Origin of the sequence: Psychrobacter sanguinis, from assembly GCF_020736705.1 — a bacterium.
Taxonomy (GTDB): Bacteria; Pseudomonadota; Gammaproteobacteria; order Pseudomonadales; family Moraxellaceae; genus Psychrobacter; species Psychrobacter sanguinis.
The window spans coordinates 3114259-3171929 of record NZ_CP085990.1 but is presented as its reverse complement, the minus strand read 5'-3'; the positions used below and the strand labels follow the sequence as shown (position 1 = coordinate 3171929).

Here is a 57671-nt window from a genome sequence, read left to right as displayed (position 1 = left end):
GTGAACAGGCTTGGCAGCGCGCTTATGAAGAAATTAATCGCATGGAGCGTGATTTGGCAGAAAAAGGGACCATTATTATCAAATATTGGCTGGCCATAGACAAGCAAGAGCAGTTAGAGCGCTTTGAGGGCCGGAAGGACACACCGCACAAACAATTTAAGCTTACCGAAGATGATTGGCGCAATCGTGATAAATGGCAAGACTATGTTCAAGCCGCTGCTGATATGCTCGCACGGACCAATACTAAGCATGCACCTTGGCATGTGGTAGCCACTAATGACAAGCGTACAGCACGATTAGCAGTGTTAGATCATGCCATTGCTCAATTGGAGAAAGTGATTAAAATTTGAACTAAAAAAAACAGATGTTTCAAGTTTAACCTTACGAGGGTATAATATAGCCAGTTTATATTTCGCTGGCGTTAAACCTTGTTAATTAATGCCAAAAACACGGTGATAAATTAGGCTCAAGCCAAGGTTACACCGTGTTTAAAAATGTCTCGATCAAATGGACTTGTACTAACTCATTGAAGCCCCGATTTCTCGGGGTTTTACATTTTCACCTCCGATTGGCTCAGAAATATCATGCTTCCAAAGTCAACTACACCTAGTGGTACCCATTTTAAGGGGTCAGGAAAAGCAAACCTTATCTTTGGTCTTTTCCTTGTTGTTATTACTGCCTACTTTATTTGGTGGGGCTTAGATTATACTAACCATCAGCAAGTATTACTGTTTATTGTAGCCACTTTGTTTGGCATCTTTATGGCCTTTAATATTGGCGGTAACGATGTTGCTAACTCATTTGGTACATCAGTAGGGGCCGGCACCCTAACCATTCCACAGGCTTTAGCAGTTGCTGCTATTTTTGAAGTGTCTGGAGCGGTTATTGCTGGCGGCGAAGTCACAGATACGATCCGTAAAGGTATTGTCGATCTTGATGCGTTAGGCCCAGCGGTTACCCCGAATTTATTTATCTACGTGATGTTGTCTGCTTTAATTGCGGCTGCATTTTGGTTGTTATTTGCTACCAAAAAGGGGCTTCCTGTTTCTACCACTCACTCAATTATTGGGGGTGTCGTCGGTAGTTCGGTGGTCATGGGGATTCAAATTGGCGGCACAGAAACAGCACTATCTACCGTGCAGTGGAGCCAGGTCGGTGAAATCGCTATTTCTTGGGTATTGTCTCCCTTATTAGGCGGTTGTTTGGCCTATTTCTTATATGGTCAAATTAAGTCAAATATTTTGGCTTATAACGACCGTGCTGAAGAGCGCGTAAAAGAATTGAAAGCGGCCAAAAAAGCCCTCAAAAAACGTCATAAAGAATGGCTAAACGAGCTGGCAGAATCTCTACAAATTTCTTATACCTCAAAGATGGTACGTGACCAAGAGATTTATAAAGATGAAGACACAGAGCGTGATGATTTAGAGACCGATTATTACCAAGAACTGTTTGATATCGAGCGTGAAAGAGATAGTATTGATACGCTTAAAGCTCTACGTAATTGGGTTCCCTTGATTGCAGCCTTTGGTGGGGTAGTAATGACCGCCATGGTAGTATTCAAAGGGTTAAGCAACGTAAACATGACGTTGACCTCATTGCATGGCTTCTTGCTAATGATTATGATTGGGGCGCTGATTTGGTTAACCACTTACATTTATACCAAGAGTATCAAAGGTAAGCAAAAAGAAGACCTAACACGTGCCACTTTTATCCTGTTTAGTTGGATGCAAGTATTTACCGCTGCTGGTTTTGCCTTTAGTCATGGTGCTAACGATATTGCCAACGCTGTGGGTCCTTTTGCAGCGATTATGGACGTTATTCGTACCAATACTATTGCCAGTGAAGCGGCAGTTCCTGCCCCTGTTATGATAACTTTTGGTGTGGCGTTAATTGTTGGCTTATGGTTTATCGGTAAAGAAGTTATCCAGACGGTCGGTACCAACCTTGCAGAAATGCACCCTGCTTCTGGTTTCTCAGCTGAACTATCAGCAGCGACCGTGGTAATGGGGGCGTCTATGATGGGATTACCGGTTTCAAGTACACACGTATTAGTAGGTGCAGTACTGGGCATTGGTATGGTCAACAAAAATACCAACTGGGGGCTAATGAAGCCTATCGGTCTAGCTTGGGTGATTACTTTACCGGCAGCCGCAACAATGTCTATGATTAGCTACCTCATTTTGACCAATATTTTCTAAACAAGCACTTTTTTGACCAAAGCTAGGTCAGTGTTGTTTAAGTTAGAATTGGTTAAATTAAAATGGCACAGAAAATTGTCATAGACGTTTGTTAAACTTTCTAAAAAGCTAAAAATAAAGCCCCCATAATATATGGGGGCTTTATTTTTAGCTTTTTATGGGTTTAGCATTAAGCCGATAGATCTCACACATTGCTACCATGTTGGTTTTGCTGCAGGCCTTTGGCCAATTTATAACACTCATCAATGTGGTCATTGGCAATCTTTTTAAAGATCATATAGCCCATAGTCGCTGCCACCATTTGGCCCCCTAGAGGAACAAATTTAGTTACTTGTTTGGCCACAATACGTCCACCATAACCTTGAACGGTCTTTTTAACAACACCACGGGTAGCCATTAAACCGGCGAAATCTACAGCACGGTTTTTCATTTCGCTCCAATGAATTTCTTTGGCATCTAAATCGATAGCAGATTCGCGTTCAGATATAAGACCAAAACGGGCGCTAATTTCAGGTAATAATTGAGTTAACATGCCCGCATCGATAGCGACGTCAACGAAAGGGACCGGAATGATAGCAGCACCTGCAGACAGTTTAGCGCGTTTTTTGACCAGCTGTTGGCACTCTTTTTTAATCTGTTCTAAGTTTAAGTCAGGATCAATAGTTTCAGGTAGTTTTTCAGCTGCAGGAAGAGTTATCATGAAGCATCCTTATAGTAGGTAGTATAATAATCAAGGTTATGGACTTATAAGACAAAGTCCGATTTATGTGCTATCTATTAATAGACAAGTAGGTAATAGACAAATAGGTTATAGAGAGCTATCTGCTTGTAAACGAGAAGTTTAAAGGCTCCACCATTTGACACAAGTGCTAGTTTGTATCTACAACCCATAACACCGTAAGTTTTGTAAAAATATTATTATTTTATTTTAAAAATCATTCTTTTACTATAAGAATGCTTAACAAAATGTCGCATTTTTTATTCCTTTAATGAGTTAAATATTAAAAACTATGTTGAATTTAACCCCTCGTTTTACTGGCAAATTACCAGATGATCTGCCTGAAAATTTACAAACTTTGTATCAGCAATCACCAACTTTAACGCGTTTATTTTTGGCAAGAGGTGTCGACAGTAGCGATGAGCTTGAATATGGTTTATCGAGCTTATTGCCTGCTGATGGTCTAAAAGATATCGATAAAGCGGTTCAGATATTGGATGAGGCGATTGAGCAGCAGCAACGCATTTTAATCGTGGGTGACTTTGATTGTGACGGGGCGACCAGTACCGCATTAATGATGAGGGTATTGACCGAAATGGGCGCTCAAGTCGACTTTGTGGTGCCAGATAGATTTAAATATGGCTATGGTCTGACTCCAGAGATAGTGCAATTGGGTATTGATCAGTATGCACCTGAGGTGATTGTCACTGTAGACAATGGTATTTCCAGCCATGAAGGGGTGGCTAAAGCCAATGAGAACAATATCAGCGTAGTTATTACTGACCATCATTTAACCACAAAGCCCAACCCAGCAGCGGATGCGGTAGTTAATCCCAACCAGCTGCAATGTACATTTGACAGCAAAGCTTTGGTGGGTGTGGGTGTGGCGTTCTATCTATTAGGGCGGCTATCAAAGTATCGACGTGAAGCGGGGCGCTCAAGCGTGCAAGTAAGTCGTTATCTAGACTTAGTGGCGTTGGGGACGATAGCCGATGTTGGGGTATTGGATCACAATAACCGAACTTTAGTTGCCCATGGCTTAGTGGCCATCCGCGAAGGTCGCTGTTCTTTAGGTATCTTAGCTTTACTTGAGCTTGCTGGCCGTGATCCGCGAAAAATGACAGTGCAGGATTTTGGCTTTGTGATTGGACCTCGTATCAACGCCGCTGGACGTATGGACAACATGAGTATCGGTATTGAATGTTTAATCGCCGATAGTATGGAAGACGCTAAGCGTTTGGCATTTGAGTTAGATAAGCTGAATAAAGAACGTCGCTATGTGGAAGGGGGGATGCGTGATCAGGCTGATGATATCCTACGTCAATTACAGTCGTCTCAAGACTCAGATTCTGATGAAAATAGTAGTCAGCTGTTAGCCCAGCACTCTCAATCAAACCAGTCAGATACAGATGTAATTACTGAAGACAAATCTAAACCTAGTGACTTACGTAGTTTAATCTTATATCAAGACGATTGGCATCAAGGGGTGATTGGTATTGTGGCAGGTAGGCTCAAAGAAACCCATTATCGCCCAGCAATAGTTTTTGCGCCAGCTGATGACACCAAGCTAGGTGCCGAAGATGCCATTAAGGGCTCGGCCAGATCTATTCCCGGTATTCATATTCGAGATGCCATTGAAAGCATCGCAGAGGGCGATCCTGAGTTGATTACTCATTTTGGGGGTCATGCTATGGCCGCTGGTCTAACGCTCAAGAAAAAGGATTTTGAGGCCTTTGCCAAAGCTTTTGAAGACTTAATGCAGACCTATGATGCTTCAGTATTTGAAGAAGAGCAATTTACCGATGGTAATTTATTGGCACAGGATTTTAGCCTACAGTTTGTAGAGTCTTTGACCCAAGGCTATATCTGGGGACATGGCTTTGTGCCCCCTCAATTTGACGGGGTATTTGAAGTAATAGAGACGCGCATCTTAAAAGACAAGCATCTAAAACTTTCTTTGAGATATCCTGGAGTGCTGTATCCGATTGATGCTATCTGGTTTAATTATGACAATGCTAAGTGGGACTATAGAGCCAAAGAGGTACACGTGTTATTTGAATTAGACATTAATGAATGGAATGGCAATCAAAATATTCAGTTGATGGTTAGAGATTTAGCAGTGGTTGAAATAGCACCGTAATGGATATTTCATATTTCAGTGTTTATATGAACGCTGTTTTTAGTGCTTAAATTAAAGTATCTTTTAATAAATAAAAAAGCCCAACTGTCGAAGTATGGGCTTTTTTGTGTCTTAGTTTGTATATTAGTTTTAGTCGACCAAGCGTATAGAGGGTAAGTGCCAGTCGAATCTTAGGGCTAGAACCCGTATGATAAAAATAACCCCTAAAGTAATTAAATCATTCATACCTGTTTGAAGCCCTAAGGCATCCATCACTAAATAAAAGCATGAACCTATCACACTGGCGGTAATATAAATCTCTTTCTGTAACACTAGGGGGATCTCATTACAAATAATATCTCTCACCAGTCCGCCAACAATGGCAGTACACACGCCCATAAGAATGGCGATAACAGGAGCCACCCCTTGGGAAAGAGCGACCTTTAACCCAATGACGCTGAAGGCCGCCAAACCAATGGCATCAAAAAGTTTAACTGCGGTATCAATCTTATGGTACAGATGGAAGAATATCTGTAAGGCCAGGGAGGTAATGGTAATAACGATAACGTAGTTTAAATCAGTCATCCAAAATAAGGGATGACGGTCTAAGACCACATCTCGTATAGTTCCACCACCAATCGCATTTGCCATAGAGACTAAAATACAGCCTGCAATATCAAATCCTTTATGTTGAGCAAGCAAAGTACCCGCTATGGCACAGGCAATGACACCGATCATATCAAATAGATAAATTAATATGTCCGGACTGATGGAATAATTGGGCATGGCATCATCACACAATAAGTTAATGGGTGGACTGTCTTTTTACGCCAATAAAGCCTTTTTTTGGCGCAAATAAAAGGTCTCTAAAAAAGAGACCTTTCTATTATCAATGGTTTTTAGCAATTTAAATAGCTTAAGTTCAAATGTATAAACTCAAATACATAAGTCAAATCGCTTAAATTAAACCACTTAAAATAAAGCCTGATAACAACTATTTAAGGATTTTTAGACCCGCTTTTTTGGCGCGCTCAACCGTATCTGCTTTAGCAGCCGGTGCAGATTTAGGGGCTTCAGAAGCTTCAGGAACAAAATCATCATATTCTGAAGGGTCAAATGGCATGGCTATAGATTGGTTTTCTTTCGCAAACAGCGCCATCACTGCTGGCATAGGAATCCATAACTCACGAGAGACACCACCAAATCGCGCATTAAAATTAATATAATTATTGTCTATGGTCATATTGCCAGTAGCTTGGCTGGCAATGTTTAGTACAATTTGTCCATTTTGGACATGCTCAGTAGGAATAACTAAGTTTTCTTGGGTGGCATCTACCAATAAATAAGGGGTAAGCGCATTGTCCTCTAACCACTCATAAAAGGCTCTAATCATATAAGGACGAGTAGGCGTTAATTTTAGGTCTTCTGTCATGGTAACCTCTTGTTATAATAAATTTTAACCGCTTTTAAACATTATTAATGAGATGAATTTTTGAGATAGAGAAGAATAAGGTTAATCGATAGTTTGTAAAAAGCTTTCACGCTCAAAAATTCGTTTTTGATAGTCAATTAAAGGCCGACATAAATGAGTAGGCAGCTGAATTTGCATCTCATCTAGGCGATATAGCATAGCGCCCAGTAGCACATCACACCACCCAAAGTCGTCCGACATAAAATAATTAGTTTGACCAAATATCGGTGACAAAGTAACTAGCGCATCAGAAAGCTTTTGGCGGGCAATTTGTGCCTGCTGTAAATTTAGGCTGTCTTTATGCGTTAACAGTATCCGCCCCAGTTTTAACCAATCGTTTTGAATGCGCCAAGCCAACTGACGTTGCAGTGCTTTTTGCTTTGGAGTATCTGGCAATAGCTTATGACCATGATATCGGTCTTCCAAATACTCAAAGATAACGTTGAGCTCATACAAACTAAAATCGCGGTGTACCAAAACGGGTATCGTATTGTAGGGATTAAGCTGACGTAAATCTTCAGGGCGCTCGCTGTCCAAAAGGGACAAATAATATTTTGTCTTTTTTTCTGCTAACAAAAGCCGAACCACGTGACTATCGTAGCCGTCATCGGCATACAATATAATTTGGCTGTCAGGAATGTCTTTAGGATCAATCATAGACTACATAAAGCAATAAATAGATTAGCATAGTACCCAAACTGCCTAGGTTAATCAATTGCAGAATTTTTACTAAATATAAGCCATAAAAAAAGACGATAGAATTCTATCGTCTTTTTTTGGTCAATTGTCTATTTCATTTAGAGTAGGGAGAGACTATTTAACGTCTTTCCAGAACTCTTTATTTAATAGATAAACTGGGATTAATAAAATCAATAAGAAGATGATCACAAAGAAACCATAGCGTTTACGATCTGCGCGAACTGGATCTGCCATCCACGCCATATAGTTTACTAGGTCACCCACACGGCTACGATATTCCTCTTCACCTAACTCATTTTGCAAGTTCATCAGTACGTGAGGCATAGCAGCATTATGTAGCACTAAGTTATTAGCGCCCCAAGGACGGCTAGGATCTTCGTAGAAACTTAGTAGATAAGTATATACCCAGTCATCACCACGTAGACGAGTCTCTAAAGACAAGTCAGGTGGTGGTGCACCAAACCAACCGGCTTGAATTTCTGGGTCAATACCGTTATCAATATGATCACCCACTTGATCTGAAGTTACCAATAAGTACTTCTCAACCAATTCAGGTGGAATTTCTAAGTCTTGAGCGATACGAGAGTGACGCACATACTTAGCAGTGTGACAACCGGCACAGTAGTTCATAAACATGGTAGCACCACGTTGTAATGAACCTTTGTTATTAAAGTCGATAGGTGCAGTACTACACGCTAAATGCTCTTCAACACCTTCAGCATTGGTAAATGTACCACAACCGCTAGCACCTGAAGCTTGTGCTGATGTGGCAGCAAATGCCATAGCCACACCAAAACCTAAGCCGGTCAATGATTTAGTTAAAGCACTCATTAGTGACCTCCAGTAACGCGTTCAGGTGGTTGCTTACATGTCTCAATTGACGTATAAATCGGCATCAATAAGAAATATAAGAAGTACAAGATGGTGAAAATACGACCTAAGATTGTGTTAACTGGAGTCGCTGGTGCAACACCTAAGTAACCTAATACTAGGAAGCTAACTACGAAGATACCCAAAGCAATCTTAGATAGAATACCTTTGTAACGAATCGACTTAACTGGTGAACGGTCTAACCAAGGTAACAAGAACAACATAGCAATTGCGCCACCCATGGCAATAACACCACCTAACTTATCAGGTACCGCACGTAAGATTGCATAGAATGGCGTGTAATACCAAACTGGCGCAATGTGTGGCGGTGTTTTTAATGAGTTAGCTACTTCGAAGTTTGGTTTTTCTAAGAAGAAACCACCACCTTCTGGGAAGAAGAATACTACGGCGAAGAAGATAATAAAGAATACCACGATACCAACCATGTCATGCACAGTGTAGTAAGGGTGGAAAGGTACGCCATCAAGCGGAATACCATTTTTATCTTTAAGCTTCTTAATATCAACGCCATCAGGGTTGTTAGAGCCCACATGGTGAAGCGCAACTAAGTGAATGAATACTAAGCCGACTAACACAAGTGGAATTGCCACAACGTGTAAAGCGAAGAAACGGTTAAGGGTAATACCAGAGATTAGGTAATCACCACGAACCCATTCAGCAAGGCCGTCACCAATAACAGGAATAGCAGCAGGTAAGTTAAGAATAACCTGAGCACCCCAGAATGACATGTTACCCCAAGGTAATAGATAACCGAAGAAGCCTTCCGCCATCAAGCATAGGTAAATACCCATACCGATTAACCAAATAAGCTCACGTGGCTTCTTATATGAGCCATAGAGCATACCGCGGAACATGTGAAGGTAGACCACTACGAAGAATGCAGAAGCACCCGTAGAGTGCATATAACGAATTAACCAACCGCCTTTAACATCACGCATGATGTATTCTACAGAAGCGAAAGCTCCTTCAGCACTTGGATTAAACATCATGGTTAGCCAAATACCAGTTACTAACTGGTTGACCAACACAATCATTGATAACACACCAAAGAAATACCAAAAGTTAAAGTTTTTTGGTGCGTAGTACTTTGACATATGATATTCATAGGTCTCAGTAGCAGGGAAGCGGGCATCAACCCAACCCATCATTCTTTTACCAAAGCTCATGATTATGCCTCCCCGACAGTTAAGATAGGACCATCTACGCTGTATTCCGGTATTGGTAAGTTTAACGGAGCAGGAACACCACTGTAGACACGGCCAGCTAGGTCATACTTCGAACCATGGCAAGGGCAGAAGAATCCACCGAACCAGCTACTACCACCTAGATCGGCAGCACCTACTTCAGGACGGTAGTTAGGGGCACACCCTAAGTGGGTACAAACGCCTTCTACAACTAATACAGTAGGCTCGCGCGAACGAGTAACGTTTTTGGCATATTCAGGTTGTACAGAAGCATCTGAATTTGGATCACTTAGCTGAGGGGTTACCTTCTCTAAGTTATCCAGCATCTCTTTCGTACGTTTAACGACAAAAATTGGCTTACCGCGATATTTAACAACGATCATTTGGCCATCTTCGATAGCACTAATGTCTTGTGTCACGGCAGCACCCGCAGCTTCGGCTTTCGCACTTGGATACCAAGAGCGCACAAATGGTGTGGCCACCGAAGCAACCCCTACTGCGCCTATAGCGGCAGTCGAAGCGATCAGAACTCTACGGCGTTTTATGTTGACGCCTTCGGCATGGCTCATTAAAAACTTCCTCCAGATAAAAGTCATGAAACGACGAGACTTAGTATATAAGTATCTCGGTACGTTTCATACTGGTATGTAAAACCCAATGCAATAAGAAGACAATAACATTTGATTCCATAGTGTTATTTGTCATTAATAATAAATGTTGGGTTACATTGGCTTTGCCTAATATTACTAATTGTGTCTATTCTAAGCTATTTTAGTAATAAAATAAATTCGCATCTGTAAAAATAAAAAAACCCTTGAGTCAACAAGGGTTTTTTTAACATCAAATAAGCAAATACAAGTCTGCCTATCCAATAAATTAACGCTTAGAGAATTGAGGACGTTTACGCGCTTTGCGTAGACCCAATTTCTTACGTTCAACTTGACGTGAGTCACGAGTAACGAAACCAGCTTCTTTAAGAGCAGGCTTAAGAGTTTCGTCAGACTCGATTAGCGCACGAGTGATACCATGACGGATAGCACCGGCTTGACCATTGATACCACCACCTTTAACGGTAGCGTAGATATCGTAGGTTTCAGCTGAATCAAGTAATTCTAGTGGTTGACGAACAACCATGCGTGAAGTTTCACGACCAAAGTATTCATCAAGTGGTTTGCCGTTTACAACGATATTACCAGTACCTTTTGATAAAAAGACGCGGGCAGTTGACGTTTTACGACGACCAGTTCCGTAATTGCGTTCCATAACTTACTCCTGATTATGCGATTAGATGTCTAGTTCTTTAGGCTGCTGGGCGGCATGTGGATGCTCAGTACCAGCATATAGCTTCAACTTCTTAATGGTAGCATAACCAAGAGGGCCTTTAGGTAACATACCTTTTACGGCTTTCAAAAGAACTTCTTCTGGCTTATGAGCAATTAACTTAGTGAAGTTAGTCTCTTTAATGCCGCCAGGATAGCCACTATGACGATAGTATTTTTTGTCTTGGGCTTTCTTACCAGTTACAGCAATCTTGTCTGCATTGATAACAACGATATAATCGCCAGTATCAACATGCGGAGTGAAAGAAGGCTTATGCTTACCGCGTAGGCGAGCAGCAATTTGAGTGGCAAGGCGACCTAAAGTTTTACCTTCAGCATCGACGATATACCAGTCGTGAGTGACCTCAGCGGGCTTTGCACTTTGTGTTTTCATGATTAAACCTTAAGTTATCGAGTGAAGCAGTTATCTGTGAAACAGCTAAACTGCTTCACTGTCGTTGAGAGTGTTGGGGGAAACGGGGCTCTCAAAAAACAGACGCACATTGTAGTCATTGCCCACAAAAAAAGCAATATAAGAATGTAAATAGAGTGCTTTATTTCGCTAAATAAACTTTAGACCAAATATTTATAGTTCTATTTGAATCAGATTAGCGAAGATTTGCCCTACTTTAGTCTCTTTAAGAATTCTGTAATTATAGGACAATCCTTGCAAAGTTTGGGAAAGTTCCCGCTTATCTTCTAAATAAAACAGGGTCTCGGAATTTACCAGTTTATGTTTGATTAATAAATTGAGCATCGGCCCCCATAAATCAAGATCGTAAGGGGGGTCAAGGTAGACCAAATGATAACTCAAAGCATCAGCATTAACTTCAGAACTCGAATCGGCACTATTCTCTTTCGCCATTGACACAGACATATTGAGAGTAGGGATGATGTTAAGGGCATCGCCGACAGAAATTCTAAAGCTAGCAGAAGATAACTTAAGCTTCTGTGCGGTCTGTTCAATCAATCTGGCTTGGCTAGGCTGTAGCTCAATGAAATCTACCCAGTGAGCGCCACGAGACAAGGCTTCAAATCCCAAAACACCACTGCCTGCACAGAGATCTAAAACATTGGCGTCATGCAGCTCAAACTGTATCCAATTAAACAGGGTCTCTCTCAAACGGTCTGGGCTAGGGCGTAGACCTTCCGCTTCTATGAAAGGCACAAATTGACGTCGAAATTGACCGCCTATGATGCGCACCTGTCCTGTCGCTGCACTTTTAGACGCCCCTCTATTAGTAGAAGGTACTGTGCTTTTAGGAGATTGATTTTGACGCCTTCTTTTCGCATTCGTTGCCATAGCCTGTTACATAGCCTTTTAAGTAGAGAGTCTATCGTTAAGTAGAGCCTATCAAGTTTAAGACAAAGCTCGTTACAAATAAGATTATCTATTCTACTGCGACGTTTGCAGCAGGTTTTTCTTTCAGTGCTTTTTCAGCGGCCTCTTTTGCGGCTTTTTCCGCCGCTTCTTTTGCATCACGCTCAGCATCTAAAAGCGCCTTCGCTTCCGCTTTTTGTGCTCTAATAATCTCAAGCTCTTCAGGAGAAGGTGGCACGATTGGGTCGCTTTTACGGCGTAGCATCCAGTAATCAAAAAGCGCTCGGCCAATAGGGGCGGCTGTATGACTACCGCCTCCACCATTTTCTACTAAGACAGCAACAGCGATTTGAGGGTCATCAACTGGTGCAAATCCGGTAAACCAAGCATGGTCCCAATGGCGCTTATCAAGGGCAGATTTATTGTAGCTTTTACCTTGCGCAATAGACTTAACTTGAGCCGTACCTGTTTTACCCGCTATGCGATAACGAGGGGTATAAATGCCTCGGCCTGTGCCTCTTTTAACCGTTTCTTCCATGGCGTCACGCATCTTTAACCAGTCAGCTTCGGTCCCATTGAAATCGATTTGTCCTGTCGGTCTATCGATAGGGTGAACTTCCGCCGCGCCCTCTGAACGTTTCAACATATGCGGTGTTAGTTTTTTACCTAAGTTAGCGGTCATTGCAGTGGCATTGGCTACTTGCAGCGGTGTCGCTAGAAAATAACCTTGACCAATACTGACCGAAATGGTCTCGCCTGGCAGCCAAGCTTTGTCATAGGTATCCATTTTCCATTTGGGTGACGGCATTACCCCTGATTTTTCTCCCGGCAAGTCAATACCTGTCGGGCTACCAAACCCAAAGCGTACCATCCAATCATGGAGTCGCTGAATGCCCATTTGATAAGACAGCTTATAGTAGTAAGTATCCACCGACATTACGATAGACTTGGTTAGGTTAACGGTACCATGTCCGCCTTTTTTCCAGTCACGGAAGCGGTGACTGTCACCGGGCAAGGTAAAGTAGCCTGGATCATAAATAGAGTCATTCCAGCCCATAAGGCCATAGTGAATAGCACCCAACCCCTCAAAAGGCTTAATAGTAGATGCAGGAGGGTACATACCTTGTAGCGCTCTGTTATATAGCGGTTGGTCTGGATCGTCGCGAAGGTTGCCATAGTCTTTAAACGAAATGCCTGACACAAAAGGATTAGGGTCAAAGCTTGGGTTACTGACGAAGGCCAGAACATCTCCGTTTTGAGGGTCAATGGCGACAATAGCGCCACGTCGTCCGTTTAACTGATCTTGAGCGACTTTTTGCAGACCGTAGTCTAAGCTTAAGTAGATGTCATTGCCTGGCGTTGGCGGTGTGCTTTCAAGTTTGCGTAGGATTTCGCCATGAACGTTGGTTTCGACCGCTTGATGCCCCGCTTTGCCTAATAGTAAATCCTCATAGTATTTTTCAATGCCAATTTTACCGATAAGGTCAGTCCCTGCGTAACGCTCCTTATCAATTTCTTTTGACTCTTTGTCATTGATTCGGCCTACATAGCCAATGACGTGAGCGAACAGTTCGTCGTGAGGATAGCTACGCGTTAACTTACTTTGGATGCTAACCCCTTTAAAAAAAGGTTTACGTTCGCTAAACTGCGCCATTTGTTGGTCATTAATACCAATCTTAATGGTAACAGGGTCATTTTTACTTTGCTCTATGCGCGCTAAGATGTCAGTGATGTCTTCATCTGATAACTCAAACACCGGTGCCAGTAACTCAAGAGTGCGCTTTGGGTTCTCGACCTCATCTGGGCTCAGCATAGCGGTAAATACCGGCTTATTATCGGCCAATAAATATCCATTTCTGTCATAGATATAGCCACGAGAAGGCGGGTCGGAAATGAGTTTTACTCGGTTGTTCTCGGCTTGGGTAGTATATTTATCATATGAATAGACTTGTAGATACCAATAGCGAGCCAAAAGAACGGCTAAGCCTAAGAATATAAATAACGCGGCAAATAAAATGCGGTTTAAAAAACTGCGATTTTCTTGACGGATATCTGAGGAGATGGGTTGTTTCATTAAATTTATATACTTAGCAGGATGAAAAATGAAGACAGCGTGTCACGTGAAGGGTAGGCGTAAAGAAGTAAGGGCCAATTTTGTAATTATATCATAACAAATCAAAGCTCATTCTATTAGCCAATGATTTTTAATGGCTTTTAACCATTTTTACAGCGTCACTCTCCTAATCGATTTTTAAGAGTGATTCTGCAAAACTTGGACAAATTTATCTAAATCGAAAGGTTCATTAGACTGAATTTAAAAAGATGAACATGAAGAAGGATGCGTTGCTAAATATTGGGGTATTCTGTTTCGTTTTAAAGCTTGCCTTATAAAATTAGCAGTCCGCTATTGCAGTATAGACGCGTATCAAGCTATTATCAGGTCTCACTAGGACTGGTGAGACGGTTTAAGTAAATCTATAGCGAGTGTGTTAAAATCCTGCACACTAACTATAAACAACATGGAAATAGGTTTCCTCAACCTAAGTATAAGTGATATATCCAACATGTTCTCTTCTATTTGGCAAGTCTTAAGCGCACATCCTGAATTTTTTGCGATGTTAACCATTCCCTTTGTAACGGCATTCGTTACTTGGGCGCATGTATGGATGGCCTTAAAAATGCTATTTTATCCCATTAAGTTTTGGGGTATAAAAATTCCTAATTTCCCTTTTGGCTTTCAAGGTATAGGCTGGCAAGGTATCGTGCCGCGTAAAGCAGGGAAAATATCGGGGGTTATCGTTGACCAAACCTTATCAAAACTAGGGTCTTTAGATGAGTTCTTTCAGGCAATGGAACCTGAAGAAATGGCTGATTTCATTACTCAGACGGTTGATGCCAATCTTGAACGCCTTATTGATGAGATTATGAACGAACGTTCTGCTTCTTTATGGAGCAATCTACCTTATGCACTAAAACGTCGTATTTATAACTATGCGCATGAGCAGTTGCCCACCATTATGAGAGAGTTGGTGGTTGATTTGACCCATAATGTCGAAGAATTGGTGGACATGCGGGAAATGATCGTTCGTACTATGGAAAATGACCGCCGTTTAATGGTTAATATGTTTTTAAAAGTGGGTCAAAAAGAAATTAATTTTATTTGGCACATTAGCGCTTTGATTGGTTTTATCTTTGGTATTGTGCAAATGTTTATTTATTTGCTAGTTCCTCAGCATTGGACAGTGCCATTTTTTGCCGCAATTTGGGGTTTCTTAACCAACTGGATTGCCATTTGGATGGTGTTTAATCCAGTAGAGCCTCACCCTATCAAATATTTAAGACTCTTTAAACGGGTTAAAGGTTTTCCATTTATTGTGCCTGTTATACCTCGAATCGATACGTACAACTGGCAAGGGGGCTTTATGAAGCGTCAGCCAGAGGTCTCAGAAGTATTTGCAGGAATTGTGGTTCAAGAGCTGGTTACCTTAGAGAACATCATGAATGAAATGATGTATGGACCAAAAGCTGCTGAAACCCGTAACTTGATGAAAGACCATTTATACGAAGTATTAGAGTCGCCAGTCGTGAGCACAACATTAAGAGTGGGCTTGGGCAGACGTGAATTTGGACAGTTGAAGAACACTATTATTGACAAATCAATTGATGCCACTATGGTGCCCATTCGCGATCCTGAATTAAATGAAAGTCGCGCTAGTAAAATCTACGGTTTGTTCTGTGAGCGCATTAAAGCGTTAACGCCCTCTGAGTTCCAGAATTTGTTGCGTCCAGCTTTTAGAGAAGATGAGACCACATTAATCATATTAGGCGGGGTCACTGGCTTCTTAGCAGGTTGGCTGCATTTAGTTTTAGTATTTTTCCCTGTTAGTGGATAAGATGTTAAAATATATCATCAGCTAACGCTATTTATATAATCTTTGACACTATATAATAGATACATTGAATCCTATGTGAATATATAGGGTGTAATAGATACTATAATATGAAGCCACTCTGTAGTCTGAGTGGCTTTATTCGTAAAGAGATAAAAAACTTAATAGACGATAAATCGTGTCTACATAAAATCTACTAATTTACCAATATACAAATACGGGTTGGTCGAATCTAGGTACTGATGAAAGGGAAGGGTCGTGCTCATATTTGAAGCACTAACTATAGCAGTCTTTATAAACCCCTAGTATAGAACACAGTGATTTAAAGATTAAGTTTTAATAAATATTTATACGCTTATTACAGTAGAGGCAGTTTGAAAGGCTTTTACCCAGCATAAGCAACAGCATAGTAGTATTAGGGCGAGCAAATATGGTAATTACTGAGCTAGGATATTTTGCATTAGTTGCATCAATGATTTTGGCTTTATTGCAAGTGGTACTACCCACCTTTGGTATTGCACGAAATCAAACCCATTTGCAACGTTTGGCACCGAGCTTAGCTTGGGCGCAGTTCGTCGCGGTGTTGGTTTCTTTTCTGGCGCTTATGGCTGGATTTTTTTATAACGATTTCACCTTGGTCTATGTGGCCGAGAACTCAAACTCGTTATTGCCTTGGTACTACAAGCTATCAGCCACTTGGGGTGGTCATGAAGGCTCGCTCTTATTATGGGTAACCATTCTAGCCGGTTGGTCAGCCATGGTGGCTTGGTTTAGCCGTGGTCTACCCTTAAATATGCGGGCTCGAGTGTTGGTAATCTTAGCCGCGGTGCAGTTAATGATGCTAGCTATGCTGATCTTTACCTCATCTCCTTTTGAGAGAACCTTACCAAATGTACCGGTAGATGGCGCAGATCTAAACCCATTATTACAAGACCCTGGTCTGATTTTCCACCCGCCTATGCTTTATATGGGTTATGTGGGCATGGCCGTTCCCTTTGCTTTTTGTATGGCCGCCTTATGGGCAGGTCGACTCGATGCAGTGTGGACTCGCTGGTCTCGTCCTTGGGCATTGGCAGCTTGGGGCTTCTTAACCCTAGGTATCGCTTTGGGCTCATGGTGGGCTTATTATGAATTGGGCTGGGGCGGTTGGTGGTTTTGGGACCCTGTAGAAAACGCTTCATTAATGCCTTGGTTGGCGTGTACTGCCTTGATTCACTCTTTAGCAGTAACTGAGAAGCGCGGTGTGTTCAAAGCTTGGACCATCATGCTATCTATCTTTGCCTTTGCGCTTAGTTTGTTAGGCACTTTCTTAGTGCGTTCAGGGGTCATCACTTCAGTTCACTCTTTTGCCGCAGATCCGACTCGTGGTTTGGCTATCCTAGCCATATTAGGGATCGTGATTGGGGCAGGTCTAATTGCTTTCGCTCTACGCGGTTGGCGTCTAACAGTAGAGAGTAATTACGGTGTAAAGTCTCGTGAAACTCTATTAGTTATCAATAACATCGTAATTTTAGTGGCCACTCTTGTGGTATTACTAGGAACGTTGTATCCCATTATTGCTGACTCATTTAACTTAGGTCAGGTGTCTGTAGGCCCTCCTTACTTTAATGCGTTATTTGTTCCTTTAACTTGGCTGATATTATTGACCATGGGTATGGGCTCTAATATGCGCTGGAAGCAGGATAAGCGTCCTTTACTGGGCATCAGCTTAACTATTTTGGTAAGTAGTGCGTTGTTGGCGGCGATAGTCACTTACTTGTTCACTCAGAGCCTGAACCTACAAATTATTGTTACCAGTTTATTATGCCTGTGGGTGTTGGGCTGGATTATCTATGATGTTAAAGATAAGACCAAGAATGCTGCCACCTTTGGCCAAGGTATCAAACGCTTAAAAGCACATTATTGGGGCATGCAAATTGCTCATATTGGACTACTTATTGTCGCTATGGGCGTCGGTGTGACCAGTGCGTTAAGTGTCGAAAAAGACGTAGCAATGACTGTCGGAGACACGGTGAAGATAAATCATTATGACTTTACTCTAGTCGAGTTCGATGAAGTACGTGGTAAAAACTACGATGCGACACAAGCTGAAATTAAAGTAGAAAAAGACGGTAAATTCGTCACGACGTTATATCCGCAGAAACGAAATTATGTGGTAAGCCGTATGCCAATGACAGAAGCGGGCATTCAGACCACATTCTTCCGAGATTTGTATGTCGCTTTGGGTGAGCCTATCGATGATAATGATCCTAAGGGCAACTGGGCGGTACGTATTTATGTGAAGCCAATGATTGCTTGGTTATGGTTAGGTGCAATTATCATGGCATTAGGTGCTGTTACTAGTATGCTTGATCGTCGTTATCGTCTAAACAAGTCTTAGATAATTGAGTAACTAGCTAACTAAGAGTGATTGATAGCGGTAATTCAGTTAAGACCGCTATCGATGACAGGGTAACTGATTCATAGGCCCATATACGGGTTCATAGATTCATAAACGGTATTAAGGATGTTATAAATGTCTGACCCAATCATGAGTAAATCGCAATTTAAGGTTTGGTTTTTGATTCCTTTGATTGTCTTTGCTGGCTTACTTATCATGTTTTTCATGAGACTTGGTAAACCAACAGAAGTGGTGTTTGATAATGCACTAAACAGACCCGTACCTTCTTTTGACTTACCGCTACTGTCAGACCCCTCAAAGAACGTGACGAATGCAGACTTACCTAATACCCCGTTTTTGATTAATGTGTGGGGCTCTTGGTGTCCTACCTGTATTGTAGAGCATCCTTTTTTGATGCAATTACACAAGCAAGGTGTGCCTTTGGTTGGGGTTAACTACAAAGATGAAGTCGAAAATGCCAATGGCTATTTAGCAGATGGGGGCGATCCTTTCTTATTTAGCGTACGTGATTATTCAGGTAGCTTTGCCATTGACTTAGGTTTAACAGGAGCACCTGAAACCTTTGTGGTGGATTCAAAAGGCAACATTCGTCAGCACATTATTGGCGAAGTGGCAGAAGAGAATTGGCAGGCAAGAATCGAGCCTTGCGTGTCACTATTAACCGAACTTGGTAATAAAAAAGCCGATTTAGACAGTCCAGATACTGTCAAAAGTATCGCTGAGGTCTGCAAATGATAAGTACAAATTTCACGGGTGTAGTCTCTACAAAACGTCTTATCAAGCAAACATTAAGCATGATAATACTGATGTTTGCATTAATAGGCTTTGGAGCGACAGCGCAGGCATCGATCGAAGTATATGAATTTGATAATCCTAGTCAAGAAGCACAATACAAGGGGTTAATCGAAGAGTTCCGTTGCCCTAAATGTCAAAACCAAAACTTGGCAGGTTCTGACTCTCAAATTTCTCAAGACTTAAAACGCAAGACCTACGAAATGGTTATGGCAGGACAGTCCGACGCTCAAATACGAGAATATATGTATGAGCGTTATGGTGACTTTATTAGTTATAAGCCCCCTGTGCGTCCTTCCACTTGGATTTTATGGTACTTTCCACCGCTAATTTTATTATTACTAGTAGCGGGTTGGTTACTACGCACTAAAGCGCGTAATAGAAAACAGGTAACGACAGTGCAGGCGACAGAGGGTACTCAGCAAACTGCGACTACTCATAATAGCGAGCTTGATAAAGTGGGTGCTAACTTAAGTAGTGAAGAGGCGCAGAAGCTCAAAGACTTGCTTAAAGAGCACAGTAATAAAGATTTGAGCAATAAAGAATAATATAGCCCTATGTCAGATAAAGAGTGACAGTATTAGGCCTGATAAGCTTAAAACTTACTAAGCTAATATTTGCCTCGGTTGCCTTGTCTCTCATTTATCTGCCTATGCTATAGGTCGTTTTGGCTTTTAAATTATAAAATGACGCATTGACAGGTTACGGTCACCACCATTGCGCCTCATATCTCAACTTGTAAGGAGTTAAATCATGCCAACGTTAGTGATTTTTGTCGCGCTGGCAATCTTATTGGCAATAGTATTAGCGATTATCGTGCTTATGCCTTGGCTACGAGTCGATAAGTCTGCTCAAAATGATCAGCTAATAGCGCTCAATGTTGAGGTATTTAAAGAACGATTGGATGAGTTGAAATCTGATTTTAACGCAGGCGCAATGAGTGAGTCAGAATTTAACACTCAAAAGACAGAGCTTGAACGTCAGCTGTTATTGGCCAGTGATGACAAAAACAGTGTGGTTTTAAATGAAAGTCTTAAAGAAAATGAGTTCACTGCGGCTGAGCTAGCAAAAGCGAAAAGAGAGCAGCAGTTCACGCGTAGTGGCAAAGCACGGTTAACACTTTTAATCTGTATTCCAAGCTTAATGATTCTAGGTTACTTCTTAGCAGGAGATAGATCGCCAGTGGTGAATCTATGGCAAGCTCAAGACAAAGTAGGGCAAGTGGCTGATGATTTATTAACAGGTAAAATTGAAGTACCACCAGAATGGGCCACTGAAGATTCTGTGGGACTGATGGGCGCAATTCAAACCAACGTTCATCACCATGCTCATGACCCTATGCGCTGGATGCGTCTGTCAGATATATTAATGGCGTTTGAAGCCAACGAACAAGCGATGGAAGCACAGGCCCGTGCTTACCGATTGAGTCCTGATGACGAAGCCGTTGCTGTAAGATATGCGCAAACTAAGTTCTTCACCAGTGGTGGCATGCTAGATGACAGTAGCCGTAAAGCACTACAGAATGTTTTAGAAAAAGACCCACAACATCAAGGCGCCCAGATGTTAATGGCAATGGGTGAGGCACGTTCTGGTAATTATCAGCAAGCTCAGGCTTGGGTGACAAGATTAAGAGAAAATATTGTAGCCAGAGATGGTGATCACAGCGAAGCGTTAAATAGCTTAGATGAATTAAGTCGCAATATTCAGCAACAGCAGCAAGCCAGTTTAGCCAGTGCCAAAAATGGTGCCGCTAGTGCGCAAACTGTGGCTGTGACTGTGACCTTAAATCCGAGTCTGGCACCACTGATCAAACCGACGGATATCCTGTTTGTGACCATTCAGGAATCAACAGGAGGCGCGCCATTAGCAGTTAAACGTATGTCAGCAGCAGAATTGGTCAATGCAGCCAAAGGCTTTAACATTGAGCTTAATGATCAAGATGCCATGATGCCGACTCATACGCTGTCTAAAGCGATGCAAGAAGGTAAGCAGTTGGTCTTAAAAGCCAGAATCAGTAAATCGGGTCAAGCAATGCAAGAGGCAGGAGACTTAGCGGCCAACGACTTGCCATTAACTTATGAAAATAATAAGAAAGAGACCATCAAGATAGCGACTGAAATTAATAAGCAGTTACCTTAAGGTAGTTAACTAACAGGGAGACGCATTGTTTGACTACTAAGTTTTGTTTATAGCGGTATTTATTATTAAAATAGCTTGAGCTTTTTTTCAGCACAATGTAAGGTATTTGTGCTTAATATAACAGCCAAACAAGACTTGTCTAGGGCGTCATTAGTTGTAACCACCTAATGAGTAAAACCATATATAAGACTTGTGGTTACCATTATATTATTATTGAAGGCGCTTTATTTTTAAGATGATTTTACTCATCGACACAACTCAAGAGGATTACGACTATGATGCGTATTATTTTGTTAGGGCCTCCAGGGGCTGGTAAAGGAACCCAAGCACAATTCATATCAAAAGAATATGATATTCCACAAATTTCAACAGGTGATATGCTACGTGCTGCTATCAAAGAAGGTACAGAGTTAGGTAAAAAAGCCGAAGGCATCATGAAGTCAGGTGGTTTAGTATCAGATGACTTGATCATCAATTTGGTTAAAGAGCGTATTGCAAAGCCTGACTGTGCAAATGGTTGTATTTTTGATGGTTTCCCACGTACTATTCCTCAAGCGGAAGCTTTAATTGAAGCAGGTGTTGATATCGACCATGTGGTTGAAATCAGTGTACCTGATGATGAAATCGTTTCTCGTCTATCTGGCCGTCGTCAGCATCCAGGCTCAGGTCGTGTTTATCATCTAAAATACAACCCACCTAAGCAAGAGGGCTTAGATGATGAGACGGGTGAACCTCTAATTCAACGTGATGATGACAAAGAAGAGACCATTCGTGATCGCTTAGCGACTTATCATGAGCAAACTTCTACATTGGTTGGTTTTTATCAAACTAAAGCCAAAGAAGACGCTAATGCGCCTAAGTATCATCAGTTTGATGGTACCAAAGATATTAATGTGGTTAAGGAAAACATCCTTAATGCTCTTAAAGGCTAAGTTAGAGTTCACTATGCTTTAACCGTGCTTTTAGTATCAAAAACCCCGCAATCTTTTTAGATGCGGGGTTTTTTTATGGGCTATCAACAACTTCAAGTCAGGTAAAATTACAGGTGCTACAAAGTGTTAAAGTAGGAAGATATTAAGACGGCACTAAAAAAAGCCACTGCATCATAGACACAATGGCTTAAATAGCTTTCTTAGCATCTAGCTAAGTCGTATCCTTAATTAACTAAATCTGAATAGCAGATTAAGTTAACTAACGATTATATACGCTTAAGATTAAGCGTTGCCTTCACCATCAGCCATTTGCTGTTGGCTTTGAACATACGCTTGATCGAAGTTAACTGGTGCTAACAATAGCTGTGGGAAGCTACCACGGGTTACGATATCACTGATCACTTCACGAGCATATGGGAATAAAATGTTAGGGCAATAAGCACCTAAGATTTGACCAATTTGCTCTTCTGGGATGTCTTTAATTAAGAAAATACCCCCTTGATGTACTTCAGCGATAAAAGCAGGAGCTCCTGCGTTTTGAGCATTAACAGTAACGGTTAATACCACTTGGAAATGATCTTCGTCTAATGGCTCAGCATTGGTAGCAAGATTAATATCCAGCTCTGGTTGCCACTCTTTAGTAAATACTTCAGCACCCGCCACTTCAAGTGACATGTCTTTAACATAAATACGTTCTAGAGCTAGTTGTGGTTGTGCCTGTTGTTCAGCCATGAAAATTTTCCTTAATTAGTTATTAATTAGTGGTGTTAGTATTTTTAAGTTCGATAAAAACAAAAGAGTAGTGCTTAACTTATGTTTTGCAATCAATTAACATTAGCCATTAAGCATTTCATCAAGCTTACCGCTTTCATTCAAAGCGTTCAATTGATCATAGCCACCGACGAAGGTCTCGCCAATGAATATTTGGGGAACCGTTCTGTAGTTATTGGTCTTTTTCATTAATTCCATACGTTCATCAGAACTAATGTCATGCATACCAATCTCTTGATATTCAATGCCTTTTGATTTCAAAAGTTGTTTTGCGCTTGAGCAGTAAGGGCAGATAGGGGTGGTATATACAGTAACAGGAGCAGTCATGAATAATCCTTTTTATTTAATGATGATTTATAGGGTTTACCAGTATAATTGTACCAAATAGACGGCCGTTTATAGTTAAGGGTTTGTCTGGCATTTTGTACCGAATATATTACTTAATGTACGTTATCTTATAGATTTAAGTGGGTACAATAATGCCAATTACAACCTCTATCTGGTATTAATTAAGCCCTAAAATCGCTCATTAAGGAATTTAATAAAGTTTTTATTTTATAAAATTGCTTATATAGCGTATATAAAAAAAGCTACTTAGCTTTGGCTTTACCATTGACAGTCTTAGCTGCTTTAGAAGTCCCGCCCACAAGAGGCATGCCCGCCGCTTGCCAACCACCAATACCGCCTTCAAGACGATATACATTTGGTTTACCAATCATTTGAACCGCTGCGCCTGCTTGGACACCCATATCGCACACCACAACTACAGGCGCTTCGATAGCACGAATCTCTTCTAAACGGTCTTTTAATTGAGTAAACGGGATATTACGGCTACCCTGGATATACCCAGTCTCAAACTTCTTTTTGGCACGGATATCGATAATCTGCGCATTTTCAGAGTTAACTAAGGTACCTAGGGTGTTGGGTGAAATCTTTTTACCACTGCGTTGACTTTCCACAGTAAAGAATAAAAAGATAAGGACAGCCAATGTACCAAATAACACAGGGTGGTGACCCATGAATTCAAGCCAGCGATCTAGTGACAAAACACTTCTCCAGTAAAATTTTTATGGCAATTATTATAACGTGATAAGACTTAGAATGCATTAACGACGATAGAGAATTGCTAACTTAACATTTAGCAGTCTCTATCGTCGCTTATTAAAGTCAATGACTAGTAAGTGGGGGTGTCTGCTTCTGCTTGCAAGGTGACTAAGCTTTCAACACGTCGCTGCATAACCTTGCCTTCTGCCACTGCTTCCCACAACGCACAACCTTTGCTGTTATGGGTGTGTTTGCAGTCTCTAAATTGGCATTGACCGGCCAAAGGTGATAGCTCTACGAATCCGGCAATAATATCATCAGGGGTCAAGTGCCAAATACCGTACTCTCGAATACCAGGAGTATCTACAATCCCACCTTGAGTCAAATCCTGTGGATCAAACGGTAGTAAACGGCTAGTGGTCGTGGTGTGTTGTCCCAATTTAGAATTGGTAGAAATAATGTTAACGCTTTGATCAGAGTTAGGTAATAAGGCATTCACGAGGGTGCTCTTGCCTACCCCCGATTGACCAGCAAAAATCACCAATTTATCTTTTATCTTCTGCTGTAAGTCAGTCAATCCTAATTCAACAGTTGGTTGTACCGATGCTTCTTTTGTCTCTGCTGTGTCCGCCATTACGTCATCTGACGCTTTAGCTTGTGCATCATCTACAGGATTTAACAGAATATTTTCGGGACAAGGGGCGGAGGTTAATACGGCTTCATAGCCAAGACTTTGATATTGAGTGAGCAGTTCTTTGGTGAATGCATAATCTTCAATAGACAATAAGTCGGCTTTATTTAATACCAGTAAAGGGGTGACATCGGCATGATGGCAAACTACCAAATAGCGGTCAATCAAATTGGGCGCTGCGGCCGGTAGTGGCGCGAATACAATGGCTAGAATATCGACGTTGGCGGCCACAGGCTTAAGCTTATGATAGCGATCAGGGCGTGATACCAAAGAAGTCCTTGGCTGAACTGATTCAATGCGGCCAAAGCCTGTATTTGGATCTGCTACCCAGCGTACTTTATCGCCTGTGGCGAGCATCGGTAGGTTGGTACGGACGTGACAACGCCAAATATCACCCAATTCAATGACTTGCCAGAATGGCTCAGGATCCCCTTCCGCGACGACAGGCGGACTTGGAATAATCGCTGGTAAAGAGGTGACTTGCACTTCCAATTGTTTGCCATAATGGGCCATAACAACGCCATCCATCAAGCTGCCATCAAGGGACTCTTGTTGCTGCGCTTGTTGCTTATCGATTCGTCTAAGTTGTTGCTTGGTTAGCTTACGTTGTCGTATCAAAGCCATAAATTCGAATTACCTATAGTGTTTGAATCTGCTGAAATAAGGAGCAAAGGTGAAAGTAATTAATTACAGAAGTAAATAGATTGTCTAGGATATAGATTATTGAGTGTTGGTACAATAAACGCTAAGTTTACGTGCTATATTGCGCGAATAATTTAAGTGTACGGTGTTAAATTTGTTAACATAGTCAGATTATAGTCATAGCTTAAGTCGGCTAGTTCTTTATGATAAAGCATTTTATTAAATAAATGTGAGTGTCTCAAAAGATGGCTGTAGGCTAATTACCAAAATTACAAAGGTAAAAGGTAGCCGCTGTGACTCAACCCTTATATTTTATTTATATTAATTTAAATCAGTTTAGGAAGCGTTATGAGTGATCATCCCAATAAAATTAGAATTAGAAATCAAGGTAAAAAAGGTCTTATCTGGATTGATTTAGAAATGACTGGTTTGGATACCATGAATGACGACATCATCGAAATTGCTACGATTGTTACTGACGAAGACCTGAACATACTGGCTGAAGGTCCTGTATTTGCTATTAAGGTTTCAGATCAAAAATTAAATGGGATGGACGACTGGAATACCAAACAACATGGTCAATCAGGTTTGATTGATAGAGTGCGCCGCAGTACCGTGACGCTTGAGCAAGCTGAGAAGGAAACCATCGAGTTTTTGAATAAATGGGTCGATGAGGGCAAGTCTCCCATGTGTGGTAACTCAATTTGCCAAGACCGTCGCTTCTTAGCGCGTCAGATGCCACAATTAGAGCGTTTCTTCCATTACCGTAATTTAGATGTGTCCTCCATCAAAGAGCTTTGCTACCGTTGGCGTCCCGATATTCTAAAAGGTGTCGAAAAAACGGGCAGCCATTTGGCAATGGATGATATTAGGGACTCGATTCGAGAGTTGAAACACTATCGTCAGCATTTCTTTAAGTTATTGGATTAATGCCATTAGAGTAGCATTAGTGAGTTAGTAGACAAGATTCACTAGCATTATAAAGCCTGTAAGGGAGTCAAGTTGGGGTTAAGTTTTTACCACAAATTTGACCAACTGCAGGCTTTCTTTTTCGGCAGATTGATTTTGGTCTAAGCTATTGATTTCGGCTGTAGTGACAGCGATAACGGCTTCAACTTGCTCGTAAGAGGTATCGGGACTGATTAGTCGCCAGTCTCCTAAGACGTAACGTGACTTAGTTACATGATGCTTTGCATCGATAACAACTTGATGTTTGGCAGGACGGTGAGTATGTCCATGCAATAGACAATCAACAGGTTTTAAAGCTTTGATAACGGCCGCTTGATTCACATCCATAATCGACATCGATTTACTGGATTTATCGAGGGCACTTTTGGTACGAATCTTTTGAGCGAGAGCCAACCGTTTTTGCAGCGGTCGTTTTAGCAATAGATACTGGGTAATAGGATTGCGGATTATGATTCTAAAACGTTGGTAAGATTTATCATCCGTACATAATGCATCGCCATGCTCCATACGAATTTTTTGGTCACCCAGGGTTAATAGATAAGGTTCGGGAATCAATGTCCCTTTAAATAAATCACAGAAATCTTGACCGATTAAAAAATCGCGATTGCCGTGCATCACTTTTATCTGGCAGCCACTTAACATTAGCTGAGACAGTTGATGAATAACGGGCGTGAGCCAATGTCTGCGCATCTCAATATTTGATAAGGTCAAATAATTATCGTCACCGATCCAAGCATCGAACCAATCGCCTAGGATATAGAGCTCTTTTAAATGAGGTAACGCAATTAAATCATTAATCAAAGCTAAAAAAGCCTGCACTAGGGCAGGCTCATCAGCTGATAAATGCAAATCACTGATAACCACTCGGCGTATATCATTAGGCCGAGTGGTTATCATATGGCTGTAGTCAGTAACAGCAGTGTCATTTATTAGCATAATATAGTTAGCAACAAATAATTAGCCGATGGACTAAATTATTCTGAAACCATAACTGCAGATTCAATGATAACAGGCTGTTTAGGGACATCAGCATGCATACCATAACGACCAGTAGGAACGCCTTCAATTTTCTTAACCACGTCCATACCACTGGTTACTTTACCAAAAACAGTATACCCCCAACCTTGCATGTTTTTGCCAGAATGGTTTAAGAAAGCATTGTTTTTAACGTTAATGAAGAACTGGCTAGTGGCTGAATGTGGGTCTTGAGTACGGGCCATAGCAATGGTGCCTTCCTCGTTCTTCAAACCATTGTCTGCTTCGTTTTCGATAGGCGCGTTGGTTTTCTTTTCATTCATGTCAGCGTCCATACCGCCGCCTTGAATCATGAAGTCAGGGATAACGCGATGGAATACAGTACCGTTATAGTGACCTGATTTAACGTAAGACACAAAGTTTTCAACGGTTTTAGGTGCTTTTTCAGCGTTTAATTCGATAACGATTTCACCCATTGAGGTGTTTAACTGAACTACTGGCATATCACTCATCTTGGTTTCCTTAGTATTTGAGGTAACATTGGTATTGGCATTGGTATTGCTAGTTTGGGTTGCATTGGTATTGGTACAGCCCATTAAAAAAAGAGGCATCATTAATGTGCCAAAACCTAACGTTTTAAGTGCATTCACAGGATGTCCTTTAGGGCTTTTATTCGGCTGTGGGCCAAACACACCCAATCAATATTAAATATAGTTTTGTACAAAGACAGGGCAAACAAAAAGAGACCACACCTTAGGCAGACTCTGTTAAGTTAAATTCTGGATTTGCCAGAAAACCCCTTGTTTAAAAGACGTATTAACTCTATATAGAATGAATACTCTTAAATTTAAAGGGGTAGTCTAACCTCTTTTTTTTAGATTGTCATGTGTCTAGCTGTTACAGGGCTTAGCTATCTCCCTAAAACAACATCCTTATAGATGCTTGGAATTCAAATGGACCTATTTTTTTATGTCAGCTTTTTTTAACTCAAGCCTGTTTGTTTGAGATAAATGATAACTTCAGAAGTGTTTCATTTGCGATTAAAGGTAATTTGATAACCGTATAGGGTGAGCTACAAAATATATTGTATAAATAGATGAGTGATTATGCTTAGGTTTGTTAGAATAGAGCATTTGTTATTTTTAATCGGCTTTTGATAAGTGCTAAATCGCCTTTTTTATAAGAATTTTTAATGTTAGGAGTAAGGTTTTATGAGCGATGCTGTAAATAAAGAAGAACATGAGAAGAATGACTTTATTCGTCATATCATCCGTGAAGATGTTGCCAACAATAAATACGAGAAAATTATCACTCGATTTCCGCCAGAACCAAACGGCTACTTGCATTTGGGTCATGTGAAATCTATTTGCCTAAACTTCGGCGTTGCCAAAGAATTTGGCGGTATTTGCAACCTACGTTTTGACGATACCAACCCAACCGCTGAAAAGCAGGACTATATTGATAACATCAAAAATGATGTTAAATGGTTAGGGTTTGAGTGGGCAGATGAGCCTTACTATGCGTCAGGCTATTTTGACCAACTGCATGAATGGGCCATTAAATTAATCAAGCAAGGCGATGCCTACGTTGATTTACAAAATCCAGAACAAATCCGTGAGACTCGCGGTTCATTTAATGAGCCAGGTAAGCCGTCACCACAGCGCGATGCAAGCGTAGAAGAGAACTTGCAACGTTTTGAGGACATGAAAAACGGTAAGTACGCTGAGGGCGAAGCGGTATTGCGTACCAAAATCGATATGGCAAGCCCAAATATGAACATGCGTGACCCTGTTATTTACCGAGTAATGCATCAGTCACATCACCAAACGGGCGATAAGTGGTGTATTTACCCTATGTATGACTTTGCTCATCCTTTGTCAGATGCCATTGAAGGGATTACGCATTCAATTTGTACCCTAGAATTTGAAGATCACCGCCCGTTTTATGATTGGGCAGTCGAGAAAGTTGGTGTTGAAGGGGGTATCAAATACCCACCACATCAATATGAGTTCAGCCGTCTAAATGTTGACCATACTATGACCAGTAAGCGTAAGCTTAAGCAGCTGGTTGATGAAGGCATCGTGACAGGCTGGGATGATCCCCGTATGCCAACCATCGCTGGTATGCGTCGCCGTGGTTATACGCCTGAAGGTTTACGCGATTTTTGTGACCGCGTTGGGGTAACCAAGTCTGATAGCGTGGTTGATTTCCGTCTTCTTGAGTTTAGTATCCGTCAGTCGCTTGAAAACACAACGGCCCGTGGAATGGCTGTACTTAAACCATTAAAAGTGACCATTACTAACTTTGCGGAAGCGCTTAGCGAGTGGGAAAGCTTAAAAGATGAGGGCGTTAATGCACGCTGGGATGACGCTGAAAAAACATTATGGATTAACCAGCCTAAGCATCCTAATATTGATATGGGTGAGCGTGAAATCCCGTTCACTGAAACCATCTATATTGACCAAGGTGACTATGAACTTGAGCCACCTAAAGGCTATAAGCGCTTGTCTCCTGAAAAGCCAGAGATTCGTCTACGTAATACCTATGTATTGGCAGTTAGCGAGCATGTGCTAGATGACGCGGGCAATGTGGTGGAATTGAAAGCCACTATTGATAAAACTACCCTAGGTAAAAACCCTGAAGACCGTAAAGTTAAAGGCGTGATTCATTGGGTATCTGCGACCAAAGGTGTCCCTGCTACCGTACGTATGTATGAGCACTTATTTGCGGCAGAAAACCCAAGTGCTGTACCAGACTTACATGATGCCTTAAATCCGAACTCATTAACCGTGCTGAATGCCGTAGTTGAGCCTTCACTGGCTAATGCAGAAGCAGGCAGTCGCTTCCAGTTTGAACGTGAAGGTTATTTTGTAGCAGATGCGGCAGAACACACAACAGACAAGCCTGTGTTTAACCAGATTGTCAGCCTACGTGATAATTATAAACCTGAATAGCGTTTTACTTAATCATTCTAGAAGTAAATTAAAAGCATAAAAAAGGCGCTATATATAGCGCCTTTTTTTTATTTGTTTTTTATTTGCTTCTGATTTGGCTTGAATCAATCGCTAGGCCGTTTTGTCTTGCTTTGCAGTGACCAAATGCTCGGTACCGTATTCTTTACGCTTATTGGCAAAGAATCTGTCTAGTCGGTCCATGGCATCTTCTAAGTCTAATAGGTTGGGTAAGAATACCACTCGGAAGTGATCTGGTGCATCCCAGTTAAAGCCAGTACCTTGAACCATTAAGACTTTTTCTTCAATTAATAGGTCCATCATAAACTGCATGTCATCTTTGATAGGGTAGATACTGCGGTCTAATTTAGGGAAACAGTAAAACGCACCCTGTGGCATGGTGCAAGAAATACCGGGAATGGCATTTAGGCGCTCTACCGCAAGTTGGCGCTGTTTGTATAAACGGCCAGATTCAGAGGTTAAGTCTCGCATGCTTTGATAGCCGCCCATAGCGGTCTGAATAGAGTGCTGAGCAGGCACGTTGGCACACAATCGCATGGAGGCCAACATGTCCAAGCCCTCAATAAAGTCGCTGGCATGATCTTTGTTGCCTGATAGCATCAACCACCCTGCACGGAAGCCCGCAATACGGTGTGATTTTGATAAACCATTGTAAGTCAAAATTAGGACGTCTTGAGCCAAAGTACACATAGGGGTATGTACAGCATCGTCGTACAAAATACGGTCATAAATCTCATCGGCCATCAGAACTAAGTTGTACTCACGTGCCAACTCAATAATCTCTAGCAATACCTCGTTAGAATACAAAGCGCCTGTGGGATTATTGGGGTTAATAACCACGATACCACGTGTTTTGTCAGTAATCTTAGATCGAATATCTTCGATATCAGGCTGCCAGTTGTTGTCTTCATCACAACGATAATGTATTGCATTGCCGCCCGCTAAGTTAGCCGCAGCCGTCCACAGTGGATAGTCTGGCATAGGTATGAGAACTTCATCGCCATCATTCATTAAGGCTTGCATGGTCATCACAATAAGTTCTGACACGCCATTACCCAAATACACGTCACGAACGTCTACCGCAGACAGTAGGCCCTTTGATTGATAGTATTGCAATACCGCCTTTCGGGCGGAGAAAATACCTTGCGAATCAGAATAACCGGTGGCGTTATGAAGGTTTAGAGCCACATCTTGCAAAATTTCATGCGGCGCATCTAAATTAAATGGCGCAGGGTTGCCCACGTTCAATTTTAAAATTCTTTGACCTTGAGCTTCCATCTGCATTGCTGTCTTTAATAAAGGACCACGAATGTCATAGCAGACGTTTTGAAGTTTGTCAGATTTTTTTAGAGGTTTTCGATTGGGGGTAGGGGCTGTATTGGTCATGGTACTGTTACTCGTACTTTGATTAGAAGACTTAGAAGAAGTTGAACGGGTAGGGGTTGTATTAGTAGCGGTCTGAGCTTGCAGGGTTAAAGCTTGAGATTTTGAAGAGTTATTAGAATCAAGCTCTATTAACTCACCGCGCAATAAGTATCCCTCGGAGCAGCCTAAGATATTTGCAAGGGCTGGCAGCTTTGAAGATACGATACCGTTTATGCCACGTTCCCAATTAGAGATGGCACCGCGACTGACTTTCGAGCCGGCGTTGGTCATTGCTGTGGCCAACTGTTCTGCAGTCAGGCCTTTGGCTTTACGCAGCTTATTGAGCCGTTCGCCTTGAGTTTTATAGTCTGATTGCTCATTCATAGCTATTATTCTCTTGGTGGTAATTCTCGTTTTTTAATAAGGGCTATGGTCAATAAAATAAATCAACCAGCTAATGCAAGATATTATTGCAATACGAGTATTTTTACAATAGGTAAAATGCAAGATATACTTGCATTGCAAGTTAGGTTTAATATATTTGGTTAGGTTCAAGGCGTTTTGAAAGACAGGAAACACAATGAAAACAAAGACTTTTAGTAGATACATCTGTCAATATAACGTTGCCTAATTTTATTTTTATAATAATGTAACTAATGATGCAATAAACATAAATACTCTAAACACCAAGACAAATAAGGCGAATGTAGAGTCAAATCTTGAATATTACACTGTAAATATTATGTCAATTTAAATGTAGATTGATTGAAGAAATAAATTTTATCCTCATTAAATAACCTAGAGACCGTAAATCACTAACATAGTCTTACTAGTATTAAGCTTAGAGAATGATAAATACTATAGGTCGCATAACAGGTAAGACGTTGGTTAAATTAAAATAGCGAGTTAAATTAAAGTAAATGTGGCTTTTAATTTAGCCGCTAATGACAAGTAATCAAATTAAGCAGTTAGATAAGTCATAACAAATTAAATAAGGAATATTTATGCAAGATTCACAACTGACAAAAGAAGAAATTGCCCAATTAACTGATTCAGATTGGCGTCAACGTCTGACGGACGAAGAGTATTATGTGTTACGTCAGAAAGGCACCGAACGTCCTTTTACAGGCATTCATAATGATATGAGTGAGCAGGGCGTTTACCGTTGTAAAGGGTGTGGTGCTAAACTGTTTGATTCAAATAATAAGTTTGATGCAGGCTGTGGTTGGCCAAGTTTTGATGCGACTATTGCAGACTCTGCGGTAGAGGAACATTTAGATACGTCGCATGGTATGCGTAGAGTGGAAGTAACTTGTAGTAATTGTGGTGGCCACTTAGGTCATGTCTTTCCAGATGGCCCAAAAGACACAACAGGTATGAGATATTGTATTAACTCTTTATCCATAGATTTAGAGTCAAAGTAGCCTAAGTAGAAGTAGCTTAAGCAAGTGAATAATTCAGTATGTCCAAAACAAAATAAGCAATTAAAACAAGCCAGTTAATCTCAGTCAAGGAAGCAATTATGAGTACCATTTATGATTTTAGTGCCAAAGATTTAAGCGGCAATAATGTTGACTTTAGTGACTTTAAAGACAAAGTATTGTTAATCGTTAATACCGCCAGTAAGTGCGGATTTACCCCTCAGTTTGAGGGTTTAGAGAAGCTGCATCAACAGTACAAAGATCAAGGGTTGGTGGTTATTGGGTTTCCTTGCAATCAATTTGGCAGTCAAGATCCGGGCAGCAATGACGAAATAGGAGCGTTCTGTCAAAAGAACTATGGCGTTGATTTTTTAATGATGGAAAAAATTGATGTTAATGGCAATAATGAGCATCCTTTGTATACCTGGTTAAAAAAGCAAGAAGGTGGATTTTTGACCGATGGTATCAAGTGGAACTTCACTAAGTTTTTGGTCAATCGCCAAGGTAAAGTGGTGGAGCGTTATGCACCGACCACTAAGCCTGAGTCTATTGAGGCTGATATTGTAAAATTATTGGCCTAAGGTTTTCCAAGGCATAACCGTTAGTTAACATTCTATAAAACGGCGTTAAACAATGGGTAACACTTCAAAGTGTTATCCATTTTGTTTTTGGTCAATAGTGTTAAACTATCGGCTATGACCGACATTAATGAATTAATATAAAAGTATTAACGAGAGAAAATCATGCGAATTCGTAAGCTCTTTAAATTTGAAAATGCACATATCGTGCGTAACTGTAGCTCAGACAGATGCAAGCGCTCTATTCATGGGCATAGCTATCAAATTGAGCTCATTTTGCAAGCTGACAGATTAGACAATGGTCAAATGGTTTATGACTTTGGGTTATTGAAGTCCTCTATTAAAGACATTATCGATAGTTTTGATCATGCCATCTGTTTTTGGAACAAAGATGATCCTGAATATATCGAAATGTGTAAAAAATTCAGTGCGCGCTGGATCAGTTTACCAGTTTCGCCTTCTGCAGAGCAGTTCTCACGCGTCATCTTCTTTTGGGCTCAAAGTATTCTTGATCAAACTAAGATGGCCAATGGCGAGGCAGGAGTAAGTGTTTACTCAGTTATCGCTCACGAAACAGCGACAGGCTATGCCCAGTGTTTTGCTGAAGATGTTGCCAATGAGCATATGGGTGTATTGAAGCTAGAAGATTTCGATTTTAGTGAGCAGGTGAAGCAGGGGTGGAGTGACCCACAAATGTATCAAAAACTGCTGTCTGGTGAGACCTTTGTTAATCCTGAAGTGACCATGCAAGTCAAAGCCTAAGCTTTGGTTTAAGTTTTAAGGTCAGTATCAGGATAAGCAAAGTAATAGACATAAATAGGCAAATTGCCCCAACAGATTGAACCTAAATTTAAGACAATAATTGCGCGAGAAATACAGACAATGAGCCACCAAAGTAAATCGCTAATCTTAAAATCTGAAGCCGATACAGAAGCGTTGGCTCAACAACTGGCCAAGGCAACTATCTCTGGTAGTGTTTGGTTGTCTGGAGACTTGGGAGCGGGCAAGACCACGTTGACCCGTTATTGGTTGCGCGCTCTGGGTCATCAAGGTTCAGTCAAAAGTCCTACTTATACTTTGGTAGAGCCTTACGAGCTAGCCGACTCGAATAATTCGTTGATACAGCGGGTTTATCATGCCGACCTATATCGCTTACAAGATCCTGAAGAATTATCATTTATAGGGTTTGAAGAGTATTTAGAGGATGAACAGGCTTTGGTGATTATTGAATGGGCAAGCCGTGCTGAGGAGTATCTACCAGACCCTGTGATGACTATTGATATCACAGTGACAAAAGAGGCAGGCGAGGAGTTTAGACAAGTTCGTATTAGTTATGATGACAGCGTCACATTTATTGAACCCTAATATTCATTGATCCCAGTCTGTATTGAACCGCAGTTTTTTCTTTGCACTGTATCCTAAATATAAGCGTAAGTATCATTATCAGGTATTATGCCCCTCTTGAAATTTCTTAGCTGCTTAGTGTCTAGATTCATCCGACTTTTTTATATTATTTTATATCATTGACTTTGTATTATGACTTTCAGTAATAGCTCGACAGTATTAACAGCAGAGCGCGGACAATCCAGCTCTGTGGTCAGTGAAACGAACCGTATCAAAAAACTGCCCCCCTTATTGGTCAACCAGCTTGCCGCCGGTGAGGTAGTCACGCGTCCTGCTTCTGTGGTAAAAGAGTTGATTGAGAATGCCATTGACGCCGGAGCTAAAAACATTGATATTCGTATTACCCAAGGTGGTATGGGGGTAATTGAAGTCTCTGATGATGGTTGTGGTATTCATCCTGATGACATGATTATGGCGGTAACTCGCTTTGCGACTAGTAAGATTGCGGATGTGGCCCATCTGCAAGGTATTGCCACGTTGGGATTTAGAGGGGAAGCCTTGGCAGCCACCGCAGCCGTATCTAGACTGACATTGACCAGTTGTAGTGATGATAGTGGTATTGGTCGTGAATTAAATGTGGCCGGCATTTTAGACGACACACCAAAGTTGACCCCAGTGGTACATGCTAGGGGCACTACGGTGACGGTTAGGGACCTATATTTTAATGTGCCGGCAAGACGTGGTAACTTGAAATCTATTTCTACTGAATACGCAAACATAGAAATGGTGGTAAAGCAGCTTGCCTTGGTAGCAAGTGACGTGAGTTTTAACCTTTGGCACAATGATAAACGAAGATTTAATTTTGAGTCTATTGGCAGTGCGGATAATAGTAATTATAGTCCTCTTGGGGAACTAACAGCCTCTGAATCGATGTCTTCTGTTCTAAGACAGTCTATTTTAGCTCGATTATTGGCATTGATTCCGACCAGTCACAATCAGGATGAATTATTTAGTGAAAATAATTTACAGCCAATAAACATTAATTTAGAAGGATTGCGTCCGCAGCATTCTTGGAGTGATAGCGGAGTAGAGCCTTTATCCATAAATGGCTTTTTGATTCCCAGTGTTAAAGCACTGGCAAACTCCAGTTATAAACTAATTTATATTAATGGACGACTGGTTAAAGACAGACGCATTGCTCAAAGTATTCGTGACTGTGCTGCCCATTTGCCTGGTATCGATAGTGTAGGCTATGTGCTGTTTTTTAACTTACCCAAGGCGTGGCTAAACCTGAATGTTCATCCTTCAAAACAGTGTATTAAGATACAGAACTTAGCCAATGTGACGGCTCATTTAGAAGTAGGGGTTAGAGACGCTTTAGAGCTTTGGCAACATCGTCAACCTAAGCCGGTGAAGTCTGATTATAGAACTCAGACAACGATGACTCGTAGGACGTCAAGTTATGAGGCCTCAAATTATAAGGGCAAGTCTTCCTTGGTAGCGGAGTCTAATAATCCGCCTCAAATTAAGGAGTCCACAGTAGACTACAAAGTGGATGTTCATCCTAAGGTTGCCCGCTTAACAAATCGTTCTGTTGTCAATGGCTCTGTATCAGACATAGCTTCAAACTCTGTCAATAGCTTGGACCCTATAAAAGGTGCTGATTTATCCTACTTTAAGCCTGTAGCAGCAGATATTGCTACCGATATTAATCAAACAGCTTTAGGCCGTATAAGATGTATGGGAGTGTTGGTCAAAAATGAAATAGCGGAAGAGGCGTGGGAAAAAGCAACGCTCAATACTCAGATTAGGTCTAACACAAATAGTCTGACTGATTCAGAATACTTGGCTTTAATTGAGTTTAATCAAACAGTGTATTTGTTTAGCGAACAAGGCATTCATGAGGCGCTAAACAATAAAGGTGTGTCTTTTTCTGCTACTGGTCTTGATAAGGATGAGTTGCTTGATAGCAGTAGGCTTAATGATGGAAAGATCGAACTAATGGCTTACCTAAATAAAGTACTTGAGCAAACAGTTGGCTTTCCACAGTCCGAGTCTATCAATATGTTGACTAAATATGCCTTTACAGAATTAAGCATAATGACGCTAACCTCCCTTATGCTTGAAAGATTGTAAAACAAATCTTATATATAACTACATAAATTATAAACAATAAATGAGCACATCATTGAAAGAGACGGTTATCATGGTTGAAGCGGCCAATTCAATACAATCATTAACAGATATGACTACAGCAGAGACGCCAACACTTCCAGAAAACTCTGTTGTTTGCCTGATGGCGCCCACTGCTAGTGGTAAAACGTCTCTAGCTTACGAGCTGTATGAAACAGGAAAATTTGAAATTATCTCAGTAGATTCGGCTTTAATTTATAGGGATATGAATATTGGTACCGCTAAGCCGACGCAGGAAGAGCTACATCAATATCCGCATCATCTGGTAGATATTATTGATCCTACTGAAACTTATAGCGTTGCTAACTTTGTAACAGATGTGCAGCAATTAATTAATGACATTCACGGCCGTCATAAAATACCGTTACTTGTGGGCGGTACAATGATGTACTACATGGCATTGTTTGATGGACTGTCTGCCGTGCCTGATACAGATCAGAAAATTCGTGCTGAAGTAGAGCAGTGGCGACAGCAAGACGGTATCGAGGTTTTGCATGAATTTTTACAGCAAGTAGACCCGTTACTTGCTGAGCGCTTACCGTTAGGGGATACACAAAGAATCACCCGAGCAATTGAGGTTTTCAAACAGACTGGCAAGCCCTTGAGTGAGTGGCAGAAGCTACCAAAACAAGCGCTGTCTGATAACCCAAATCAATACTGGTTGGGACTGGCTGTAATGCCAGACCGACCTTGGCTTCATGAGCGTATCGAGCTTCGATTACAGATGATGTGGGAGCAAGGTTTTTTTGAGGAAGTATTAGCACTTTTAGAGCGTTATCAGTTATCAGTAGATATGCCTTCGATGCGCTGTGTGGGTTATAGACAGGTTATAGATTACTTGATATTGACCAATCACCCTGCTGCAAAAAGGATGATTAATAGTGATGAAACTATTGATATCAAAGGGGCGAGTACAAATAGCGTAGATGAGTCAGTCGCTTGTCAAGATATGAAAAATAAGGCATTATATGCGACAAGACAGCTTGCCAAGCGCCAATATACTTGGTTAAGAAACCTAGTATCTACTTTTGATTCATCTAATTCATTGCCTAGTAGTGTCGTTGCCGAACGCGAAGATGTTCAGTTAAACACCTCAGATTTGTCTCCTCATGCTCAAAACCATAATAAGGTGGTTCATGCTTTTTACAGCATCAATGAGGCTAGAGACTATTTAATCTCTAGGCTTTAATGTTATTAATAGGTAACTATTGTCACACAGATTTTTTTAAGCGAAGACGCTTAATGCACCTATCTGTTTATATAAAATTAATAATAGGTTGCTAGAATAGTGGGGCATGTCCTATGTAATATCGAGTCTACATTAATTTTTTAGCATGAAGAGTGAAAAAAATGCTATGGTAAAGGCAATATAACTCTTAGAATCTATCTTTGAAAATAAAACTAATTTATAACGAAACTTAATAGCTATTTTGGATATACAGTATTAATCTAATTACTAATTTGTCATCCATTAATAATAAATTAAAAATTTAGGAGACACACCAGATGTCAAAAGGACAAACATTACAAGATCCGTTTTTGAATTCATTGCGCAAAGATCGAATCCCTGTTTCTATTTTCTTGGTCAATGGCATTAAACTGCAAGGGCAAATCGAATCATTTGATCAATACGTGGTTCTATTAAAAAACACTGTAAGTCAGATGGTCTATAAGCATGCTATCTCTACAGTCGTGCCTGCACGTAATCCACGTAGTAGTGGTGCGGTAACAGGCGGTATTGCTCAGCAGCCTGCAGCAGGATACCAAGGTGGATTTGGAGCAAATCCAGCCGCTTCGAGTGGTTTTGAGCGTAGCACTCCTGGTTTCGAACCAGGTGGGTTTGCCAATAAACGCAGTAGCGGCTTTAACCGTGGTGGTTTTGCAGATCGTGGCTTTAATCAAGAAAGAGGCGGATTCGTTCAAGAACGTGGATTTGGCGTAGAGCGTGGTTTCGAGGGAGATCGTGGCTTTGATTCTGACCGAACTTTTGGGGCCAATCGTCCACCGCATGGCTTTGGTGAGCGCAGTTTTGAGAAACGTGGTTTTGTTTCTCCGCTAGAACAAGACGATGATGATTTAAATAATAACTTCGGTGATGATGAGTAATCAACTAATCCGATGTATTGACTTAAGACTCATTAATTTAAAGCCCTGATGCAGCCTAATTGCAGATTAATTAGGCCTAAAATGAGAGTTAGGTGGTTATTCATACGAGTGTTTTAGACGGCTTCTTTTAGATTTATTTTTTTGTTTAAATTAGTGTTCTCTAAAAGCCAGCTATCCTTATTATCTTTAATAAAACATATTTTAGAAGAACCTGCTGAGTAGCAGGTTTTTTTTATTACTCGAGTATCAATATTATTACATTGAACTTACATCCTACACTGCTCGTAGTGGGGGTTAATATGCTAAACTTAGCGCTAATTATTAATTTTGAACGTTTCTATAAAAAATAGAGCCAATAGACAAAGCTTTTTATAAAAAACGTCTTATCCATAACTATAAAGAAAAGTATTAAAAAATTATGAAAGCAGAGATTCAGCCCCCAACACCTGAGCAATATCTTAAATATGCTACTGATGCGATACGCACTGAGCAAAATGCTTTAGAGTTGTTAATAGAGCAGTTGGATGATAGATTTGTAGAAGCCTGTGAATTAATTCGTAACTGTCAGGGTCGTGTGGTCGTTACCGGGATGGGTAAGTCGGGTCATATTGGTCGTAAAATAGCCGCTACGTTTGCTTCTACAGGGTCACCTGCATTCTTTATGCACCCAGGCGAGGCAGGTCATGGTGATCTGGGCATGTTGGTGGCAGGGGATGTGTTATTGGCTATCTCTAACTCAGGTGAGTCTGACGAAATCAAAACTCTATTACCTGTGGTCAAGCAGCTGTCTATCCCTTTAATCAGTATCAGTCGAGATAGACGAGGTATGCTACCCAAGTCAGCAGATGTGGCATTAACACTAGGTGCGTCCGAAGAAGCCTGTCCATTGGGATTGGCGCCGACTTCAAGTACCACTGCCACTTTGGCTCTTGGTGATGCCATAGCTGTGGCCTTGGTTCACGCCCGCCACTTTACTTCAGAAGACTTTGCATTGTCTCATCCTGCAGGCGCTCTAGGTCGGAAATTATTGATGCGCGTCAGCGACTTAATGCATCAGTCTGAGAAAGATTTAAAATTGCCCTTAGTTTCTACCGATACCAGTTTACATAATGCATTATTTGTCATGACCAATGGTCGTTTAGGTATGGCTGTGGTTGTGGATGATGAAAATAGGGTCGTGGGTATCTTTACCGATGGCGACTTGAGGAGATGTCTAGAGAAACACATTGACCTTGAAACGCCTATGTCTGAGATTATGACGCCCAATCCTAAGCAAGTTTCCAAAACGATGCGTGCCTCTGATGCTCTTAGCTTAATGAATGAAAAAGCAATTAGTCAGTTGTTGATTGTAGACGAAAATCAACAACTAGAAGGGGTGATTAGTATCCATGATTTATTGCACGCTGGGGTTAGCTAAGCGATAAAGGGTAAGCTTAGTTTCTTATTATTTCATATTATAAGCGGAAGGCAATTATGCAAGATTTGGTTCAAGCAGCATCTAAAGTAAAGCTACTGGTATTGGATGTAGATGGTATTTTATCTAATGGTTATATTATTTATGATGCCAATGGGGTGGAAACAAAATGCTTCAACGTAAAAGATGGTATGGGTATTAAGTCGCTTAAACTGGCAGGCGTAAAAACCGCTATTATTACGGGCAGAAGCAGTGCGATGGTCAATCAACGTGCTAAAGAGATGGCTATTGATTATGTGATTCAGGGCCGTGATGATAAGCTTGAAGCCTTGAAGCAACTGCTATTAGATTTGCCTATTGAACTTGAAGAATGTGCTTACATGGGCGATGATTTACCAGACATTAAAGCCCTACAGTCTGTGGGTTTCTCCGCAACAGTACCCAATGCTCACCAAGAAGTTTTGAGTCGAGTAATGATGGTAACCACACGGGTTGGCGGTGAAGGAGCGGTTAGAGAAGTGTGTGATTTAATCTTAAAAGGTCATGGCAAGTATCAAGATTATATTAGCCAGTACGTTCTTGATTAGATTGTGATGGGTTATTGGTTTAAAAAATTCTAATAATTAATCCTATTTTGCGGTTATAAAGAGGTGTAATGAATACCCGGTTTCTCTTCGTAATTTCACTATTAATAGCCATGTTTGCGGTTTGGTTTTATCGCAATCAAGGTGACCTAGACTCTGTCATAAATATGTCTACCACTAATATTGAATATGAAGCTGCCGATATCTTAGCGGTTCAGACCAATGAGGATGGCATAGCGGAGTACTCACTTACTGCAGACAACCTAACCCACTATTCGGACCAAAACTTTGATAAGTTAGTGGCGATGAAGCTAAATTGGCGTCCCAATAACACGCAGAATGTTACAGTTAATGCTGATGAAGCGGTTATGTATCATGAACAATCCAAAGTGGTTATGACCAATAATGTCTTATTTTCTAGTCAAGCAAATGAAAATGGACAAGTGTCAAAACCCCCTTTAAAGTTAGTGGCTTCTGAACTTATTGGTGACTTAGAACAAAAGAAAGTATTCAGTAATAAGCCTATTAAAGTGACTCAAGCGGCTAATAGCTTCGAGTCTTCTAAGTTTGTGGCAGATATGACCACAGGAGATTACGAGTTCTCTAATATTGCGGTTACCTTTATGCCACCTGCTCGTAAAGACGTCCCTTTGTTTTAACAACCGCTTTTTTAACGAGAACTTTTGTGACAAAGCCTTCCAGCAATAAGTTAAATCGATAAGCTAGCAAGCAATAAGTTAGAATAATAAGTTCAGTGTTATATGACTGTTCAGCAAACAACTCATTAATAAACGAATTATTAGTAAATGACCTGGTTAACTAACAAATTGGTAATTTGTTAAGCCATATTTTAGGAACTAAACTGTGAATAAACGCTCTAACACCATAGCGCTAATCAACTCAAAACAATATTCTAAAACCTTCAAAGTAATGGGCTCAAATATGCTAAATTTACCCAGAGTTGCCTTATGTGCTACTGCAGTAATAGCCTCAATGACTTCTTTTTATGCCAATGCATTACCTTCTGATGCTCAGCAACCTATACGCTTATTGGCGGATAAAGCCACTTATAGTGAACGTACTGGAGTAACTTCCTACTCAGGGAATGTAACCATTACTCAGGGGACTTTGAAGCTGGCCGCAGACAATATTACAGTAAACTTATCTGAAGGTCGTAGTATTAATTCAGCCGTTGCGACCGGTCGTCCAGCGACTATGCAACAGGTAGTGACCAAAGAGAAAGGTCTGGCTAGAGGCCAAGCCAATAAGATTGATTATAATGCTCAAAACGGTATTGTGACGTTAACAGGCAATGCAAAATTGACTCAAAATGGTGCCAGTTTTGCTGGTAACGTCATTCGCTATAGTTTAAAAGTGGGCGATGTTGAGGCCACTTCAGGGGGCAGTCAACGTGTTGAATTGATTTTCCCACCTAGCCAGTCAAATAGTCGTACAGGGATTAGATAGACCATGAGTAACTCACAACCAAACCATTCTGACTCACAGCAGCCTGTTCAATCATCGACTCAGCCTACAACGGTAATAGCCCCAAATACGGCTAATTCGCAAGAGATGATTCCTCAGGCTTCAGACACTGCCTTGACCATGCGAAATTTGGCCAAGCGTTACGGTAAACGCTGGGTGGTTAAGGATGTGTCGTTTAGTGTAGAGCCTGGGCAGGTTGTGGGGCTACTGGGACCTAATGGTGCTGGCAAGACCACCAGTTTTTATATGGTGGTAGGCTTGGTCAATATGGACAAAGGGATTGTAAAATTGGGCAATCAGGACTTGTCTAAGTATGCGATGCACGAACGCGCCAGAGCGGGCATTGGTTACTTACCGCAAGAAGCCTCAATTTTCCGTAAACTATCGGTTGAAGATAACATTTTAGCCATTTTGCAGACTCGAAAAGATCTGGATAAAGCGGCGCAAAAGCAACAGCTGGAAAAACTAATTTCTGACTTTAGTCTGGGTCATGTGCGTCATTCGTTAGGTATGAGTGTTTCTGGTGGTGAGCGACGTCGCTGTGAGATTGCTCGAGCATTGGCAGCAGATCCAAAGTTCATTTTGCTTGATGAGCCTTTTGCAGGCGTTGACCCCATATCAGTAAGTGATATCAAAGAAGTGATTATTGCTTTAAAGGATCGAGGCATTGGGGTGCTTATTACCGATCACAACGTCCGTGAGACCTTGGCCATTTGTGAGCATGCTTACATCGTGAGTGAGGGCGCCATTATTGCGCATGGTAGCTCAGAAGAGGTGTTGAATAATACACTGGTGAAAGAGGTCTATCTGGGTAAAGATTTCCAAGTTTAACTCATTTGATATGAGTAAGTTGAAAATGCGGAGATGGCTGGCTGAATTAAGCTGGCCATTTTTTCACCCTAAATTCAGGGTTTATAGTCAAAATGGCTGTGTAGCATTAGCAATGATAACAGCTTTAATACTGGTCTAAGCGAGTGTCTAAGTAACAGCTTCATTAGCTTTCTAGCTCTTTAAATAATTGTTTAATATCTACCTTATTAACTACTTTAATATCTGTCTGAATAACCATTTAAATAACTTTTTAAACAACCATATAAATAACCATATAAATAACTATCTAAATAATCATCTAAATAATCATCTAAATAACTAACTCCATATTGTGTATTAAACCGTTTGTCATATTATCTATAAAGGATACCTATCATGTCCAAATCTAAAAGTAGCTTTGTCTGTCAAAATTGTGGGGCACACTTCGGCAAGTGGTCTGGACAATGCACCGATTGTGGCGAATGGAATACCTTGGTTGAAGCACCTAATGTGTCGATGCCACATCATAAAAAATCCACTAAATCTGTGGCAGCGCCAACTCCGAGTGGCGGAGGAAGCAACAATGACCGTATGAATTACTCAGGCTCACAGAGTGGGGTAGTGACACTTGGCTCGGTTAATGTCACTTTTGACACCAGATTGCCAACTGGTATTAGCGAGTTTGATCGGGTGTTGGGTGGCGGATTAGTCGCCGGTTCAGTGGTACTTATTGGTGGTGATCCAGGGATTGGTAAATCTACCATCCTATTGCAAACAGCGGCCAATATGGCAGACCCTGAATCGTTATCGGGTAGTGCACTTTATGTTACTGGAGAAGAGTCACTGTCACAAGTGGCCATGCGGGCGCAGCGCCTAGGCTTATCTAGTAATCATTTAAAAGTGATGACTGAGACCAACGTTGAGACCATTTGTGCTGCATTAACCCAAGAGCAGCCTGCTGTGGCGATCATAGACTCTATTCAAACTATTTATACCGATGCCATTAACTCGGCACCTGGTGGCGTCAGTCAGATACGTGAGTCTGCCGCCATGCTTACTCGATACGCCAAGCAGACAGGAACAGCTTTATTTCTAGTAGGTCATGTCACCAAAGAAGGAACGCTAGCTGGCCCAAGAGTGTTAGAGCACATGGTGGACACGGTACTGTACTTTGAGGGTCAGTCTGATTCACGCTTTAGAATGATACGGGCGGTAAAAAACCGCTTTGGGGCTGTCAATGAGCTGGGTATCTTTGGTATGACTGATACCGGGCTAAAAGAAGTGGCAAACCCTTCGGCTATTTTCTTAAGTCGCTATGATAAGCCGATCTCAGGTTCGGTAGTGATGGTCAGCCGTGAAGGCACAAGACCGTTATTGGTTGAAGTACAGGCTTTAGTTGATGATTCGTCTGGTCAGCCACGACGTATGGCATTAGGTTTAGATCCACAGCGTCTGGCTATGCTACTGGCGGTTATGCATCGACATGGGGGTATTCATACCAGTGGGCAAGATGTGTACGTCAACGTGGTGGGCGGGGTCAAAGTAATGGAAACAGGTTCAGATTTAGCAGTACTATTGGCCTGTGCTTCTAGTATTAAAGAGAAACCACTCCCGTCATCGCTTGCCGTATTCGGTGAAGTAGGGCTCTCTGGGGAAATTCGTCCAGTACCAAATGGACAAGAACGTCTAAAAGAAGCGATGAAACATGGCTTTACCCATGCTATCGTGCCCAAAGCCAATGCCCCAAAAAGCTTAATGGGGCAATTCAAAGGTATGACGGTGATAACCGCTGACCGGTTGGATGATGCCATAGACAGGGCGTTTGAAATATAAAGAGAGCTGGTCTATATTAACTTCGCTAAAAATATAGTCAAAAAAAGCTTAAATCATTAGGGCAACTAAGATTTAAGCTTTAGGATTCAAGATTTTTCGTATTAATAATACTGATAAAAATGATGCACGGGTCCATGACCTTGACCTACATTTAAAGTATCTGCTTTACTCAAAGCACCTGTCAGGTACTGTTTTGCTTTGTCACAAGCTTGTTCCAAGCTATCGCCTTGACCCCAGAAAGTAGCAATTGCGGCAGAAAGAGTACAACCAGTGCCATGGCTATTTTTGGTAGCAATCCGCTTGCCTTCAAACCAACGGTAGTTATCTGTCACGTACAATAAATCTGGAGAGTCCTGATCACCGGATAGGTGTCCGCCCTTTAAGAAAGTGGGTACTGTCAGACGCTTAGCTTGCTCTAACATCTGTTCTCGATTAGAAGCCTCAGTGACCCCTAATAAATCGGCAGCTTCCGGTAGGTTGGGAGTGATCAGCCCTACTTGAGGTAATAAAATGTCTCTAAGTGCAGCAACGGCTTCACTGTCTAACAGTCTATCGCCACTCTTAGCCACCATCACTGGGTCTAATACGACTTTACTGGGTTTATACATTTTTAAGGCATCAGCAACACACTGAATAACCTCAGCGTTACCTAACATACCGATTTTGACCGCATCCACTTCCACGTCACAAAAGACGGAATCAATTTGAGCGCGAATCATATCAACGGGCATCATTTGTATTTTTTGTACCCCTTGAGTATTTTGGGCCACGACCGCCGTGATAACACTCATGGCGTAGCTGCCATTGGCACTAATGGCCTTGATATCAGCTTGAATGCCCGCCCCACCGGTACAGTCAGTACCTGCAATGGTCAACGTATTGGTAATCATCTTAAGGCTCCTTTGTGTTCGGCTAATAATAGTTGTGCGGCAAGTTTGGGGTTTTCAGCTGCGCAGATGGCAGAGACTACGGCAATACCGTCGCAGCTTGTGTCATATACTTTAGGTGCATTAGTCAAATTAATGCCGCCAATGGCCACGGTAGGTAAGTGACTAGCTTGAGCCAGTACGTTCAAACCCTTTATACCTATGGGGCTCGCATGATCAGGTTTGGTAGAGGTGGCAAATACGGGACCTAGACCAAAATAATCAAGTTCAGACAAATAGTTATTATGGGCATGCTCCAACTGAGCAAGGGTATTAATCGATAAACCAAGCCAAGCCTCAGGTCCTAGTATTTGACGTGCTTCACTGACGCTAAGATCCCCTTGACCTATATGAGCGCCATCAAGACTGGCTTTTTTGGCAATGGACACTCTATCATTAATGATTAAGGGCACCCGTCCTGCAATCGCTTCTTTTAGCTCACACGCTATTTTATAAAGTTGATCGTCATTAGCCTGCTTATCACGTAGCTGTACAAAGCTGACGCCACCCTCAATGGCCTTACAAACGGTTTCGATTAAACCTAAGCGTTGACACATGACGCTATCAGTCACTAGATAAAGTTTAAGCGATGAGCCCTCCTTATTAAGTAAGCGTTGAGGGCTAGATAGGCTCTGAGAACTAGATAACCCATGAGGGCTTGAAAAGCTTTGAGGGTTCTCAATGTCAGGAGTAGGGTTATAAGTGTTGGTTTTGCTGGTCATGATCGGGTTACTCTTGAATTTTCGACTAAGGTATCTACGTCTAGGTTATATAAAGCATCCAAAAAATTAACGTAAAAGCTACCAGGCCCAGTTGCAGTAGTGGCAGCGATTTCGCCGGCTTGACCGTAGTAACATAAGGCAGTGGTAGCTGCATTTAGTAATAGGTGGTTATTAGACTTATTGTCTTCTGTTTTTGAGGTATTAGCCCCGATAAACCCACCTATTAATGCGGTCAAGGCACAACCTAAAGCAGTCACTTGGGTCATCATTGGGTGACCATGATCAACCGAGTAGCTTTGACTGCCGTCTGTGACCCAGTCTATAGCCCCAGTAACTACTACCACTTTTGCATATTGGGTGAGTTGTTGCGCGGCTTCTTTGGCTCTCTCCACGCTGTCACCACTATCTGTGCCTTTAGTACGACTGTGCATACCTGCCAATGCGAGTATCTCGGAGGCATTGCCTCGAATCACATCAGGCTTGAGCTTTAACAGTTCAGTGCAGGCACGTTGACGAAACTGGGTAGCGCCTACGGCGACAGGGTCTAATATCCAAGGAATATGGCGGGTATGAGCAATCTCTGCAGTGATCAGCATGCTTTGCAACATTGGCTCAGTCAGGGTGCCGATATTTAATGAAAGGGCTGCAGCAAGCTTGACGAACTCAGGGGCTTCATTAAGGTCGTGTACCATGGCTGGTGAGGCCCCAGCAGCCAATAGAATATTTGCCACCGTATTATGGGCCACATCATTGGTCATATTATGGACCAATGGGGCGGTGTTTTTGAAGGCAGTAAAACAAGAATGGATAACTTGAGGTTGCATTTTCCCTCCATATGGACAAAGAGGGCGCTAGAAACACACAGCAACACAGTAGAGAGGGGAGGTAAAAATTAGGACTACTGCAACTGCTATACACTCCCTACGCCAGTATAATCTGGATCAGGTTCAAAGGGTTCTTCTCAGCCTAGGGGCGCCCCTGTGAATAACATAAAACCTTTTAGCTAAAACATCATAACTAACTTGCTGCTCAATCACAAGTTTCATGCTTTAGGTATTGAGTGTTCAGCCATTCATTAAATCTTCATGTTATTGTGTCACTTTAAGATTAAAGCCATAAAAAATCATTCATAGAAGTAAGTCATAGAAAAAATTTCTGAAATACGAGCCGTAAAGTACAGGCTATAAAGTACAGACCAAAAAAAAGACCTGCAATGCAGATCTTTTTATATCCATACTCAACAGTTGAGTAGGCAGAGTGTTAACAGTCCAAATAATAAATGTAACTATTATCTTATCTAATATCTAAAAAAATGTATAGTAACTAGATTAAGGCGAGCCCACTCTTTCAATAGTAACGTTGGCAATGCCGCGGCTCACTAAGCCAATTTGTTTGGCAGCTGCATAAGACAAGTCTAACATGCGGTTACTGTGGTAAGGACCACGATCGTTTACTTTTACCACAACGCTCTTACCATTACCTTTGTTGGTTACTCTTAGGTAGGTGTTAAAAGGAAGAGAAGGGTGAGCTGCGGTTAAAGAGTTCATATCAAAGCGTTCACCACTGGCAGTTTTTCTACCGTGGAATTTACCACCGTACCAAGAGGCACTACCACTTTGTTTGAATTTATTTACTGCATTTGAAGCCACTAAGGTCAAGTGTGACAAAACATCGTCGTTATCTTGACTGGCTTTGCTAGAACCTTTGGCGCTAATTAATGAGCTATTGGTAGAAAGTGTAGAAGGTTCAAAAGAAGTCTGTAGTAAAGAAGTTGGTTGGTTTTGTTTACGTGCTAACTCATTGAGGACGCTGTCGATATCGCTTGAGCTTTTGACGCTGATAGTTTGCTTTGATTCAGTAGCGTGAGCTAGATTAGTAGCTCCTACCATGCAAGCTAATGCACATAAAGCTGATGAGAATTTCTTCATAATTGCCTCGTAAGCATTTATCTAATGTAATGGAGCCACAAAAGATCATGCATTTACTATTAAAATAATACGTAATTAAAAACTTAATTAACAAAGTAAGGGGGTTAATGAATACTTGCTTCGATTATCAATAATCGCTGTAAAACTATAAGTGACAAAGATACACACCAAGTGTCACATTTTGATTTACCAATGTAGTGGTTTTGTAACTTAACATTAATTAAGCACTACATGCAAGTGACGATTGAGTTCAATATCACAACAATTATCGTTAATATTGGCTTACAACTGCTGTAAATATTGAACTCTAGCGGAAAGAGGAGGGAGGATAAATAATTATTAAGATTCAATAATTATTGATAAATAACTTCGATGATTTCAAACTCAACCACACCACTAGGTGTCTCAATACGTGCCTCATCGCCTTCAGATTTACCAATTAAGCCACGAGCGATAGGAGAGTTAACCGAGATTTTATTATTTTTAAAATCTGCTTCATCATCACCAACGATTTGATAGCGTTTCTGTTCTTCAGTGTCTAAGTTTTCAATCACTACCGTTACGCCAAAAACAACACGACCTTCACGAGGTAATGTTGTTGGATCAATGACTTGAGCGCCTGAAAGTTTGGCTTCGATATCACGAATACGCGCTTCACAAAAACCTTGCTGCTCACGAGCCGCATGATATTCAGCATTTTCTTTTAAGTCGCCATGCTCGCGAGCTTCTGCAATTGATGCAGTAATACGGGGACGATCCACAGTCTTAAGTTGCTTAAGTTCTGCCTCTAACGCAGCATGTCCTTGCGGAGTCATAGGGTAACGTTGCATATCATCTTCCTCATATACATAAATAGATGAACAAATAAATAAAAAAACACCCCAACACCCTAGGTCTAGGGTGCTGTAAGTGCGATAGTTTGGGCTGGTTTTCTATTGTAGTAGTGCGAACACCGCCACAAAGTATTTACAATTACGGGACTAAAAATAGCCAGTAGCTTATAACAAAAATTGCTAACCGAAGCTTTCGATTAGCAATTCATAAAATAATTTGGGTTTTTAACCCCAGTATCAGGGTGTTAAATTAGCCGATATAAAGTGAATCCACTGTTAACATTAAGCCATTATAAGGGTTTCGTCCACTCTATATCGCTAATTTTTGTTACATGGCTCTGGATAGCCTATTATTTGGCTGCCGCTTGAGCTTGCTCATGTAATGTTTGTAATTTATATACTTCAAAAGGCAAGTCGATGGCATAAGACTTACAAACGGCATCTGCTGCCCCTAAAGTAGTCACATAGAATACTTTGCTTTGTAAGGCATTACGGCGAATTGAGAAAGAGTCTTCTTGCGCTTGTTTGCCCTCTGTTGTGTTGATGATAAGGTCAATCTCACCATTTTTCAAGGCATCTACTACATGAGGACGGCCTTCTGTCACTTTGTTAATGCGCTTACACTCGATGCCTTTTTCGGTCAGATACTGCTCAGTACCTGCGGTAGCAACAATCTTGAAGCCATAATCGATTAACTGTTGAGCAACGGCCACAATACCAGGCTTATCGCTATCACGTACTGAAATAAAGACGGTCTTGGTTTCGCCTTCTTTAGGCAGACCTGGTAGACGCTCGTTAGTACCGATGATGCCTTTATAGAACGCTTCACCAAAGGTTTTACCAATGCCCATTACTTCACCAGTAGACTTCATTTCTGGACTTAGAATAGGGTCTACACCTGGGAATTTAGCAAATGGGAATACCGATTCTTTTACCGCGAAGAAAGAAGGCTTAATTTCCTTAGTGAAATTCTGATCTTGTAGCGATTGGCCAGCCATACAGCGGGCTGCTATTTGTGCCAATGAGGTGCCAATACATTTAGACACGAAAGGCACAGTACGGGCAGCGCGTGGGTTCACTTCTAGAATATAAACGGTACCATCTTTCACAGCGAACTGAACGTTCATTAAGCCGACAACCCCAAGCTCTTTCGCCATAGCGATGGTTTGAGCACGCATCTCATCACAAATTTCTTCTGATAGAGAGTAAGGTGGCAATGAACACGCTGAGTCGCCTGAGTGAACACCGGCTTGCTCAATGTGCTGCATAATACCGCCGATAACCACTTCATTGCCATCGCTGACACAGTCAACGTCGACTTCAATGGCATCATCTAAGAAGCGATCAAGTAGCACAGGTGCTTCATTAGAGGCTTGTACGGCAGTGCGTAGATAATGCTTAAGCTCTTCTTCGTTATAGACGATTTCCATTGCGCGGCCGCCCAATACATACGAAGGACGCACCACTAAAGGATAGCCAACGTCTTTGGCTTTAACTAAGCCATCTTCCATGCTAGTGGCTAAAGCATTAGGTGGCTGAATGAGATTCAATTGATGAATCATATGCTGGAAGCGCTCACGGTCTTCGGCACGGTCGATAGCATCAGGTGAGGTACCAATGATGTTTACCCCAGCGGCTTCTAAACTACGCGCAAGTTTTAGAGGCGTCTGACCACCGAATTGAACAATAACACCGTCTGGATTCTCGATACGAACGATTTCTAACACATCTTCAAGGGTAATCGACTCGAAATATAGGCGATCAGAGGTGTCATAATCGGTTGAAACCGTTTCTGGGTTACAGTTGACCATAATGGTTTCATAGCCATCTTCACGCATAGCAAGTGCGGCGTGTACACAGCAGTAATCAAACTCAATGCCTTGACCGATACGGTTTGGACCGCCACCGATAACCATGATTTTCTTGTTATTGGTTGGGTTAGCTTCACACTCTTCGTCATAGGTAGAGTACATATAGGCGGTAGAGGTGGCAAACTCAGCAGCGCAAGTGTCCACACGCTTATACACTGGGTATACTTCCAAATCCCAACGTTTTTTACGTAATTGCTTTTGTGATACGCCCAATAGTTTGGCCAAACGTAAGTCTGATAAACCTTTACGCTTGAACTTACGTAGGTTATTGGCGTTTAGTCCACCGAAGCCCAATAGCCTAACTTGCTCTTCAGTATTAACGATATCTTCAATCTGAACCAAGAACCACGGATCAATATTGGTATAGCCAAACACTTCTTCTACGCTAAATCCTAAGCGAAAAGCATCTGCGATGTAGAAGATACGCTCAGGAGTAGGTACCGTTAGGCGCTGTTTAATCTCAGATTTAACTTTCTCTTCGCTAATTTTACCGGCTTTTAAGGCAGCAAAATCAATCTGTTCATCAAAGCCATCAGCACCGGTTTCTAGGCCGCGTAAGGCTTTGTGCATAGACTCTTGGAAGTTACGACCAATCGCCATGACTTCGCCCACAGATTTCATCTGAGTCGATAAGATGTTGTCTGCTTGTGGGAATTTCTCGAAGTTAAAACGAGGAATCTTAGTCACAACATAATCGATTGATGGTTCAAAGCTGGCTGGTGTTTTGCCACCAGTAATGTCGTTTTGAAGCTCATCTAAGGTATAACCTACTGCTAATTTGGCAGCGATTTTAGCAATTGGGAAACCAGTTGCTTTAGAGGCTAGGGCAGATGAGCGAGACACACGAGGGTTCATCTCAATCACGACCATACGACCAGTTTTTGGGTTCACCCCAAACTGTACGTTAGATCCGCCTGTTTCTACACCGATTTCACGAAGTACTGCCAATGAGGCGTTACGCATGATTTGATATTCTTTATCAGTCAGCGTCTGAGCCGGGGCTACAGTGATTGAGTCACCAGTGTGCACACCCATTGGGTCAAAGTTTTCAATCGAGCAGATGATGATACAGTTGTCGTTTTTGTCACGAACCACTTCCATCTCATACTCTTTCCAGCCAATTAACGATTCGTCAATCAACAACTGGTGAGTAGGCGATAAATCAAAACCACGCTCACAGATTTCAATGAATTCATCGCGGTTGTAAGCAATACCGCCCCCTGAACCGCCCATGGTGAAAGAGGGGCGAATAATACAAGGGAAACCAAGCTTGGCTTGAATCTCGAAAGCTTGCTCCATAGTCTCAGCAATTTCTGCACGAGGACATTCAAGACCGATACGTTTCATAGCTTGGTCAAACAAGTCTCGGTCTTCCGCCATTTCAATGGCGTCTTTACTGGCCCCGATTAGTTCAACATTGTATTTTTTAAGTACGCCGTTTTTGTCTAGGTCTAAGGCGCAGTTCAAAGCAGTCTGACCGCCCATAGTTGGTAAAATAGCGTCTGGGCGCTCTTTATCGATAATTTGCTCAACAGTTTGCCAAGTAATCGGTTCGATGTAAGTGGCATCCGCCATTGTTGGGTCAGTCATAATGGTGGCTGGGTTTGAGTTAACTAGGATAACTCGATAGCCTTCTTCACGAAGAGCTTTACATGCTTGAGCGCCAGAGTAATCAAACTCACAAGCTTGGCCGATGACGATAGGGCCTGCGCCAATGATTAGAATGCTTTTGATATCGGTACGTTTTGGCATAAGTCTCTCTTTTATATAATTAGTTCTGCGTAGGGTCTTTAGCAATCAGATTAAAAGGGCGTTTTAAGCTTGTTTATTTTGTTCCATCATCGCTGCGAATCTATCAAATAAAGATGATGACTCGTTAGGACCAGGGCTAGCCTCAGGGTGTCCTTGGAAGCTAAATACTGGTTTATTGGTCAGCTCAATACCTTGGTTAGTCCCATCAAATAAAGAGCGGTGTGTCGCTTTAATGTTTGCAGGTAAAGTGGCTTCATCGATAGCAAAGCCATGGTTTTGGCTAGTAATCATCACTACTTTTGAGTCTAAATCTTGAACAGGGTGGTTGGCACCATGATGGCCTGTTTTCATTTTCATGGTTTTGGCACCACTCGCCAAACCGATGATTTGGTGACCCAAACAAATACCAAAGGTTGGAATATCAGTTTGTTCGATAATATGACGTACGTTTTCGATCGCGTAGTCACAAGCAGCAGGATCGCCAGGGCCGTTTGATAAGAATATACCGTCTGGATTCATTGCTAATACATCGGCAATAGGGGTCTGCGCATGTACCACAGTCACTTTACAGCCTCTATCGACCAACATACGCAAGATATTGGTTTTAGTACCAAAGTCATATGCTACGACATTGAATTTATGATCGATATGCTCGCCAAGCTTTTTGTAATAGCCGCCAGTGTCGCTATCAGTCACACCATGGACACCGCGGTCTGCAAGTTCCCAAGTACCTTCAGTCCACTCAAAACCATTGGCATTAGAGCATTCTTTTGCAAGGTCCATACCTTCTAGTCCCACAAACTCATTGGCCAGTTTGATGGCATTTTCGATATCTGAGTCAGTGATTGTTTCACCGTTTGAGGCCGTCATGATACAGCCGTTCTGTGAGCCTTTTTCACGAAGAATACGGGTCAATTTGCGGGTATCAATTTCTGCAATGGCCACGGTGTCTTGACGTTTTAGATAATCGGCCAAGCTCTCCGAGCTACGGAAGTTTGAAGTGGTCATAGTGGCGTCACGGATGACCAAACCTTCTGCCCAAACTTGGTGCTTCTGGTTAATGTCACCTGATTCAGCATCTTCTGTGTTGGTACCCGTATTACCGATGTGAGGATAGGTTAGCGTCACAATTTGCTTGGCATAACTGGGATCAGTTAGGATTTCTTGGTACCCAGTCATTGAAGTATTAAACACCACTTCACCAACGCGACTACCTGCTGCACCGATAGAGATGCCACGGAAGATGCTGCCATCCGCTAAAGCTAAAATTGCCTCGACTTCATTAGAGATATTATGTGTTGTGTCTTGGTGTACGCCCATATTCCTACCCTTTTAATTCGTGTTTATCGTGACCTGACATTGGTTAAACTTGCGACCGATTGAGTGCTAAAAAAATGAAAGTTATCAAATTTTAGCCACAAAAAAGCGAGTACGACAATAACAGAAAACAACAATATCACTAAAGTTAAGGTCATTAGTGAGTGTTGCTAACTGGATCATGTCTACTCGCTTAGGTACAGATTTCGCGTATTATACAAAACCTTACTCTAAATGGCTAGGTAATACTAGAAATAATAAGTAAATATCTTATTTGATGTCTCTTATATTTGTAATTTCTATTTTGAAACTCACATTACGAGGCCTAAAACTAATATTACCTATTCTAAATTTAGTATTATCCATTCTGAAACCAATATTACCTGTTCTAGAACCTGTAGTGCATCGCTACTTGATATGACTCAGGAGCTAGGTTGGCACTGATAATTAAATCATCGTTATGATAACTCTTGGTCAAGAACATACTGCTTGCCACACCCAGTGCAGCACCCGCTAAGACATCCGTAGTGTCATGTTTATCGGCTTCAACACGACTATAGCCAACGAACGTTGCTCCGATATAAGCGGGTATACTATATTCTAGGCCATAGCGCTTGTGAATAAAGCTGGCACCTTGGAAGGCAACAGAAGTATGCCCTGAAGGAAATGAGTCATTGTCACTGTGATCAGGACGCTCTTTATCAACAGCTTTTTTTAGACCATAAGTGACGACCGCATTAGTGGCAAAAGACTTATAAAATTGGTCACGGCCCTCGGGATCATCCATATAGTAAGTTGACCCATAAGCAATGGCAGGAATGGCGACTGCCACAATATCGCCAGCCGTTTCTATGCCTGAGTTAGCAGCATAAACAGGAGTAGTCGCCAAAGCGGAGCCAGAAAGTAATAGAGCAGTGGCAAAAGATTTATGCTTATTAAGCATGAGTGTTTTTCCTAATAAGTGTTCACATATATAAGCAAAAAACAACTTAGATGAACAAGGTTGGCTTTACTAACGGTTAATTGTGGCACTTTGGCTAATTATTACTGAGCCTCAGTGCGTTTTTTATATTGAATAGAGTTGTATAAAGACAAACCGATAAAGGCTACGCCAATTAAACCCGTGACCAATTCAGGCACATGGAACTTCATCGATAACAGCATAATAATTGCTAATGCGCCAATAGCATAGTGCGCGCCATGTTCTAGATAAACAAATTCACTTAAGGTGCCTTTATCTACCAGATAAAGAGTCATAGAACGTACAAACATAGCACCGATGGCCAGACCTAACATAATAATGATTACGTCGTTGGTAATGGCGAAAGCACCGATTACCCCATCAAAACTGAAAGAGGCATCTAATACTTCTAGATAAATAAAACCAGCGATACCACCCTTTAAGATAGTCGACGACACGCCAGCGGTATTGGTAATGACATTGCCTTTTGCATCGGTAAGCACTTCATCTTCATCAGAATCAGTACCGCCTTCAAGTAGACTAGATAAGACGTTGACGCCAAGATAAATTAAGATACCCCAAATACCAGCAATTAAGATTGCTGGCTCGCGTGATTCCTCTACCCAGCTCAATGAAATCATTAACACCGCGATGGCCACAAAAGTACTCATGGCATCTACTTTGCTAAAACGAGCTAATTTACGTTCCAACCAGTCAAACCAGTGAACTTCTTTGTCACCAAAGATAAAGGTTAAGAATACGAGTAAGAGGAACATACCACCGAATGCCGAAATTTCAGCATGGTGCTCATTCAAGTGGGCGGCATATTGAGCAGGCTCATTAAGGGCCAGATTAATGACTTCAGTAAAGCCCAAATTGGCAGTCACGGCCACAATAACGATTGGGAATATCAAACGCATACCGAAGACAGCGACTAAGATACCGACAGTTAAGAATATCTTTTTCCAAAAATCATTCCATCCTTTTAGGATAGAAGCGTTAACTACGGCATTGTCGAAAGATAATGAGATTTCCATCACTGCCAAGATAGCGGTAATAGCAAGGGCTGATATTAGACCACTGACACCACCATGCGAGAATCCCCACCAGGCAGCGGCCAATAAACAAACAATGGTAAATATAATATCGAATAAAAAATGACGCATAAATTGTCCAGAAGAAAGGCTATTTGTTAATGATTGTTTATGACTTAATTCATGACTATCTGAGTCATATATAGGTTAGTATCCGAGCCATACTCATTTAAAATGCGATAATAGCATGGGTTAAATTAACATCAAATGAATTGACTCGAAAATTATTGGTTACCAGATATAATTAAGAGAAGAATACAGTCATTTTATTAAATTTAAAGTAAATTAATGCTAATCTAATGACTTTAAAAGCCACTTTAACAAAAATGATACTTTTGAAAAAACAACACTTTAAGACAACCTTGTTCGTACTTATAAAGTATCTAATAATAAAAGTATCTATCCATAAAGAGGCTAACTCTGTACCCTATATTTCTATTGTTAATGACCATAGGTAAGAATTTATAGGCAAAAACTTATACGCAATAAATCCTAGGTAATAGCCAAGATCACTAATCCATAGCCCATCGCTATATAATCAATCACTATATAAAAGGATGTTAATAATGATTTCTCTGCACACGACAAAAAAATCATCCCCACCGGATTTTCATAGGTTTAGGGGTTAAAAAGCTAACTAACTGTCGAAATACAGTCTTATCATTGTTAAAAAACACCAAGCGCAGGCCTTCAATCAACACATCCAGGCCAAGCGCAAACAAACTGGCTTGAGGTCGAGCGTTTGAATTCAACTTGCGTTTTAACGGCTTATCTTTGTCTTTATAAATACCGACATGATAAGCCCAACAAAATGCTAAGGCGTTCACTGCGACTAATTTACTGACCCGATCAAGATGGGTTAAGTGGGTATCTTCAAGATTAAAGCCACGGCCCTTTAGACAAGCAAATAAAGTCTCAATTTCCCAACGCTTGCCATAGCTTATCATCGCATCCACTGTTTCTAGTTGATTGGTTGCCACAATCACTAAACCGTAG

Annotated in this window: 52 protein-coding genes and 1 riboswitch (2 of these 53 only partly in view); of the genes, 24 read left to right on the top strand and 28 right to left on the bottom strand. The window is 41.4% G+C overall.

From position 1 onward, the window contains the following. Positions 1–350, top strand: partial view of an ATPase gene (locus LK453_RS13340; RefSeq protein WP_201535940.1) — the end only. Its footprint begins 1321 nt before the window's first position; 350 of the gene's 1671 nt are visible here — the last part of the coding sequence; the start codon falls outside the window, past its left edge; the stop codon is at positions 348–350. 234 nt (positions 351–584) lie between these two features. Beyond that, positions 585–2198: an inorganic phosphate transporter gene (locus LK453_RS13335; RefSeq protein ID WP_201535942.1), complete on the top strand. Its 1614-nt coding sequence runs from the start codon at positions 585–587 to the stop codon at positions 2196–2198. A gap of 184 nt (positions 2199–2382) precedes the next feature. Here LK453_RS13335 and LK453_RS13330 read toward each other — a convergent pair whose 3' ends face one another. After that, positions 2383–2898 (bottom strand): hypothetical protein, encoded by a 516-nt coding sequence (locus LK453_RS13330; RefSeq protein WP_007393911.1) that lies wholly within the window; start codon positions 2896–2898, stop codon positions 2383–2385. Between the two features lie 310 nt (positions 2899–3208). Here LK453_RS13330 and recJ point away from each other — a divergent pair, with 310 nt between their 5' ends. Beyond that, positions 3209–5056, top strand: coding sequence for a single-stranded-DNA-specific exonuclease RecJ (recJ, locus tag LK453_RS13325; RefSeq protein ID WP_201535944.1), 1848 nt, complete (start codon positions 3209–3211; stop codon positions 5054–5056). Between the two features lie 129 nt (positions 5057–5185). Here the strand turns inward: recJ and LK453_RS13320 are convergent, their stop codons facing one another. The 10 genes from LK453_RS13320 to mrdA form a co-directional block, all read right to left on the bottom strand. Further along, complete coding sequence (locus LK453_RS13320) at positions 5186–5821, bottom strand: trimeric intracellular cation channel family protein (protein ID WP_007393909.1); 636 nt, start codon at positions 5819–5821, stop codon at positions 5186–5188. Between the two features lie 208 nt (positions 5822–6029). Continuing rightward, positions 6030–6467, bottom strand: coding sequence for a ClpXP protease specificity-enhancing factor (locus LK453_RS13315; protein ID WP_201535956.1), 438 nt, complete (start codon positions 6465–6467; stop codon positions 6030–6032). A gap of 81 nt (positions 6468–6548) precedes the next feature. Further along, entirely contained in the window at positions 6549–7163 is a 615-nt protein-coding gene (locus LK453_RS13310) for a glutathione S-transferase N-terminal domain-containing protein (protein WP_201527628.1), read from the bottom strand. A 156-nt stretch (positions 7164–7319) separates the two neighbouring features. After that, positions 7320–8036, bottom strand: a complete 717-nt coding sequence (locus tag LK453_RS13305; RefSeq protein WP_007393905.1) for a cytochrome c1 — start codon at positions 8034–8036, stop codon at positions 7320–7322. Beyond that, positions 8036–9241, bottom strand: coding sequence for a cytochrome b (locus tag LK453_RS13300; RefSeq protein WP_201527932.1), 1206 nt, complete (start codon positions 9239–9241; stop codon positions 8036–8038). The genes LK453_RS13305 and LK453_RS13300 overlap by 1 nt, the downstream gene beginning before the upstream one ends. Positions 9242–9264: 23 nt before the next feature. Then, complete coding sequence (gene petA, locus LK453_RS13295; RefSeq protein ID WP_044297964.1) at positions 9265–9849, bottom strand: ubiquinol-cytochrome c reductase iron-sulfur subunit; 585 nt, start codon at positions 9847–9849, stop codon at positions 9265–9267. Positions 9850–10156: 307 nt separating this feature from the next. Beyond that, a complete protein-coding gene (gene rpsI / locus LK453_RS13290; protein ID WP_007393902.1) occupies positions 10157–10543 on the bottom strand; it encodes a 30S ribosomal protein S9 in 387 nt (128 codons plus the stop codon). A 21-nt stretch (positions 10544–10564) separates the two neighbouring features. Further along, positions 10565–10993 carry a 50S ribosomal protein L13 gene (rplM, locus tag LK453_RS13285; RefSeq protein ID WP_007393901.1) on the bottom strand — a complete coding sequence of 143 codons (429 nt, stop codon included), beginning with the start codon at positions 10991–10993 and terminating at the stop codon, positions 10565–10567. A gap of 192 nt (positions 10994–11185) precedes the next feature. After that, positions 11186–11902, bottom strand: a complete 717-nt coding sequence (rsmD, locus tag LK453_RS13280; RefSeq protein WP_201535966.1) for a 16S rRNA (guanine(966)-N(2))-methyltransferase RsmD — start codon at positions 11900–11902, stop codon at positions 11186–11188. An 88-nt stretch (positions 11903–11990) separates the two neighbouring features. Next, a complete protein-coding gene (mrdA, locus tag LK453_RS13275) occupies positions 11991–13994 on the bottom strand; it encodes a penicillin-binding protein 2 (RefSeq protein WP_201535969.1) in 2004 nt (667 codons plus the stop codon). A gap of 490 nt (positions 13995–14484) precedes the next feature. Between mrdA and LK453_RS13270 the strand changes: the two genes are divergently transcribed. The 6 genes from LK453_RS13270 (at position 14485) to adk (ending at position 22074) form a co-directional block, all read left to right on the top strand. Continuing rightward, positions 14485–15813: a DUF445 domain-containing protein gene (locus LK453_RS13270; RefSeq protein ID WP_201535972.1), complete on the top strand. Its 1329-nt coding sequence runs from the start codon at positions 14485–14487 to the stop codon at positions 15811–15813. Between the two features lie 427 nt (positions 15814–16240). Continuing rightward, positions 16241–18190: a heme lyase CcmF/NrfE family subunit gene (locus tag LK453_RS13265; RefSeq protein ID WP_007393897.1), complete on the top strand. Its 1950-nt coding sequence runs from the start codon at positions 16241–16243 to the stop codon at positions 18188–18190. A gap of 135 nt (positions 18191–18325) precedes the next feature. Then, entirely contained in the window at positions 18326–18946 is a 621-nt protein-coding gene (locus LK453_RS13260; protein WP_201535975.1) for a DsbE family thiol:disulfide interchange protein, read from the top strand. Positions 18947–19005: 59 nt separating this feature from the next. After that, positions 19006–19551, top strand: coding sequence for a cytochrome c-type biogenesis protein (locus LK453_RS13255; RefSeq protein ID WP_379652739.1), 546 nt, complete (start codon positions 19006–19008; stop codon positions 19549–19551). 205 nt (positions 19552–19756) lie between these two features. Continuing rightward, the gene (ccmI, locus tag LK453_RS13250) at positions 19757–21142 is read left to right on the top strand and encodes a c-type cytochrome biogenesis protein CcmI (RefSeq protein WP_201535990.1); all 1386 of its coding nucleotides are present in this window, start codon (positions 19757–19759) and stop codon (positions 21140–21142) included. Between the two features lie 278 nt (positions 21143–21420). Beyond that, complete coding sequence (gene adk, locus LK453_RS13245; protein ID WP_201527934.1) at positions 21421–22074, top strand: adenylate kinase; 654 nt, start codon at positions 21421–21423, stop codon at positions 22072–22074. Between the two features lie 282 nt (positions 22075–22356). Here the strand turns inward: adk and secB are convergent, their stop codons facing one another. The 4 genes from secB to rsgA form a co-directional block, all read right to left on the bottom strand. Further along, positions 22357–22806, bottom strand: a complete 450-nt coding sequence (secB, locus tag LK453_RS13240) for a protein-export chaperone SecB (RefSeq protein ID WP_201535993.1) — start codon at positions 22804–22806, stop codon at positions 22357–22359. Positions 22807–22908: 102 nt separating this feature from the next. Further along, the gene (gene grxC, locus LK453_RS13235; protein ID WP_007393891.1) at positions 22909–23172 is read right to left on the bottom strand and encodes a glutaredoxin 3; all 264 of its coding nucleotides are present in this window, start codon (positions 23170–23172) and stop codon (positions 22909–22911) included. A 263-nt stretch (positions 23173–23435) separates the two neighbouring features. Beyond that, on the bottom strand, positions 23436–23864 hold the full coding sequence (locus tag LK453_RS13230; RefSeq protein WP_201536053.1) for a rhodanese-like domain-containing protein: 429 nt from the start codon (positions 23862–23864) through the stop codon (positions 23436–23438). 155 nt (positions 23865–24019) lie between these two features. After that, entirely contained in the window at positions 24020–25204 is a 1185-nt protein-coding gene (gene rsgA, locus LK453_RS13225; protein WP_201536025.1) for a ribosome small subunit-dependent GTPase A, read from the bottom strand. 366 nt (positions 25205–25570) lie between these two features. Between rsgA and orn the strand changes: the two genes are divergently transcribed. Continuing rightward, positions 25571–26152 carry an oligoribonuclease gene (orn, locus tag LK453_RS13220; RefSeq protein WP_201536028.1) on the top strand — a complete coding sequence of 194 codons (582 nt, stop codon included), beginning with the start codon at positions 25571–25573 and terminating at the stop codon, positions 26150–26152. 78 nt (positions 26153–26230) lie between these two features. Here orn and LK453_RS13215 read toward each other — a convergent pair whose 3' ends face one another. Together LK453_RS13215 and LK453_RS13210 are read right to left on the bottom strand one after the other, a co-directional pair. Beyond that, complete coding sequence (locus tag LK453_RS13215) at positions 26231–27088, bottom strand: UDP-2,3-diacylglucosamine diphosphatase (RefSeq protein WP_227674332.1); 858 nt, start codon at positions 27086–27088, stop codon at positions 26231–26233. 77 nt (positions 27089–27165) lie between these two features. Further along, entirely contained in the window at positions 27166–27678 is a 513-nt protein-coding gene (locus LK453_RS13210; protein ID WP_044298139.1) for a peptidylprolyl isomerase, read from the bottom strand. A 699-nt stretch (positions 27679–28377) separates the two neighbouring features. On the opposite strand from LK453_RS13210, the gene LK453_RS13205 reads away from it, so the two are divergent. Further along, positions 28378–30120 (top strand): glutamine--tRNA ligase/YqeY domain fusion protein, encoded by a 1743-nt coding sequence (locus tag LK453_RS13205; protein ID WP_201536034.1) that lies wholly within the window; start codon positions 28378–28380, stop codon positions 30118–30120. A 111-nt stretch (positions 30121–30231) separates the two neighbouring features. Here the strand turns inward: LK453_RS13205 and LK453_RS13200 are convergent, their stop codons facing one another. After that, complete coding sequence (locus LK453_RS13200) at positions 30232–31887, bottom strand: aminotransferase class I/II-fold pyridoxal phosphate-dependent enzyme (RefSeq protein ID WP_201541544.1); 1656 nt, start codon at positions 31885–31887, stop codon at positions 30232–30234. Between the two features lie 620 nt (positions 31888–32507). Here LK453_RS13200 and msrB point away from each other — a divergent pair. From msrB to radA, 13 genes are all read left to right on the top strand, one after another. After that, positions 32508–32927 (top strand): peptide-methionine (R)-S-oxide reductase MsrB, encoded by a 420-nt coding sequence (gene msrB / locus LK453_RS13195; protein ID WP_201536883.1) that lies wholly within the window; start codon positions 32508–32510, stop codon positions 32925–32927. 98 nt (positions 32928–33025) lie between these two features. Beyond that, a complete protein-coding gene (locus tag LK453_RS13190; protein WP_201536886.1) occupies positions 33026–33505 on the top strand; it encodes a glutathione peroxidase in 480 nt (159 codons plus the stop codon). Between the two features lie 162 nt (positions 33506–33667). Next, the gene (locus LK453_RS13185) at positions 33668–34264 is read left to right on the top strand and encodes a 6-pyruvoyl trahydropterin synthase family protein (RefSeq protein ID WP_201536890.1); all 597 of its coding nucleotides are present in this window, start codon (positions 33668–33670) and stop codon (positions 34262–34264) included. A gap of 120 nt (positions 34265–34384) precedes the next feature. After that, positions 34385–34867: a tRNA (adenosine(37)-N6)-threonylcarbamoyltransferase complex ATPase subunit type 1 TsaE gene (gene tsaE / locus LK453_RS13180; RefSeq protein WP_201536905.1), complete on the top strand. Its 483-nt coding sequence runs from the start codon at positions 34385–34387 to the stop codon at positions 34865–34867. Between the two features lie 171 nt (positions 34868–35038). Then, positions 35039–36982, top strand: a complete 1944-nt coding sequence (mutL, locus tag LK453_RS13175) for a DNA mismatch repair endonuclease MutL (protein WP_201536919.1) — start codon at positions 35039–35041, stop codon at positions 36980–36982. 109 nt (positions 36983–37091) lie between these two features. Then, entirely contained in the window at positions 37092–38228 is a 1137-nt protein-coding gene (miaA, locus tag LK453_RS13170; protein ID WP_227674339.1) for a tRNA (adenosine(37)-N6)-dimethylallyltransferase MiaA, read from the top strand. A 317-nt stretch (positions 38229–38545) separates the two neighbouring features. Continuing rightward, the gene (gene hfq / locus LK453_RS13165) at positions 38546–39145 is read left to right on the top strand and encodes an RNA chaperone Hfq (protein WP_007393877.1); all 600 of its coding nucleotides are present in this window, start codon (positions 38546–38548) and stop codon (positions 39143–39145) included. Positions 39146–39563: 418 nt separating this feature from the next. After that, positions 39564–40562, top strand: coding sequence for a KpsF/GutQ family sugar-phosphate isomerase (locus LK453_RS13160; protein ID WP_007393876.1), 999 nt, complete (start codon positions 39564–39566; stop codon positions 40560–40562). A 56-nt stretch (positions 40563–40618) separates the two neighbouring features. Then, positions 40619–41146, top strand: coding sequence for a KdsC family phosphatase (locus tag LK453_RS13155; RefSeq protein ID WP_201527703.1), 528 nt, complete (start codon positions 40619–40621; stop codon positions 41144–41146). 68 nt (positions 41147–41214) lie between these two features. Then, positions 41215–41802 carry an LPS export ABC transporter periplasmic protein LptC gene (gene lptC / locus LK453_RS13150; protein ID WP_201536922.1) on the top strand — a complete coding sequence of 196 codons (588 nt, stop codon included), beginning with the start codon at positions 41215–41217 and terminating at the stop codon, positions 41800–41802. Positions 41803–42136: 334 nt separating this feature from the next. Beyond that, positions 42137–42610, top strand: a complete 474-nt coding sequence (gene lptA, locus LK453_RS13145; RefSeq protein ID WP_044298136.1) for a lipopolysaccharide transport periplasmic protein LptA — start codon at positions 42137–42139, stop codon at positions 42608–42610. 105 nt (positions 42611–42715) lie between these two features. Beyond that, entirely contained in the window at positions 42716–43459 is a 744-nt protein-coding gene (lptB, locus tag LK453_RS13140; RefSeq protein WP_044298135.1) for an LPS export ABC transporter ATP-binding protein, read from the top strand. A gap of 375 nt (positions 43460–43834) precedes the next feature. Next, positions 43835–45271, top strand: a complete 1437-nt coding sequence (gene radA / locus LK453_RS13135; RefSeq protein ID WP_201541542.1) for a DNA repair protein RadA — start codon at positions 43835–43837, stop codon at positions 45269–45271. A 101-nt stretch (positions 45272–45372) separates the two neighbouring features. On the opposite strand, the gene thiD is transcribed toward radA, so the two are convergent. The 10 genes from thiD to LK453_RS13085 all read right to left on the bottom strand — a co-directional run. After that, the gene (gene thiD, locus LK453_RS13130) at positions 45373–46161 is read right to left on the bottom strand and encodes a bifunctional hydroxymethylpyrimidine kinase/phosphomethylpyrimidine kinase (protein ID WP_201536943.1); all 789 of its coding nucleotides are present in this window, start codon (positions 46159–46161) and stop codon (positions 45373–45375) included. Beyond that, positions 46158–46919, bottom strand: a complete 762-nt coding sequence (gene thiE, locus LK453_RS13125; RefSeq protein ID WP_201536957.1) for a thiamine phosphate synthase — start codon at positions 46917–46919, stop codon at positions 46158–46160. The genes thiD and thiE overlap by 4 nt, the downstream gene beginning before the upstream one ends. Then, complete coding sequence (gene thiM, locus LK453_RS13120) at positions 46916–47743, bottom strand: hydroxyethylthiazole kinase (RefSeq protein WP_201536971.1); 828 nt, start codon at positions 47741–47743, stop codon at positions 46916–46918. Before thiM ends, thiE begins: the two co-directional genes overlap by 4 nt. Before the next feature lie 77 nt (positions 47744–47820). Further along, positions 47821–47909: riboswitch (TPP riboswitch) on the bottom strand. A 338-nt stretch (positions 47910–48247) separates the two neighbouring features. Next, the gene (locus LK453_RS13115; protein ID WP_201536974.1) at positions 48248–48847 is read right to left on the bottom strand and encodes a septal ring lytic transglycosylase RlpA family protein; all 600 of its coding nucleotides are present in this window, start codon (positions 48845–48847) and stop codon (positions 48248–48250) included. Between the two features lie 353 nt (positions 48848–49200). Next, on the bottom strand, positions 49201–49677 hold the full coding sequence (greA, locus tag LK453_RS13110; RefSeq protein WP_007393865.1) for a transcription elongation factor GreA: 477 nt from the start codon (positions 49675–49677) through the stop codon (positions 49201–49203). A 353-nt stretch (positions 49678–50030) separates the two neighbouring features. Beyond that, on the bottom strand, positions 50031–53303 hold the full coding sequence (gene carB / locus LK453_RS13105; RefSeq protein ID WP_201536997.1) for a carbamoyl-phosphate synthase large subunit: 3273 nt from the start codon (positions 53301–53303) through the stop codon (positions 50031–50033). Positions 53304–53366: 63 nt separating this feature from the next. Beyond that, on the bottom strand, positions 53367–54623 hold the full coding sequence (carA, locus tag LK453_RS13100) for a glutamine-hydrolyzing carbamoyl-phosphate synthase small subunit (RefSeq protein WP_201537011.1): 1257 nt from the start codon (positions 54621–54623) through the stop codon (positions 53367–53369). A 385-nt stretch (positions 54624–55008) separates the two neighbouring features. Beyond that, positions 55009–55563 (bottom strand): phosphatase PAP2 family protein, encoded by a 555-nt coding sequence (locus LK453_RS13095; protein ID WP_201537014.1) that lies wholly within the window; start codon positions 55561–55563, stop codon positions 55009–55011. Positions 55564–55664: 101 nt separating this feature from the next. After that, entirely contained in the window at positions 55665–56747 is a 1083-nt protein-coding gene (locus LK453_RS13090; RefSeq protein WP_201541540.1) for a DUF475 domain-containing protein, read from the bottom strand. 521 nt (positions 56748–57268) lie between these two features. Then, positions 57269–57671, bottom strand: the final stretch of a protein-coding gene (locus tag LK453_RS13085; RefSeq protein WP_227954002.1) for an IS4 family transposase. It continues 689 nt past the right edge of the window; the window shows 403 of its 1092 coding nt (coding positions 690–1092); its start codon lies off the right edge, out of view — the gene reads right to left on this strand; it ends in the stop codon at positions 57269–57271.

Coding starts and splice junctions, on each gene's coding strand:
- LK453_RS13335 (WP_201535942.1), top strand. CDS start 585: ATGCTTCCAAAGTCAACTACACCTAGTGGTACCCATTTTAAGGGGTCA.
- LK453_RS13330 (WP_007393911.1), bottom strand. CDS start 2,898: ATGATAACTCTTCCTGCAGCTGAAAAACTACCTGAAACTATTGATCCT.
- recJ (WP_201535944.1), top strand. CDS start 3,209: ATGTTGAATTTAACCCCTCGTTTTACTGGCAAATTACCAGATGATCTG.
- LK453_RS13320 (WP_007393909.1), bottom strand. CDS start 5,821: ATGCCCAATTATTCCATCAGTCCGGACATATTAATTTATCTATTTGAT.
- LK453_RS13315 (WP_201535956.1), bottom strand. CDS start 6,467: ATGACAGAAGACCTAAAATTAACGCCTACTCGTCCTTATATGATTAGA.
- LK453_RS13310 (WP_201527628.1), bottom strand. CDS start 7,163: ATGATTGATCCTAAAGACATTCCTGACAGCCAAATTATATTGTATGCC.
- LK453_RS13305 (WP_007393905.1), bottom strand. CDS start 8,036: ATGAGTGCTTTAACTAAATCATTGACCGGCTTAGGTTTTGGTGTGGCT.
- LK453_RS13300 (WP_201527932.1), bottom strand. CDS start 9,241: ATGGGTTGGGTTGATGCCCGCTTCCCTGCTACTGAGACCTATGAATAT.
- petA (WP_044297964.1), bottom strand. CDS start 9,849: ATGAGCCATGCCGAAGGCGTCAACATAAAACGCCGTAGAGTTCTGATC.
- rpsI (WP_007393902.1), bottom strand. CDS start 10,543: ATGGAACGCAATTACGGAACTGGTCGTCGTAAAACGTCAACTGCCCGC.
- rplM (WP_007393901.1), bottom strand. CDS start 10,993: ATGAAAACACAAAGTGCAAAGCCCGCTGAGGTCACTCACGACTGGTAT.
- rsmD (WP_201535966.1), bottom strand. CDS start 11,902: ATGGCAACGAATGCGAAAAGAAGGCGTCAAAATCAATCTCCTAAAAGC.
- mrdA (WP_201535969.1), bottom strand. CDS start 13,994: ATGAAACAACCCATCTCCTCAGATATCCGTCAAGAAAATCGCAGTTTT.
- LK453_RS13270 (WP_201535972.1), top strand. CDS start 14,485: ATGTTCTCTTCTATTTGGCAAGTCTTAAGCGCACATCCTGAATTTTTT.
- LK453_RS13265 (WP_007393897.1), top strand. CDS start 16,241: ATGGTAATTACTGAGCTAGGATATTTTGCATTAGTTGCATCAATGATT.
- LK453_RS13260 (WP_201535975.1), top strand. CDS start 18,326: ATGTCTGACCCAATCATGAGTAAATCGCAATTTAAGGTTTGGTTTTTG.
- LK453_RS13255 (WP_379652739.1), top strand. CDS start 19,006: ATGATAATACTGATGTTTGCATTAATAGGCTTTGGAGCGACAGCGCAG.
- ccmI (WP_201535990.1), top strand. CDS start 19,757: ATGCCAACGTTAGTGATTTTTGTCGCGCTGGCAATCTTATTGGCAATA.
- adk (WP_201527934.1), top strand. CDS start 21,421: ATGCGTATTATTTTGTTAGGGCCTCCAGGGGCTGGTAAAGGAACCCAA.
- secB (WP_201535993.1), bottom strand. CDS start 22,806: ATGGCTGAACAACAGGCACAACCACAACTAGCTCTAGAACGTATTTAT.
- grxC (WP_007393891.1), bottom strand. CDS start 23,172: ATGACTGCTCCTGTTACTGTATATACCACCCCTATCTGCCCTTACTGC.
- LK453_RS13230 (WP_201536053.1), bottom strand. CDS start 23,864: ATGGGTCACCACCCTGTGTTATTTGGTACATTGGCTGTCCTTATCTTT.
- rsgA (WP_201536025.1), bottom strand. CDS start 25,204: ATGGCTTTGATACGACAACGTAAGCTAACCAAGCAACAACTTAGACGA.
- orn (WP_201536028.1), top strand. CDS start 25,571: ATGAGTGATCATCCCAATAAAATTAGAATTAGAAATCAAGGTAAAAAA.
- LK453_RS13215 (WP_227674332.1), bottom strand. CDS start 27,088: ATGATAACCACTCGGCCTAATGATATACGCCGAGTGGTTATCAGTGAT.
- LK453_RS13210 (WP_044298139.1), bottom strand. CDS start 27,678: ATGAGTGATATGCCAGTAGTTCAGTTAAACACCTCAATGGGTGAAATC.
- LK453_RS13205 (WP_201536034.1), top strand. CDS start 28,378: ATGAGCGATGCTGTAAATAAAGAAGAACATGAGAAGAATGACTTTATT.
- LK453_RS13200 (WP_201541544.1), bottom strand. CDS start 31,887: ATGAATGAGCAATCAGACTATAAAACTCAAGGCGAACGGCTCAATAAG.
- msrB (WP_201536883.1), top strand. CDS start 32,508: ATGCAAGATTCACAACTGACAAAAGAAGAAATTGCCCAATTAACTGAT.
- LK453_RS13190 (WP_201536886.1), top strand. CDS start 33,026: ATGAGTACCATTTATGATTTTAGTGCCAAAGATTTAAGCGGCAATAAT.
- LK453_RS13185 (WP_201536890.1), top strand. CDS start 33,668: ATGCGAATTCGTAAGCTCTTTAAATTTGAAAATGCACATATCGTGCGT.
- tsaE (WP_201536905.1), top strand. CDS start 34,385: ATGAGCCACCAAAGTAAATCGCTAATCTTAAAATCTGAAGCCGATACA.
- mutL (WP_201536919.1), top strand. CDS start 35,039: ATGACTTTCAGTAATAGCTCGACAGTATTAACAGCAGAGCGCGGACAA.
- miaA (WP_227674339.1), top strand. CDS start 37,092: ATGACTACAGCAGAGACGCCAACACTTCCAGAAAACTCTGTTGTTTGC.
- hfq (WP_007393877.1), top strand. CDS start 38,546: ATGTCAAAAGGACAAACATTACAAGATCCGTTTTTGAATTCATTGCGC.
- LK453_RS13160 (WP_007393876.1), top strand. CDS start 39,564: ATGAAAGCAGAGATTCAGCCCCCAACACCTGAGCAATATCTTAAATAT.
- LK453_RS13155 (WP_201527703.1), top strand. CDS start 40,619: ATGCAAGATTTGGTTCAAGCAGCATCTAAAGTAAAGCTACTGGTATTG.
- lptC (WP_201536922.1), top strand. CDS start 41,215: ATGAATACCCGGTTTCTCTTCGTAATTTCACTATTAATAGCCATGTTT.
- lptA (WP_044298136.1), top strand. CDS start 42,137: ATGACTTCTTTTTATGCCAATGCATTACCTTCTGATGCTCAGCAACCT.
- lptB (WP_044298135.1), top strand. CDS start 42,716: ATGATTCCTCAGGCTTCAGACACTGCCTTGACCATGCGAAATTTGGCC.
- radA (WP_201541542.1), top strand. CDS start 43,835: ATGTCCAAATCTAAAAGTAGCTTTGTCTGTCAAAATTGTGGGGCACAC.
- thiD (WP_201536943.1), bottom strand. CDS start 46,161: ATGATTACCAATACGTTGACCATTGCAGGTACTGACTGTACCGGTGGG.
- thiE (WP_201536957.1), bottom strand. CDS start 46,919: ATGACCAGCAAAACCAACACTTATAACCCTACTCCTGACATTGAGAAC.
- thiM (WP_201536971.1), bottom strand. CDS start 47,743: ATGCAACCTCAAGTTATCCATTCTTGTTTTACTGCCTTCAAAAACACC.
- LK453_RS13115 (WP_201536974.1), bottom strand. CDS start 48,847: ATGAAGAAATTCTCATCAGCTTTATGTGCATTAGCTTGCATGGTAGGA.
- greA (WP_007393865.1), bottom strand. CDS start 49,677: ATGCAACGTTACCCTATGACTCCGCAAGGACATGCTGCGTTAGAGGCA.
- carB (WP_201536997.1), bottom strand. CDS start 53,303: ATGCCAAAACGTACCGATATCAAAAGCATTCTAATCATTGGCGCAGGC.
- carA (WP_201537011.1), bottom strand. CDS start 54,623: ATGGGCGTACACCAAGACACAACACATAATATCTCTAATGAAGTCGAG.
- LK453_RS13095 (WP_201537014.1), bottom strand. CDS start 55,563: ATGCTTAATAAGCATAAATCTTTTGCCACTGCTCTATTACTTTCTGGC.
- LK453_RS13090 (WP_201541540.1), bottom strand. CDS start 56,747: ATGCGTCATTTTTTATTCGATATTATATTTACCATTGTTTGTTTATTG.